General features: G+C 44.1%; 62 protein-coding genes, 1 pseudogene and 1 riboswitch (1 of these 64 running past the window's edge). Of the genes and pseudogenes, 18 read left to right on the forward strand and 45 right to left on the reverse strand.

Going from position 1 to position 57,299, the window contains the following annotated elements; all coding sequences use genetic code 11:
- Nucleotides 1-17 precede the first annotated feature (17 nt).
- From JKM87_RS18265 to JKM87_RS14030, 9 genes and pseudogenes are all read right to left on the reverse strand, one after another.
- A pseudogene (locus tag JKM87_RS18265) lies at nucleotides 18-197 on the reverse strand (polymorphic toxin-type HINT domain-containing protein); the annotation flags it as partial.
- Nucleotides 198-361: 164 nt separating this feature from the next.
- Entirely contained in the window at nucleotides 362-523 is a 162-nt protein-coding gene (locus JKM87_RS13995; protein ID WP_202081000.1) for a hypothetical protein, read from the reverse strand.
- Between the two features lie 28 nt (nucleotides 524-551).
- Nucleotides 552-1,526 carry a helix-turn-helix transcriptional regulator gene (locus tag JKM87_RS14000; protein ID WP_202081001.1) on the reverse strand — a complete coding sequence of 325 codons (975 nt, stop codon included), beginning with the start codon at nucleotides 1,524-1,526 and terminating at the stop codon, nucleotides 552-554.
- Nucleotides 1,527-2,128: 602 nt separating this feature from the next.
- Nucleotides 2,129-2,896, reverse strand: coding sequence for a TatD family hydrolase (locus JKM87_RS14005; protein ID WP_202081002.1), 768 nt, complete (start codon nucleotides 2,894-2,896; stop codon nucleotides 2,129-2,131).
- A 77-nt stretch (nucleotides 2,897-2,973) separates the two neighbouring features.
- Nucleotides 2,974-4,284, reverse strand: a complete 1,311-nt coding sequence (locus tag JKM87_RS14010; RefSeq protein ID WP_202081003.1) for a helix-turn-helix domain-containing protein — start codon at nucleotides 4,282-4,284, stop codon at nucleotides 2,974-2,976.
- Entirely contained in the window at nucleotides 4,281-5,579 is a 1,299-nt protein-coding gene (locus JKM87_RS14015) for a M20 family metallo-hydrolase (RefSeq protein WP_202081004.1), read from the reverse strand. Before JKM87_RS14015 ends, JKM87_RS14010 begins: the two co-directional genes overlap by 4 nt.
- A 3-nt stretch (nucleotides 5,580-5,582) precedes the next feature.
- A complete protein-coding gene (locus JKM87_RS14020; protein ID WP_236838840.1) occupies nucleotides 5,583-6,920 on the reverse strand; it encodes an amidohydrolase in 1,338 nt (445 codons plus the stop codon).
- Entirely contained in the window at nucleotides 6,902-8,164 is a 1,263-nt protein-coding gene (locus tag JKM87_RS14025) for a M20 metallopeptidase family protein (protein WP_202081005.1), read from the reverse strand. Before JKM87_RS14025 ends, JKM87_RS14020 begins: the two co-directional genes overlap by 19 nt.
- Before the next feature lie 114 nt (nucleotides 8,165-8,278).
- Nucleotides 8,279-9,781 carry an AbgT family transporter gene (locus JKM87_RS14030; RefSeq protein ID WP_202081097.1) on the reverse strand — a complete coding sequence of 501 codons (1,503 nt, stop codon included), beginning with the start codon at nucleotides 9,779-9,781 and terminating at the stop codon, nucleotides 8,279-8,281.
- A 466-nt stretch (nucleotides 9,782-10,247) separates the two neighbouring features.
- On the opposite strand from JKM87_RS14030, the gene JKM87_RS14035 reads away from it, so the two are divergent.
- Both JKM87_RS14035 and JKM87_RS14040 read left to right on the forward strand, forming a co-directional pair.
- Nucleotides 10,248-10,682 (forward strand): DUF1885 family protein, encoded by a 435-nt coding sequence (locus tag JKM87_RS14035; RefSeq protein WP_419761867.1) that lies wholly within the window; start codon nucleotides 10,248-10,250, stop codon nucleotides 10,680-10,682.
- A 328-nt stretch (nucleotides 10,683-11,010) separates the two neighbouring features.
- A complete protein-coding gene (locus JKM87_RS14040) occupies nucleotides 11,011-12,258 on the forward strand; it encodes a DNA polymerase IV (RefSeq protein WP_202081007.1) in 1,248 nt (415 codons plus the stop codon).
- 36 nt (nucleotides 12,259-12,294) lie between these two features.
- Here JKM87_RS14040 and JKM87_RS14045 read toward each other — a convergent pair whose 3' ends face one another.
- From JKM87_RS14045 to JKM87_RS14065, 5 genes are all read right to left on the reverse strand, one after another.
- Nucleotides 12,295-13,527 (reverse strand): M23 family metallopeptidase, encoded by a 1,233-nt coding sequence (locus JKM87_RS14045; protein WP_202081008.1) that lies wholly within the window; start codon nucleotides 13,525-13,527, stop codon nucleotides 12,295-12,297.
- A 130-nt stretch (nucleotides 13,528-13,657) separates the two neighbouring features.
- On the reverse strand, nucleotides 13,658-14,290 hold the full coding sequence (locus JKM87_RS14050; RefSeq protein ID WP_202081009.1) for a stalk domain-containing protein: 633 nt from the start codon (nucleotides 14,288-14,290) through the stop codon (nucleotides 13,658-13,660).
- Between the two features lie 353 nt (nucleotides 14,291-14,643).
- Nucleotides 14,644-15,072, reverse strand: a complete 429-nt coding sequence (locus tag JKM87_RS14055; RefSeq protein ID WP_202081098.1) for a YlbF/YmcA family competence regulator — start codon at nucleotides 15,070-15,072, stop codon at nucleotides 14,644-14,646.
- Between the two features lie 51 nt (nucleotides 15,073-15,123).
- Nucleotides 15,124-17,121 (reverse strand): hypothetical protein, encoded by a 1,998-nt coding sequence (locus JKM87_RS14060; protein WP_202081010.1) that lies wholly within the window; start codon nucleotides 17,119-17,121, stop codon nucleotides 15,124-15,126.
- Nucleotides 17,084-18,892: a DNA repair helicase XPB gene (locus JKM87_RS14065; RefSeq protein WP_202081011.1), complete on the reverse strand. Its 1,809-nt coding sequence runs from the start codon at nucleotides 18,890-18,892 to the stop codon at nucleotides 17,084-17,086. Before JKM87_RS14065 ends, JKM87_RS14060 begins: the two co-directional genes overlap by 38 nt.
- Nucleotides 18,893-19,005: 113 nt before the next feature.
- Between JKM87_RS14065 and JKM87_RS14070 the strand changes: the two genes are divergently transcribed.
- On the forward strand, nucleotides 19,006-19,329 hold the full coding sequence (locus JKM87_RS14070) for a protease complex subunit PrcB family protein (protein ID WP_202081012.1): 324 nt from the start codon (nucleotides 19,006-19,008) through the stop codon (nucleotides 19,327-19,329).
- 280 nt (nucleotides 19,330-19,609) lie between these two features.
- Here the strand turns inward: JKM87_RS14070 and JKM87_RS14075 are convergent, their stop codons facing one another.
- Both JKM87_RS14075 and JKM87_RS14080 read right to left on the reverse strand, forming a co-directional pair.
- On the reverse strand, nucleotides 19,610-20,275 hold the full coding sequence (locus JKM87_RS14075) for a S1C family serine protease (protein ID WP_202081013.1): 666 nt from the start codon (nucleotides 20,273-20,275) through the stop codon (nucleotides 19,610-19,612).
- Between the two features lie 22 nt (nucleotides 20,276-20,297).
- Nucleotides 20,298-20,741 carry a hypothetical protein gene (locus JKM87_RS14080; protein WP_202081014.1) on the reverse strand — a complete coding sequence of 148 codons (444 nt, stop codon included), beginning with the start codon at nucleotides 20,739-20,741 and terminating at the stop codon, nucleotides 20,298-20,300.
- A gap of 127 nt (nucleotides 20,742-20,868) precedes the next feature.
- On the opposite strand from JKM87_RS14080, the gene JKM87_RS14085 reads away from it, so the two are divergent.
- Together JKM87_RS14085 and JKM87_RS14090 are read left to right on the forward strand one after the other, a co-directional pair.
- On the forward strand, nucleotides 20,869-21,603 hold the full coding sequence (locus JKM87_RS14085) for a glycerophosphodiester phosphodiesterase (RefSeq protein ID WP_202081015.1): 735 nt from the start codon (nucleotides 20,869-20,871) through the stop codon (nucleotides 21,601-21,603).
- 85 nt (nucleotides 21,604-21,688) lie between these two features.
- A complete protein-coding gene (locus tag JKM87_RS14090; RefSeq protein WP_202081016.1) occupies nucleotides 21,689-22,066 on the forward strand; it encodes a hypothetical protein in 378 nt (125 codons plus the stop codon).
- 9 nt (nucleotides 22,067-22,075) lie between these two features.
- Here the strand turns inward: JKM87_RS14090 and JKM87_RS14095 are convergent, their stop codons facing one another.
- The 3 genes from JKM87_RS14095 to safA form a co-directional block, all read right to left on the reverse strand.
- Nucleotides 22,076-23,221 carry a CAP domain-containing protein gene (locus tag JKM87_RS14095; protein WP_202081017.1) on the reverse strand — a complete coding sequence of 382 codons (1,146 nt, stop codon included), beginning with the start codon at nucleotides 23,219-23,221 and terminating at the stop codon, nucleotides 22,076-22,078.
- A 158-nt stretch (nucleotides 23,222-23,379) separates the two neighbouring features.
- Nucleotides 23,380-23,820, reverse strand: a complete 441-nt coding sequence (locus JKM87_RS14100; RefSeq protein ID WP_202081018.1) for a CBS domain-containing protein — start codon at nucleotides 23,818-23,820, stop codon at nucleotides 23,380-23,382.
- A 65-nt stretch (nucleotides 23,821-23,885) separates the two neighbouring features.
- Nucleotides 23,886-24,464, reverse strand: a complete 579-nt coding sequence (gene safA / locus JKM87_RS14105) for a SafA/ExsA family spore coat assembly protein (RefSeq protein WP_202081099.1) — start codon at nucleotides 24,462-24,464, stop codon at nucleotides 23,886-23,888.
- A gap of 219 nt (nucleotides 24,465-24,683) precedes the next feature.
- Between safA and JKM87_RS14110 the strand changes: the two genes are divergently transcribed.
- Complete coding sequence (locus JKM87_RS14110; RefSeq protein WP_202081019.1) at nucleotides 24,684-25,031, forward strand: YugN family protein; 348 nt, start codon at nucleotides 24,684-24,686, stop codon at nucleotides 25,029-25,031.
- 255 nt (nucleotides 25,032-25,286) lie between these two features.
- On the opposite strand, the gene JKM87_RS14115 is transcribed toward JKM87_RS14110, so the two are convergent.
- A complete protein-coding gene (locus JKM87_RS14115; RefSeq protein ID WP_202081020.1) occupies nucleotides 25,287-25,697 on the reverse strand; it encodes an Asp23/Gls24 family envelope stress response protein in 411 nt (136 codons plus the stop codon).
- A gap of 262 nt (nucleotides 25,698-25,959) precedes the next feature.
- On the opposite strand from JKM87_RS14115, the gene ytvI reads away from it, so the two are divergent.
- Nucleotides 25,960-27,015 (forward strand): sporulation integral membrane protein YtvI, encoded by a 1,056-nt coding sequence (ytvI, locus tag JKM87_RS14120; RefSeq protein WP_236838842.1) that lies wholly within the window; start codon nucleotides 25,960-25,962, stop codon nucleotides 27,013-27,015.
- Between the two features lie 387 nt (nucleotides 27,016-27,402).
- On the opposite strand, the gene JKM87_RS14125 is transcribed toward ytvI, so the two are convergent.
- From JKM87_RS14125 to ftsW, 4 genes are all read right to left on the reverse strand, one after another.
- Nucleotides 27,403-27,999: a YdcF family protein gene (locus tag JKM87_RS14125; protein WP_202081021.1), complete on the reverse strand. Its 597-nt coding sequence runs from the start codon at nucleotides 27,997-27,999 to the stop codon at nucleotides 27,403-27,405.
- Nucleotides 27,996-28,289 (reverse strand): hypothetical protein, encoded by a 294-nt coding sequence (locus JKM87_RS14130; protein ID WP_202081022.1) that lies wholly within the window; start codon nucleotides 28,287-28,289, stop codon nucleotides 27,996-27,998. Before JKM87_RS14130 ends, JKM87_RS14125 begins: the two co-directional genes overlap by 4 nt.
- Before the next feature lie 45 nt (nucleotides 28,290-28,334).
- Nucleotides 28,335-31,778, reverse strand: coding sequence for a pyruvate carboxylase (gene pyc / locus JKM87_RS14135; protein WP_202081101.1), 3,444 nt, complete (start codon nucleotides 31,776-31,778; stop codon nucleotides 28,335-28,337).
- A gap of 83 nt (nucleotides 31,779-31,861) precedes the next feature.
- A complete protein-coding gene (gene ftsW / locus JKM87_RS14140; protein ID WP_419761868.1) occupies nucleotides 31,862-32,965 on the reverse strand; it encodes a putative lipid II flippase FtsW in 1,104 nt (367 codons plus the stop codon).
- 144 nt (nucleotides 32,966-33,109) lie between these two features.
- Here ftsW and JKM87_RS14145 point away from each other — a divergent pair, with 144 nt between their 5' ends.
- Together JKM87_RS14145 and JKM87_RS14150 are read left to right on the forward strand one after the other, a co-directional pair.
- Nucleotides 33,110-33,601: a divergent PAP2 family protein gene (locus JKM87_RS14145; RefSeq protein WP_202081024.1), complete on the forward strand. Its 492-nt coding sequence runs from the start codon at nucleotides 33,110-33,112 to the stop codon at nucleotides 33,599-33,601.
- A gap of 75 nt (nucleotides 33,602-33,676) precedes the next feature.
- Entirely contained in the window at nucleotides 33,677-34,189 is a 513-nt protein-coding gene (locus tag JKM87_RS14150) for a DUF309 domain-containing protein (RefSeq protein WP_202081025.1), read from the forward strand.
- Nucleotides 34,190-34,288: 99 nt separating this feature from the next.
- Here the strand turns inward: JKM87_RS14150 and JKM87_RS14155 are convergent, their stop codons facing one another.
- The 4 genes from JKM87_RS14155 to acsA form a co-directional block, all read right to left on the reverse strand.
- Nucleotides 34,289-35,377, reverse strand: coding sequence for an ABC transporter permease subunit (locus tag JKM87_RS14155; protein ID WP_202081026.1), 1,089 nt, complete (start codon nucleotides 35,375-35,377; stop codon nucleotides 34,289-34,291).
- Nucleotides 35,367-36,251 (reverse strand): ABC transporter ATP-binding protein, encoded by an 885-nt coding sequence (locus tag JKM87_RS14160; RefSeq protein WP_202081027.1) that lies wholly within the window; start codon nucleotides 36,249-36,251, stop codon nucleotides 35,367-35,369. Before JKM87_RS14160 ends, JKM87_RS14155 begins: the two co-directional genes overlap by 11 nt.
- Nucleotides 36,238-36,636, reverse strand: coding sequence for a GntR family transcriptional regulator (locus tag JKM87_RS14165; protein ID WP_202081028.1), 399 nt, complete (start codon nucleotides 36,634-36,636; stop codon nucleotides 36,238-36,240). Before JKM87_RS14165 ends, JKM87_RS14160 begins: the two co-directional genes overlap by 14 nt.
- 540 nt (nucleotides 36,637-37,176) lie before the next feature.
- On the reverse strand, nucleotides 37,177-38,919 hold the full coding sequence (gene acsA, locus JKM87_RS14170; protein ID WP_202081029.1) for an acetate--CoA ligase: 1,743 nt from the start codon (nucleotides 38,917-38,919) through the stop codon (nucleotides 37,177-37,179).
- Nucleotides 38,920-39,101: 182 nt separating this feature from the next.
- On the opposite strand from acsA, the gene JKM87_RS14175 reads away from it, so the two are divergent.
- Together JKM87_RS14175 and JKM87_RS14180 are read left to right on the forward strand one after the other, a co-directional pair.
- Nucleotides 39,102-39,449: a hypothetical protein gene (locus JKM87_RS14175; RefSeq protein WP_202081030.1), complete on the forward strand. Its 348-nt coding sequence runs from the start codon at nucleotides 39,102-39,104 to the stop codon at nucleotides 39,447-39,449.
- Between the two features lie 224 nt (nucleotides 39,450-39,673).
- On the forward strand, nucleotides 39,674-39,841 hold the full coding sequence (locus JKM87_RS14180) for a YjcZ family sporulation protein (protein WP_202081031.1): 168 nt from the start codon (nucleotides 39,674-39,676) through the stop codon (nucleotides 39,839-39,841).
- Between the two features lie 370 nt (nucleotides 39,842-40,211).
- Here the strand turns inward: JKM87_RS14180 and JKM87_RS14185 are convergent, their stop codons facing one another.
- The 6 genes from JKM87_RS14185 to JKM87_RS14210 all read right to left on the reverse strand — a co-directional run bounded on the left by JKM87_RS14185 (nucleotide 40,212) and on the right by JKM87_RS14210 (nucleotide 44,991).
- The gene (locus tag JKM87_RS14185; RefSeq protein WP_202081032.1) at nucleotides 40,212-41,024 is read right to left on the reverse strand and encodes a TerC family protein; all 813 of its coding nucleotides are present in this window, start codon (nucleotides 41,022-41,024) and stop codon (nucleotides 40,212-40,214) included.
- Nucleotides 41,025-41,383: 359 nt separating this feature from the next.
- Complete coding sequence (locus JKM87_RS14190) at nucleotides 41,384-41,995, reverse strand: pyroglutamyl-peptidase I (protein WP_202081033.1); 612 nt, start codon at nucleotides 41,993-41,995, stop codon at nucleotides 41,384-41,386.
- Between the two features lie 98 nt (nucleotides 41,996-42,093).
- Nucleotides 42,094-42,654 (reverse strand): M50 family metallopeptidase, encoded by a 561-nt coding sequence (locus JKM87_RS14195; protein ID WP_202081034.1) that lies wholly within the window; start codon nucleotides 42,652-42,654, stop codon nucleotides 42,094-42,096.
- A gap of 98 nt (nucleotides 42,655-42,752) precedes the next feature.
- The gene (locus JKM87_RS14200) at nucleotides 42,753-43,064 is read right to left on the reverse strand and encodes an Fpa/YlaN family protein (protein ID WP_202081035.1); all 312 of its coding nucleotides are present in this window, start codon (nucleotides 43,062-43,064) and stop codon (nucleotides 42,753-42,755) included.
- Nucleotides 43,065-43,193: 129 nt separating this feature from the next.
- On the reverse strand, nucleotides 43,194-44,090 hold the full coding sequence (glsA, locus tag JKM87_RS14205; protein WP_202081102.1) for a glutaminase A: 897 nt from the start codon (nucleotides 44,088-44,090) through the stop codon (nucleotides 43,194-43,196).
- 91 nt (nucleotides 44,091-44,181) lie between these two features.
- Nucleotides 44,182-44,991 (reverse strand): alpha/beta fold hydrolase, encoded by an 810-nt coding sequence (locus JKM87_RS14210; protein ID WP_202081036.1) that lies wholly within the window; start codon nucleotides 44,989-44,991, stop codon nucleotides 44,182-44,184.
- A 243-nt stretch (nucleotides 44,992-45,234) separates the two neighbouring features.
- Between JKM87_RS14210 and JKM87_RS14215 the strand changes: the two genes are divergently transcribed.
- Complete coding sequence (locus JKM87_RS14215; RefSeq protein WP_202081037.1) at nucleotides 45,235-45,633, forward strand: peptidyl-prolyl cis-trans isomerase; 399 nt, start codon at nucleotides 45,235-45,237, stop codon at nucleotides 45,631-45,633.
- Here the strand turns inward: JKM87_RS14215 and JKM87_RS14220 are convergent.
- The gene (locus JKM87_RS14220) at nucleotides 45,603-46,439 is read right to left on the reverse strand and encodes a GNAT family N-acetyltransferase (RefSeq protein ID WP_202081038.1); all 837 of its coding nucleotides are present in this window, start codon (nucleotides 46,437-46,439) and stop codon (nucleotides 45,603-45,605) included. The genes JKM87_RS14215 and JKM87_RS14220 overlap by 31 nt on opposite strands.
- Nucleotides 46,440-46,564: 125 nt before the next feature.
- Here JKM87_RS14220 and JKM87_RS14225 point away from each other — a divergent pair, with 125 nt between their 5' ends.
- On the forward strand, nucleotides 46,565-46,720 hold the full coding sequence (locus JKM87_RS14225) for a DUF2759 family protein (protein ID WP_336885186.1): 156 nt from the start codon (nucleotides 46,565-46,567) through the stop codon (nucleotides 46,718-46,720).
- A 200-nt stretch (nucleotides 46,721-46,920) separates the two neighbouring features.
- Here the strand turns inward: JKM87_RS14225 and JKM87_RS14230 are convergent, their stop codons facing one another.
- Nucleotides 46,921-47,301: a 6-pyruvoyl trahydropterin synthase family protein gene (locus JKM87_RS14230; RefSeq protein WP_202081039.1), complete on the reverse strand. Its 381-nt coding sequence runs from the start codon at nucleotides 47,299-47,301 to the stop codon at nucleotides 46,921-46,923.
- A 492-nt stretch (nucleotides 47,302-47,793) separates the two neighbouring features.
- Between JKM87_RS14230 and JKM87_RS14235 the strand changes: the two genes are divergently transcribed.
- From JKM87_RS14235 to JKM87_RS14245, 3 genes are all read left to right on the forward strand, one after another.
- On the forward strand, nucleotides 47,794-47,994 hold the full coding sequence (locus JKM87_RS14235) for a hypothetical protein (protein ID WP_202081040.1): 201 nt from the start codon (nucleotides 47,794-47,796) through the stop codon (nucleotides 47,992-47,994).
- A gap of 218 nt (nucleotides 47,995-48,212) precedes the next feature.
- Entirely contained in the window at nucleotides 48,213-48,641 is a 429-nt protein-coding gene (locus JKM87_RS14240) for a hypothetical protein (protein ID WP_202081041.1), read from the forward strand.
- Nucleotides 48,642-48,723: 82 nt separating this feature from the next.
- Nucleotides 48,724-49,359, forward strand: a complete 636-nt coding sequence (locus JKM87_RS14245) for a TVP38/TMEM64 family protein (protein ID WP_202081042.1) — start codon at nucleotides 48,724-48,726, stop codon at nucleotides 49,357-49,359.
- Nucleotides 49,360-49,410: 51 nt separating this feature from the next.
- Here JKM87_RS14245 and JKM87_RS14250 read toward each other — a convergent pair whose 3' ends face one another.
- Nucleotides 49,411-49,611 (reverse strand): cold-shock protein, encoded by a 201-nt coding sequence (locus JKM87_RS14250; protein ID WP_202081043.1) that lies wholly within the window; start codon nucleotides 49,609-49,611, stop codon nucleotides 49,411-49,413.
- A 533-nt stretch (nucleotides 49,612-50,144) separates the two neighbouring features.
- Between JKM87_RS14250 and JKM87_RS14255 the strand changes: the two genes are divergently transcribed.
- Together JKM87_RS14255 and yjcZ are read left to right on the forward strand one after the other, a co-directional pair.
- Nucleotides 50,145-50,228, forward strand: a complete 84-nt coding sequence (locus JKM87_RS14255) for a YjcZ family sporulation protein (RefSeq protein ID WP_202081104.1) — start codon at nucleotides 50,145-50,147, stop codon at nucleotides 50,226-50,228.
- 33 nt (nucleotides 50,229-50,261) lie between these two features.
- A complete protein-coding gene (yjcZ, locus tag JKM87_RS14260) occupies nucleotides 50,262-50,402 on the forward strand; it encodes a sporulation protein YjcZ (RefSeq protein WP_202081044.1) in 141 nt (46 codons plus the stop codon).
- Between the two features lie 134 nt (nucleotides 50,403-50,536).
- Here yjcZ and JKM87_RS14265 read toward each other — a convergent pair whose 3' ends face one another.
- The 8 genes from JKM87_RS14265 to nfsA form a co-directional block, all read right to left on the reverse strand.
- On the reverse strand, nucleotides 50,537-51,358 hold the full coding sequence (locus JKM87_RS14265; RefSeq protein ID WP_236838843.1) for a sulfite exporter TauE/SafE family protein: 822 nt from the start codon (nucleotides 51,356-51,358) through the stop codon (nucleotides 50,537-50,539).
- A 79-nt stretch (nucleotides 51,359-51,437) separates the two neighbouring features.
- A complete protein-coding gene (gene thiD / locus JKM87_RS14270) occupies nucleotides 51,438-52,250 on the reverse strand; it encodes a bifunctional hydroxymethylpyrimidine kinase/phosphomethylpyrimidine kinase (protein WP_202081045.1) in 813 nt (270 codons plus the stop codon).
- Nucleotides 52,251-52,291: 41 nt separating this feature from the next.
- Entirely contained in the window at nucleotides 52,292-53,416 is a 1,125-nt protein-coding gene (gene thiO / locus JKM87_RS14275; protein WP_236838844.1) for a glycine oxidase ThiO, read from the reverse strand.
- A 20-nt stretch (nucleotides 53,417-53,436) separates the two neighbouring features.
- Complete coding sequence (locus JKM87_RS14280; RefSeq protein WP_202081046.1) at nucleotides 53,437-54,222, reverse strand: thiazole synthase; 786 nt, start codon at nucleotides 54,220-54,222, stop codon at nucleotides 53,437-53,439.
- Nucleotides 54,223-54,255: 33 nt separating this feature from the next.
- A complete protein-coding gene (gene thiS, locus JKM87_RS14285; protein WP_336885187.1) occupies nucleotides 54,256-54,477 on the reverse strand; it encodes a sulfur carrier protein ThiS in 222 nt (73 codons plus the stop codon).
- Complete coding sequence (gene thiE, locus JKM87_RS14290) at nucleotides 54,461-55,096, reverse strand: thiamine phosphate synthase (protein ID WP_202081048.1); 636 nt, start codon at nucleotides 55,094-55,096, stop codon at nucleotides 54,461-54,463. The genes thiS and thiE overlap by 17 nt, the downstream gene beginning before the upstream one ends.
- Before the next feature lie 152 nt (nucleotides 55,097-55,248).
- A riboswitch (TPP riboswitch) is annotated at nucleotides 55,249-55,356 on the reverse strand.
- A gap of 232 nt (nucleotides 55,357-55,588) precedes the next feature.
- Nucleotides 55,589-56,467, reverse strand: coding sequence for a protease HtpX (htpX, locus tag JKM87_RS14295; RefSeq protein WP_202081049.1), 879 nt, complete (start codon nucleotides 56,465-56,467; stop codon nucleotides 55,589-55,591).
- A gap of 109 nt (nucleotides 56,468-56,576) precedes the next feature.
- A protein-coding gene (gene nfsA / locus JKM87_RS14300; protein ID WP_236838845.1) for an oxygen-insensitive NADPH nitroreductase crosses the window boundary here: on the reverse strand, nucleotides 56,577-57,299 show its 3' portion. Its footprint extends 54 nt past the window's final position; the window shows 723 of its 777 coding nt (coding positions 55-777); its start codon lies off the right edge, out of view; it ends in the stop codon at nucleotides 56,577-56,579.

The raw sequence follows: 57,299 nt of genomic DNA on the forward strand, positions 1-57,299 counted from the left end.
TTTTATTGAAAAGATGCTTACACAAAATATTTTACGTCATCATGGTTTTTACTCTTAGGATAACTAAGCCCTTGTTTAGTTTTATCCTTACCCTTATTAGCTTTACTAATCCCGCAATTATGCACCCATATCCCAAGGTTAGACACGTAGTAAGTATGGAAGTCTGCTACTTCAAAATTGTAGACCGTTGTTTTTCTCTGTTCAACCTCATGGACGCATTAGGGTCTCTTAGCGTTGCGATGTCGTCACCAATTGCATAAGCTACCTTCGGGGATCGCCAATCAACTGTTCATTAGCGTCATACTGGTAGCTCGTTACGCCATTACTTTAGAAGAAAAACAGGACTATAGTCTCGTTTCCCTCACTTAAACAACTTCCTTATCCCTTTTCCAGCTGCTCGACCTACAACACGGCGTCCTGCTCTCTTTGCCATTTTCTTAGAGCTTCCGGATTTCACAGCTTGGATGTCTCCTAAAATTTTGGCCATTTTATATAAAAAAGATCTGAACTTATGAATACGCAAAGCTACTCCCTCCTTTTTATTTCTCTCACTACCTTTCGTTGCCCTCATATAGTTGTAGCCATCGATGTAACTGGGCTTTGAATTTTTCTCTAGCATCTTGAGGTTCTAAAATCTCTGCTTCAGGTCCATATTGGGATATCCATTGTAGGAATTCTTGTTCATGATTAATCGTCACCTCAAATAAGAGACCACCGTCAGGTAAGTCTTTCAATCGTGGGCGTACAAATAACTCCTCTTCCTTAATGTAGCGCGCGATTTTTGGGCTGAATTTCACCTTAAAGCGTATGTTACGCTCACCTTTAATAATAGACCATGTATGCTTCAGGTATGTGTTAATATTGAAGTCGTTTTTTTCAAACCTATCTTTTGTGATCGTCACATCTAAGAAGCGACTCATACGGAATGTACGGATGTTTTTCTTTTCATGGCAGTAACCGATAAGATAGAATCGACGTTCTCGCGGAATGAGGTGATAGGGGTCTATCTTTCGCTCTGTGGTTTGATTCCTGCTCTGAGTATGATATACGGCCTTAATGGTATGCTGAGATAGAATCGCCTGAATCACAGGAGATAAAAAGTTGGTCCTTTCTTCCTTCCAGGCTGCCGTCCCTGTTTGGATGACATTGATAATACTATCGACCATATCCTCTTTTTGCTGCTTGCCTTTATGATAACTCGCCATGACTTTTTCATAGGCTGAGTAAAAGTCTTTTGGTAGCAGTTCCCCAGACGACTCTAGCAGGCTGGGTAGCATTGTGAATGCGGTGTGTTCTGCTTCAGTCCAATCGATAGGGTACATCGAGAAGCGATTTAAGAATCGATATCCCTTGCCATGCCCCTCACTCACGGTGATTGGAACATTGGCTGAACTGAGCGTATTCATATCTCTATAAATGGTGCGGTCGGTGGTTTCACAGCGTTCTGCTAACTCCCTTGCTGTTATACCGGGTCTGGTTTGTATGAGGGTAATAATACGAATCAGACGTACAAGTTTTTCAGACAAAGGTATCGCCCCCTTTATTGCTCTCATTTTTTATTGTCAGGTTGATCATTTCACTGTTCATTCATTTGTAAAGCAGCTTGTAAATTAAAAGCAACGTTGACAAACTTCTGTGTTCTTAAGTCAATTCCTGTCAAAATGACGATAATAGACGTATTGTAAGGCTATTTACAACTTTAGTTTTAAATCCCTTAACCACTAGGTATGTGAGGTCAAGCAACTTATCTTTTGACCTTTATCACAATGCACCCTCACACATGCGCCTTCATCCCACCTTTCTAATCCAAAAAAACACCTTTCATGGTTGTTCTGACATCGTTGCACTATATTCAAGTATCTAGAGGATAACAACGGGGCGTGAATGCAGGTTGTCAGCAAATACATGTTCTATGGGACAGGACAAACAAAAAAAGCCGCTTGTCAGATCCATTGGATCAGTGCGACTTGGTAAGGTTTATGCTTCATGGATTATTGTTGTATGGTTTAACGTTATATGGCTAAGTGGTTAAGTTATGTCGTTATCTAGGTTAAGTAGCGTGTGTGGTTATGTAGCTTATGAGGCTAGGTCATTATGTCGTTTTTGTCATGAGGGTACCTAGCTTAACCTAAGTTAGCGCAAAACACGCTTTGGTATGCTTGATTGTGTTTCTTTTTACATTATCCTCGCTCACGTTTTTTAATCTGGATAGGGTCTTTATCATAGCGTGTAAGAACACAGGGGTGGTGCGCTGTCCTGTAAATGGGCCTTCGAACGGCCAGGGGCCATCCGTCTCAATCAGTAACTGCGCCATCGGCACCTTTCTGGCAAGGTGCTGGTCACGTGTCCGATAACATACTTCAGGCGTAACAGACACGTAGTAACCCGCTTCGATAATACCCTGTACCACTTTTTCTGGGGCTTTTAGCCAGTGGAAGTGCGCTTTCTTAATATCCATGTCTGTAAGTGATGCGTACACGAGCGCTGCCTTATCATGTACGGCATGAAGAGCAACGGGTAAGTTCTGTTCCTTGGCGACGGCCAAGCAGTCGGTTAAGAATGTCCGATACACTGTTAATGTATGAGGTAACGTATCTAAAGTATAGTGAGGGAGTCCTATTTCACCAATAGCGACGATCCGCTCCCGTTCTTTGGTCACTAGCGTCTGCCATTCGAGAAAGTCCGCTGTGGGAGGGAGCGGATGTTCAGGATGAAAACCGGCTGCAGCATGGACAAAACCAGGGAATCTGCTCTGTAGCTCCAATGTTTGGTATAAAGAGGCGAGATCATTTGAAACTGCAACCACACCTGTGATCCCCTGTGACTGCCATTCCTCGATGTCCGTAGGTAGTTGCTCATAATGATACTGGTCTAAATGAATATGGGCATCAATCATAAGGTACAATGCCTCCTTTTAAAAACACATAGGCTAATCAAGCAAGTGGTATACGTACCATCCTTACTTCATGTCGCTTAATCTATTAACAATTGATACACCTTCCTCGGTCGCCCCCGGTGACCCGGTTGTTCTTCCCCTGTGACCTTAACCAAACCAACCTTCTCCATCTCCCTTAGGATTCTTCGGGCGTTACGCTCCGTTCCTTTGAGCCACTGTGATAGTTCATGGGCTGTGATCGTATCCTGACCGTAACGACGGGCGAAGGTTTCAATTTTGGACACCACGCTGGGACCGATATGGGCGTCCTTAACCTTCTTTTCCCACCTGCTCCCCAGACCGCGCTGTTGATAGGAGACGAGATCCTCCTGTAAATACTCGGTTACTTCCTTATCTTCATTGACGCTAACCACCACTGGCGTGTCGTACTGACGACCATATTGGAGTGCCGTCCGAACGTTTTGTTCAGCCTGTAAAGCGGTTAAACCGTAACCGATGCCCATACGCACGTGGAGCTTACTCTGGACATGGGCTTCTTCTAAAAAGTGATACGGTGGATAGTCCTCTAAGTGGTCATCAAGTTCGCCCCGTGTTGTGTATATAAAATGTAAACCGTCACCCACCTGGATAAAGGAACCCTGCACGATCTCGGCATAGTCTAATAGGAGTTGTTTGAGGTCAAGCTCTTGATGTTTCATTTTATATGAATAAAAGCGTTCTTCCATTTCACTTGGCGAAGAGAAAAGGACTTCGACCCCTATTATGGCGATTTGAGCCTTTTTGTACCATGTAGTCTGTCCGCGCTCCTTGAGCATGTCGAGTACCTGCTGTATGACGAGTCTAGACGGCACCACACGATAACAAGGGATACCTGAGCGCTGTAGCGCTTGGTACACCTCTTGAATACATGTCAAAGCCACGTCTATCTTACCTGCTTTATATTTTTCGGTGTGAAAACGGATGATGTCTTCTGCAGGCAAGTAGCCTGTATACGGATACGTGTAGAACGTGAGGGGCTGAATTTGCATGTCTGTTTGCACAGCGTGAATTTCCGCTTCCTGAATAGTATCTAAGCTGACACGGTGCAGACATTCGCCCTTATCATAGACGGCTTGAAGCAGTGTTCCTAGTAAACTTGAACCGTATAGATGAGGATAATACGCCTCCTCCTCTCGTATTAAAGCCTTCTCCCGTGCAAAATAATAAGGCGCCTGACCTGAGAAAAACCATTGGTCTACATGGTCACGGTGTGCTTGAATAATCTGTTCAGTCTCTTCAGTTCGTTGATAAGGGAGTGGCAGGACTTGTATATGGTCGATGTCTTGGGCAAACGCTGAGATTCGTCGTACAGAATCCTCAGGCCCAACGATTCCTAGACGGATGTTCACGTGCGATCACTCGTTTCCTGACGAAGATAAGCGGCGATAATCTGAGCACCCATATTAAGATCCTCGAGGGAAGCATGTTCCTCTGGATGGTGACTCAAACCGTCTTCACACGGAATGAATAGCATACTCGATGGCCATTTGTGAGCCATGTTCATAGCGTCATGCCCAGCCCCACTTTCAAGGACGTAAGGCTTATACCCTAACGCTTCTCCTTGAGCTTTTAGACGATCGGCGACGTCAGTCGACAGACGCACGGAGGGATTATGGACCAGGGTATCAATCTTCATACGAACATGATGCGCTGGTTCGAGTTGCTCACATTTCTGAGTTATTAGCGCGACCATCTGCTCTTTCAACTGGTCGTCTACACTACGGATGTCCACACCGAGTTCGACCCAGCCGGGTACGGCCGTCATAGCGTTTGGCTGTAAGTCTAGCGTGCTCGCTGTCGCCACCAAGGGTGTGGCATGCTCTTCCGAGAGCGCGCGTGCTTGCTCTGAGATAAATGAAATTAAGGGGGCGACAGCTACTAAGGCATCCTGTCTTCTATCCATCGGGGTTGTGCCTGTATGCGCCGTCTTACCTTCTACCTGGATCTTCAAACGAATGGGACAAGCGATGGCTGTCACCACACCGAAATCTGCACCAGCCTCCTCAATTCGCGTGCCTTGTTCGATATGCAATTCAATAAAACGAGACAGGTCCTCAGATGAACGCTCAGCCTCTTGGATATGTTCCCAAGACAAGCCGCTAGTTTCTACAGCCTCTCTTATGGAGGTCCCCTCTTGGTCCGTGACATGCTGAATCTCTTCTACAGGTAAGTTTCCAGCCATCGCTTTACTGCCTATAGTGGAGATGCCAAACCTTGATGACTCTTCAGAGGCGAAACAGATGACTTCTATGGGCTTGGAAGGGGCATAACCGTCATCTTGTAGTTGTTTGATGGCCCCCAGGGCGCATAATACACCGGCGACCCCGTCATAGCCTCCCCCGTTTTTTACCGTATCGACGTGTGAACCGGTAGCCACAGCCGGTTTCATGCGCGCGTCTCCCTCTGTAGGTTCCCAGCGGGCGATAAGGTTCCCAGCTTGATCCCTGCGGACTTGTAGGCCTAGTGCCTGAGCCATCCGTTTAAAAACGGCCATTGATTGTGCTTCCTCTGGGGTATACCCCAAGCGGTTAAACCCATTCGGTTGCGTCATCGTGTCAACCAGATTCAAGGCTTTTAAATGCTCGTCTAACCACTGCAATAAGACTTCATTATCTGCTGTATGTTTGTGATGGGGTGTGCTCATGGGTTATTCCTCCGATGTACTAAGTTGATAAGCGACCGTTCTTCCCAACGCTTCAACAGCGACAGCAAGAACATCTTCATCATAATCGAACTGCGGATGATGGTGTCCGGCAGGTAATGGCGTCCCGAAGACCATGTAAGTCGCTTGTCCTCCTTGGTCCTGGACACGGTTCATCATGTACGTCACATCCTCTGAACCCCCTGCGTGGATATGAGGGGCTACGTGTTGGATATGCTCACTTGAAGCACAAGCTTGCTCTACAACAGAGATCCATGCTTGATCACTTTCTGTCCCGATCCCTTCACCGACAATATCAATCTCCACATCGACGTCATACAAACGAGCCGTCGCTTGAATGATGCGCTGTGCCTCTTGGACCATGTATTGATTGAGCGCTGTCGTTTCCCCTCGTGTTTCTAGCTGAATCTTACCGAAGTCAGCGATGATATTGCGCCCACTCCCCGCTTCAAGGGTCCCAACATTAATACGTGTGGCTCCTTCTGAGTGTCGCGTAATGCCTTGCAAGTGAAGGGCCGTAGCGGCTGCCGCTAAGAGTGCGTTCTTTCCCTGCTCAGGTGCAAAGCCAGCGTGAGCCGACGTACCATGGAACAGGACATTCATTTTCGTTGTCGCGAGGAAGCCTGATGTGGTGGCCACGACATGACCGACAGGGAGCGACTGTATCCCAATATGGCCAGAGAGGAAATAATCCACATCATCTAACCAACCTTTCTCAACCATCGCTTTCGCCCCCCGACTGCCTTCCTCCGCGGGTTGGAAAAGCAAGGTGAATCGACCATCTAACTCATCCTTCATCCGCTTTATCCAGTGAGCCAATCCTAAGCCGATCGTGGCATGACCGTCGTGACCACAAGCGTGCATCTCTCCCTCGTGACGGGATCGAAAGCCATGTTGCTGTGGTAGATGGCTGTCTTCCTGAGATTCTAAAATCGGTAGCGCGTCGATATCGAAGCGAAAAGCAAAATGGGGTCCAGGTCGACCCGTATCCCACTGAGCCACAAGTCCAGTGTGACCCCCTTGCATTTTCTCTACCCACGCTTCAGGCACCCCTTCTTCTACGGCACGCTGTTCGCAGGTATGAAGTTCCTCTTCTGTAGGTACCCCCATTCTCTCTTCACTCACGAGGACATCCTTACCCACAGTGATGTCAAAGCCCAGAGGCTTTAAAATTTGCGCTATGTGATACGTTGTACGGTATTCGGTCCAGCCGAGCTCTGGATGCTGGTGGAAGTCCCTTCTCCATTCTGTCAGCTGTGGTCGTAAACGTGCTAAGAAGTCTGCCCAAAACCGTTTATCCATCGTTATTTCGCCAGCTCCCATTTTTCTATCTCTCCTTCTTTGTCTTCCTTTTCTTCTTTCTCTTCTTTATCTTCTTTTTCTAAAGCGTATAAGGTATCGACAGCCGTCTGGGCCATCAGTGACATGCCAACGGGTAACGCCTCTTCATCTAGTCTAAACTGGGCGTCATGCAAAGGTTTTTGTTGCTCAACCCCGGGCAGGGCGGTCCCCAACCAGAAGAAAGCCCCCGGATACTTCATTAGAAAACGACTAAAGTCTTCTCCGCCTAAGCTAGGCTGAACAGCCGGTGTAGAGGCAGGGCCGAGCATGTTCTGTGCTGTTTGTTGCACTTGGTTGGCCCATCGTGGTGTGTTTATCGTGGCTGCATATCCCTGCCAATAATCAATATGGGCCACGGCTCCCATAGCAGCCGCCCCCTGTGTGACAACAGCGTGAAATCGCTCTTTCATCAATTGCCTTGTTTCCGGCTGGAATGTACGTATTGTACCTTCAAAGGTGACTTTATCGGCGATGACATTATATCGGCTGCCACCTTCAATCCTCCCTACGGTAAGAACGGCCGCATCAAGTGGATCAATATTACGGCTCACAATCGTTTGAAGATTACTAATGACCGTGTGCGCCACCATAATGGCGTCAGTCGTTTGATGAGGCATACTCGCATGCCCGCCAGCGCCTTCAATGACGACTTTAAAACGATCTGATGCCCCCATCATGGCACCCGCTCGGACACCGATTTGACCCACGGGAAGGTCTGGCCACACGTGCTGACCAAAAATGACGTCAGGCTCATACTGTTCAAAGACACCGTCTGCCATCATAGGCTCAGATCCCCCGACAGGTGCATTTTCTTCTGCCGGTTGAAAGACGAGTAGAACACGTCCAGGAAGCTCATCTTTTACTTCATTTAATACAGCGCCAACCCCCACTAGCATGGCGGTATGAGCATCGTGCCCACAAGCATGCATACGACCTTTAACCTTGGACACGTAGGGATGATCGTTCTCTTCTTGTATCGGTAAAGCATCGATATCCGCTCGAAGGGCGACCGTTTTCCCTGGTCTGCCACCTTCAATCACCCCTAGTACGCCTGTTTTGGCGTAACCGGTCGTATAAGGAATACCGAGGGATTGTAATTTTTCTTGAATCTTGCGTGAAGTCTGCCATTCTTCTCCACTCAATTCCGGATACTGATGGAGAGTACGTCTTAATGAGATCATATCCGCAGTATACTTTTCTGTCAGTTGTTTGATCGAAGGTTTCATGTTCTCTTTTCTCCTCTTTTCCGTCCTTGATGTTTTGAAGGGATATACAACCATGAGCAAGACATTCCTTCTTACAGAACACCTTGCTCACAGTTTAATGATGCATGTGGCCTTTTACATGTACATCGTCACGCCTGGTCCGATCGGTAATCCTAGCAGCGTCCAAGCGATAAACATCACGACCCAAACGCCTAAGAGGCATAACGTGTACGGTAACATGAGGGAAAACAACGTGCCAAACCCTGCCTCTTCATCGTACTCCTTCATAAAGGCTAATACAATTAATATATACGGGTTTAACGGTGTAATAATGTTCGTTGTGGAATCACCTAAACGATAGGCGAGTTGGACGAACGCTGGATGATAATCGAGTATCATGAACATCGGAATAAAAATAGGAGCCATCAACGCCCACTGTGCTGAACCACTGAAAATAAATAGATTCAAGATGGCGGTTAGAAACGTAAAACCGACGATGACGTATACCCCTTCCATATTCATATTATCTAAGAAAGCGGCACCGTTCACGGCGATCCAAATGCCCAGATTACTCCAATTAAAGTAAGCGATAAACTGTGCGGCAGCAAAAATCAAAACGATATAACCGGACATATCTTTCATTGCCTCTCCCATGAATTGAGGGATGTCTTTTGTCCCTTTGATTTTTCCTGTCGTCAGACCGTATGCAACCGCAACGGTAATGAAGAAAAATAGAATAATAGGAATAATGCCAGATAGAAACGGCGAAGGCACGAGTCCCCCATCTTCATTACGAAGTGGTGCCCCACTCGGAATGACCACAAGTGCCACAAGTCCTAGGTAAACGAGACCTGCGATAAGCGCGTTGCGTAAACCACGGTTTTCTGTCGCTGTAATTTCCTCTACCTTTCTCTCTGCTTTTCCTTGGTAGGTTCCTAGTTTCGGTTCTATGATTTTTTCTGTGACGAGAGCACCGACAATCATGAGCATAGGCACGGAGAAAATCATGAAGTACCAGTTATCTACCGGTGTGATTTCCATAGTTTCATTAATCGTCTGGGCCACTTCTGTGGAGATACCAGATAACAAGGCATCTGTACCAGCGATAAAGATATTGGCTGTAAAGCCTGCCCCTGCTCCGGCAAATCCAGCTGCCATACCTGCTAGCGGATGCCTACCTAAAGCATGGAACACCATCGCCGCTAATGGAGGCACGATTACAAGTGCCGCATCAGATGCTAGGTTCCCGATGACTCCCGCAAATAATACGGCATAAGTCACTAATTTCGGCGGCGCGTTAAGGATACTCTTACGCATAAAGGTTTGGATTAAGTCTACCTTTTGGGCTAGCCCAATCCCTAACATCATAGCCAATACTAGTCCTAACGGTTTAAATCCTGTAAAGTTATCCAGCATAGAAGAGATCATATAGTTAAGCCCTTCACCAGATATCAGTCCCTTAATGGGCATATCTTCGCCTGTACCCGGATGTACAACGCTTACACCAAAGGCACTCGCAATCGTCGACATGACGATAACGGCTACCGCTAAGTATACAAACAGGATAAATGGATGCGGTAGTTTGTTCCCGATCTTCTCTACAACATCGAGGAAACGCATGAAGGCTCCTCTTTTCATCGGATCAAGTTCTTGATCATTTAGGATTGGTCCACCCATCTACTTTCACCTTCCCTTTGTGTTTTTAAGGAATATGTCCTTATTTATTCCGAATTATATCATGTTAATGGCTAAAATGTGTATAAATATTTAAAAAAATGTGTGAGATATTCTGACTTCGAGGCATTATTCTTTATATTTATGCGCTAAATGCGTGTTATACGTTTTTAAGGTGAAATATGCCAAAGTTAAAGTAAGTGCATGTTAAGCAAATTAATGATAAATCTTGCTTGCCTCATCATTTTTGCATCCTAAGTGAGACCTCTTCGTCAAAGCTTCTGCAACCGTTGTCAAAAAAGATTTGTAGTGCTACTATGTTAGAAGATATATGTGAGTATGATGCGAGATGGTGAAAATGACATGTTTGTTTTTTTGAGAGATTTTGTTTAGGGAGATATGTTCCACACTGTAGTGAGGAGTGAAAATTGTGGGAAACAGCGCTTATATCAGATTGGTAGACGCTTCGACTGCTCAAAAGGTAACCTTACAAGAAGTGAAAGATAAGATGCAACGTTATGTTGACATGACAACTAAAACGGGGCAACAACTCAGCTGGGGATATGCGGATGCAGCCTTCCCCTATACGATTGAGGAAAAGCCTGAGGGGAAGGATCAATGGTTTTACCTCAAAGGAAAGGACGACAGATTATATAAGTATGTCGTCATAGGTGTGGGATCAGAATCACTACCCGAAGAAGAGGACAAAGAACAGCACTACATACAAGTCGTACTCCCAGAAGGCGCTACCCATGGCGACAAAGGGAAAGCGAATGAATTTTGTAAGTATTTAGCCAAAGCGTTTAAAGCGAAATTAGACCTTTTCAATGGGCGTACGATGTATTATTACCCTCGTAAACCCTAATAGTTGAACCTAACCTATTTTGTTCTAAGCCTAACCGCTTAGACCTCTAGATCAAACCTCTCGCACCCTCCTAGGGTGCTTTTTTTCGTTTTCCCTCACCATAGATATGATTGACAAATATTTTCACTTCTCATTCCTCTTTTTTTTGCATATAATAAGAACATACATTCCTAGAACTTGCGTTCGTTACTTACAAGTTCATCTCTATATCAAGTGGAACAGTACCTTTAAGTCATACAGTGCATTTACATTTAGATCATACAGTGCATTTAGGTCATTCAGTACACCAAGTCATTCAGTTAAAGGGAACAAACGGAGGAGGCTCACCATGTCAACCAACAAGAAAAAAGAACGCGTTATTTTCCTCACAGATATGCAATCCTTTTACGTCAGTGTAGAAAAATCGTGTCGCCCTGAACTGAGGGACCGTCCCGTCGTTGTCGCCGGGGACCCTGAAAGACGTAGTGGTATTATTCTCGCTGCTTGTCCTCTAGCCAAAAAATGGGGAGTCACAACAGCCGAGGCGTTATGGCAAGCAGAACAAAAATGTCCCAACCTTGTCGTGATACGGCCACGGATGCAGACGTATATTGACGTTTCCTTGAAGATCACCACGATTCTCGAGACGTTCACAGATCTTGTAGAAGCATACAGTATCGATGAACAGTTTTTGGACGTGACACATTCCCTTCACCTCTTTGGCACACCGGACCATACGGCCCAACTGCTACAGCAAAGAATTCTAGATGAAACAGGGGTCTACGCAAGAGTGGGAATCGGTCCAAACAAAGTATTAGCGAAGATGGCTTGCGACCAGTTTGCTAAGAAAAATCAAGACGGGATCTTCACCCTAAACGAAAACAATATGAAACAAACGATGTGGTCACTCCCTGTAGGAAAATTATTTGGTATCGGAAGTCGTATGCGGCATCACCTCGAGCGCATGGGAATCCGTACCATCGGACAACTGGCCCAGTATCCTGTTGAGCCGCTGAAAAAAAGATGGGGCATTAATGGGGAAGTGCTGTGGCTGACGGCGAACGGTATAGACACGTCCCCTGTCACCGTCAATACGCACGACGAACAAAAAGCGGTTGGACACCAAATGACACTCCCACGAGACTATGACCATTGGAAGGACATTAAAACAGTCCTGTTGGAATTGTGTGAGGAAGTGGGCCGACGCGCTCGTCTTAAACATTATGTGGGGAGTACCATTACGGTAGGGTGCCGGGGTGCCGACTTCGATTTCCCTACGGGCTTTCACCGTCAAACCAAATTGACCTCTCCTACTAACTACGGCATGGATTTGTTTCGGGTGGCCACAAAGCTTTTCAAGACACATTGGGATGGGAAACCGGTGCGTAAAGTGGGGGTGACCCTAACAGGATTAGAGTCGAGTGAGTGTTACCAGCTCAACTTGTTTGATCCTTTTTTAAAAAAAGAACAGCTGAGTCAAGCGATGGATGCGATCAAGGAAAAGTACGGAGACACCTCCATCCTGCGTGCCGCATCCCTCACATCCTCTGGGCAAGCCATCAGCCGCTCGCAAAAAATCGGAGGCCATTATAAATGACCTCCGACTATCATAAGTTCCGCTTTTTGAAAGGGATTAATCTTGAAACGTATGATTCAGGACTCTACGGACTTGGTCTGGATCGTTAATATGCTTCCAGAATAACTCACCGTAGATGAGTAAGTCTGCGTGTAGGTGTAAGCCACCATCCTCGTCCCCGTTAATGGCGTAGCTCGTTCCTGTGTTACCAACGTAACCGAGTACATCACCACGTGCCACTGACTGCCCCACTTCTAAATGAGCCTCAACCTGTGAAAGGTGGGCATAGCGTATCATCACACCTTGGTCATACTGCACCCAGACTGACATGCCACGTAATTTATCTAGAATATACGCGGGTGTATCGTCAAGTTCATGAGACCAGGATAGTAGCCCTTCACGCTCTTCGCGGGTCATTTCTACATAATCATGGTCGACACGTACCACGGTCCCATCTGCCACGGATTGAACGGGGGTCTGCTGGTCAATCACCCGACCGGAAGTCCCACTGTACCAATCGATCCCTTCATGGTAACCATTACGATAGTCTCGCGGTGCACCTGGCAGGTGTGACGCTCTAGTACTAATCGTCGCGTCCGGTATAGGGTTGGATAAGAATGATAAATAAGCGATGAGATCATCCGGTGACATAGCCGATAAGTCAACAGAAGGCCCTTGAACTTGAGAAAAGGCTTCTTCTACAGATTCATCAATATAGAACGTCAGTTGGGTTGCCTCTGCGTCAGGACTCTGCTCTTCCCCTAGCTCAACGTCCACTTCAAGGCCTTTCTCAAGAAATCCGTAAGGCAAATACACGACGTCATGATCCTCATCAAATATGGCCGTTAATTCGTAAGGTAAATATAGTCCGTTTCGCTCTACGACGGATACCCCTTCAATCCAATGAAAAGGAAGACCGAATAATTCAAGATCTAAAGTTTTATTGATTTTGTCCCATTCCATATGCCCCTGCACCGCTTCTGTGAGCTCAGACGCTGAAATCCATTTCTGTCCATTCATCTCCTGGTAGGAAAGGTCATAAGATTGTCGTTGGTCATCATCTTCTTGCGGGTGCCCCTGCTCGTCTTGACCCTGTTCGCCTTGACCTTGCTCACCTTGATCAGGATCGTCCTCCGTTCCCTCTTGTTCTTGCTGTTCCTCCGCTGGGGGCTCATCTGGGGTTGGAAGGACGTTGTTTCCGTTATAAAATGTATCAAAAATCAAATATCCGATTATACAAATTGAAAGTATACCAATCAAAGTAAAAGTTCCACCGTCACGTAGACGCATCTCCCAATCCTCCTTAACAGCTTGGATCGTATCACTATTGTAACAGAAAAAACCCCTTTATCGGAAGAACGGATAAAGGGGCTGTTCGGTAGGAGACGCTCCTATGGTAAAATATGATAAAAATGGTCTGCTAATCTGCTATCATAATGTATTCACCAATCGTTATAAATTCTTTATCATTGTTTGGGTCTTCCATCTGTAGCTTCAACGTATATTGACCCGCGTCAGACAAACGTAAATTAGCCACACTTAAATTCCCAACAAAGCTACCGTCAAACTGTTCTGTGTCAATCGTGAACGCATTGCCGGTATGTACCACTGTCCCGCTCCCATTTTCCACGACAAAACGCGTTCGCAAATCATCCGAAACAGGTACGCCCGACACTTGGGTTGCCACTTGAAAAGTATTGGTCGTCCCCGCACTAAAGGTAGGGTTGACCTCCAGTGAATTTTGATTCGTACGATTAATGATGGTCATATTGACTATCGGTTTGATTAACTGTGCCACTCGTCTTGACTCATCCCATTCTGTGTAAGAATTGAGCATCTGAGCCGCTTGGGTCAAAGGTACGACCGTTCTACCGTTGACGATAAACGGTGGGACCTCTCCTTGATTTAACATCGTCCCATTCACTTCAACGTCCGTTTTATAGAATTGATCTAAGAACAAATCAAGCGATGCATTTACCCGATCACTAAGTAAGAATAGACTTCCGCACAAAGCGAAGCCACACAAGCTCAATAACCATTTTTTACGGTTCATGTTGAAACCTCCAAGCCGTTTTACTAATTTATACGCGCCATTTCCATTTTTGTTTTGCTAAATGAGTAAAATGGCATAAAAAATCAATATAATCTGCAACCTTTTGTTTGATATGATCGTCTATAATAAATTAGATGCGTAGACTCGGAAAAAGTCACGCTAAAATTTTAAAACGAAAAGGTCATACTACAAATTTCATACTCATTACACATACTCATACTCGTTACATATACTCATCACATATAAAAAAAGACCGGTCATCACCTGACCGATCTGAAGCGAATCCATGTTATACTTCTCTCTTCGCTCTACTTTCTATGAAACGGCTACACGAGCCGTGATTATGACTATCCTCAGCCACCACCAGAACCGCAGCCGCCTGATCCACAGCCACTTCCACCACAGCCCATTTGATCCCAGAACGGGTTACCTGTAGGCACCTTGATTTGTTCAGACACTGAAATGGCTAGGATTTGACTGATTTCATTGAGTAGCTTTTCAAGTTCTTTTTCGGCTTTCTTAAAAGCCACGACCTTATCATGTAGGTCCATTTCACGCTTAACTTCACGCATCTCTTTCTTCACGCGATCATGGTCCGGGTGGTACCGACCAAAGCGCTCAACTTCCTCAAACTCTTCTTTCTTTTTGACGAACTTCTTAATCGTCTTCTGAGCGTCTTCATCTTCATTTAACGCTCTGCGACATCTATGATACTCCATTGCAAGATCAGAACGAGATATCTGGTCCGCTAACTCGTCTGCCTCTGCAACGAAGAGGGACATATCTATTGAGGCTAAGGTACTCAATACTTCCACCTCCTAGCAGTCATTGTATCATGACTGAGGCCAAACAGGAAAGACAAGTTGCATCTTTTTTATGTTAGAAAGCGCATGTTGTCGTCTTTGGTCGTCTTCAATGACCCATTCACCATGGTCCAGGAAACAACGTTTGGGCACAATCTGTTCAGGCGTGCTTTGTGACATTTCAACGTTTAACCATAGCTGGTGTTCCACCGCTTTCTCCACCATTTCACGCTTTGTCTTTTCATGATATTGCGTAAACTGTTTGGTCCACATTTGGGGGAGTTGTTTCCAAGCCGGTATGGCATCGGTCCATTCAGGGACTGTGCTTTCAACCTTCATTGTTTCGTGCTGCCTAGGGGTTAAGCGTAAAGCAGGGGACACCTGCGCCTGGTCTTCATGTTGATGTCCCTGATCTTTATGCAACACACTCACTTGCTTCTCTTGTAACAGTTCTAGTACCCGTTCCTCATGCTCGATCGGCACAGACAAATACTGTGCGCCAACGTCTTGGACCGGGATGTCGGCCTCTAATGCCCATTGTTTCATAGCTTTACGTAATGTCGTATCTTCTATGCGGATTAACGCCACATTCTGGACCACAACCTGTTGCTTTTTCTTTTTCCACTGTTGCAGCTGGTCTTTAAAAGCGTCTGGGACAGGTGTATGTGAAAGTTGTGCGATTTGGTCCAGCCACTCTTGCGGACGTCCTCCTCTTTCTATATCACGTAACACTTTATCCTCACTAAGGGTTAGGACGAGCATTTGATCCCACTGTACAATGTCGCAAAAAGCCGTCAATAACCATATATCCCCCAACTGACTATCCCCTGCACAGAACAACTCTAGGTCAGGTTGAATCCATAAGGTTGTAGGAGCATCCTCCCACCGTTGATTACGCCACACATGCTCACCTGTGTCCGTTACACCACTAACGAGACACCCTGTTTTGACGAGCGGATCAATTAACGCTAGGAGTTTGTCTTGCATGTCCTGGATATGAGGGATTTCGTATTGATCCTCCCACCTTTCCACGAAATCAAGTAACGCAACCCATTCTCCCTGCTCATCTGTACGCAAGTGCTGAAGGAGATCTTTCTGATACCTTTCTAACCAAGCTGTTTGAGGCTTGAACCCGTGCTGCCAATAGGATAAAAATGCCATCTGCATATCACGTGCGCCTCTATGAAGAAGCGTTTTCGCTCGTTGTTGATCATAACTGATATGTGTAGCATGCCAGTTTAAGAGACCCGTTTGTGTCATAAAATCAAGAAGCAAAGCAAGAGCAGGGCTGTATTCCCCCTCTACTTGTCCTTGTAATTGAAATAATTCAAATGTGAGATCTCTCGCTGCCATGTCTGTCATCGTCGTTTGCCACTGTCGTATATAGCGTTTATGAATACTACCTTTCTGTGTGAGAGGGATATGCGCTTCTCTACGCCATTCATCTAACAGGTAGAGGATGTCCTTATATAGAGGAGGGGAGGTCCGCTCTTCTTGTACAACCGGTGGTGTAGCGCCTTGAACCCCATCGTCACTGAACGCGTCTGGATTCACGCTGACTTGAGCTAAATAAATGTCATATAGGCTGGATTCAAGATCGAGGGGCAGTACATACGCCTCCTCCCCCCACTGTCTACGCAATGTATAGATGATCCCCTTCCGGCGTAGACCGGTTAAACCTAGGCGAAAATATGCGGATTTGTGTCCTGTCTTTTCATGTTCAATTTGGCGGTGGGTCAGAAAATCCTGTCCGACCTGAAACATAAAATAGTATAAGACTTGTTTTTCAACTTCGGACAGCTGGTTGTAGAGCGTCTGTAAAACGTCTCTTCGGATTAAGGTGTCCTGTAATAGCTTCCGCGTAGGGTCAGCGGGTGTCGTATGAGAGGTCTCCATATTTTTTGCGGCCACATGGTCATTCAATTGTGCATACTGTATCTCCCTTAGTATCGTCTGACAAACCTCTGGTGAGAGAGAAGGGAGAATATCATTAAGATTCAAATGTTGCAACGTGAGCGTCACCTCCATGTTGTTCCGCCGATGATTGCCATTCTAACCTGTTATAGCGATACCCCTGTTCCATCAAGAACAGCTGCCGTTTAGAAGCATATTCCTGATCTCTGGAGTCCTTGGTTACGATATGATAAAAATAAGCTTCATTGTCCTCTGACTTGGGTCGTAAAATCCGCCCTAAACGCTGGGCTTCTTCCTGTCGAGAGCCGTAGGTCCCTGATATCTGGATGGCAACCGCAGCGTCAGGCAAGTCAATAGCAAAATTGGCAACCTTAGACACGGCTAAAACAGGGATGTGGCCCTCCCGAAACTGTCGGTATAATTCATCCCGCTCTTCTTGTTTCATTTTGCCCGTAATAACAGGAATATTGAGTAACGTTCCCAGCGTCTCTAGTTGGTCAACATACTGACCGATAATTAACGTCGGAAGTTGGCGGTGTTGGTGAATAAGGTCTTGTACAACGGGGAGCTTGTTCGGGTTTTCCTGTGCGATCCGTGTTTGTTTACGTGGAGACGAGTGGAAGTAAGCCTCCTTAAATACTGGATCGAATTCGACCCTCACCTCCGTACAAGTGGCTTTAGCGATAAAGCCTTGTTCTTCCAAATGCTTCCAAGACACATCATATCGCTTGGGCCCGACTAAGCTGAAGACATCCTCTTCTCGGCCATCCTCACGTACAAGCGTCGCTGTTAAACCTAATCGACGAGTGGACTGAATAGCCGCAGTCGCTCTGAATATAGGCGCAGGGAGCAAGTGCACTTCATCATAGATGATGAGCCCCCAATTTTTTTGCTGGAAGACGCCCATATGGATAAAAGACTCTTCCGATTGGTACGTTAAAATTTGATACGTCGCGATGGTTACAGGCTTGATCTCTTTCACTGCTCCGGTGTATTCACCGACCTCTGCTTCGGTGAGTGTGGTTTTCTCCAAAAGTTCTCGTTTCCACTGCCGGACGGATGACGTGTTGGTGGTTAAAATTAATGTGGCCGACTGTAGACGCTCTATACAGCCGATACCGATGATGGTTTTACCTGCACCACAGGGTAAGACCAAGACACCGTGCCCGCCAAAGGCGTCCCCATCAGCAAAAAAAGCGTCCATGGCTTCCGTTTGATACGGTCGCCATGAGAAGGGTTCGCCATGCTCTAGCTTGTCCTGTACTTTTAGGGTGAGCTGTTCACCCTGAGCATAGCCCGCCACGTCCTTAACGGGGTAACCCAAACGCATACATTGCTGTTTCAGGTCTCCACGCTTCTCGCGTTTGACGACAACGCCCCATAAGGATGCTCCTTCTCCAGCATTTAATCTGGAAATAGATTCTCCATTAGACTCGCCCGTCGTCTGTGCTGACTCTTCTACCTTGATTTTTTCAATCGTTGGATGAAGGAAGTAAGATTGCATTGATGTGTAACCTATAAGCTCCTCCAACCATGCTCTTTCCTCGGCGACCAGTTGCAACTCCTGATGACTTTCCCTGAGGTACAGTCGCCCAAATTTGTTCATTGTTTGTTCTATGGTAGACTTAATCGTATAAGATATAGGGAACTTTGCATAGGATGTTAGAAATTGTAATACTTCAACGGCGGTATAACCGCTAGCTGCGGCGTTCCACAGAGACAAGGATGTCATCCTATACGTATGTATGTATTCTGGGCTCTTCACCAAATCGGCAAACCGTTGAAGCTCCCCACGTACGATCTCATACTGAGGATGCTGCACTTCAACGAAAATCGTTAAGTCGTTTTGTACCACGAGTGGATTTTCTGGAGAGTGTCGTTGCATGAGTAGCCATCTCCTCGTTCTATCGTTTTATGAAACTTCTAAGTGTCAGATGTCATCACCTTTGGACTACGGCTTCACTTTATATTGTAAACCTTAAAGAAAGGAGTGATACTATGGTCATGGAACATTATCCCGGCTTTATCCAAGACAAGTTGGAAACCATGAAAAAAAGCGGCGGTGTCGATGTGGTCAGTGACAATCAATATACTTACGTCCTTCTTGCATTAGGAGAAAGAAGAACGGGTGGGTATGACATTAAAGTCTTAGATGTCTCTGAAGCACAAGAGAATGGTCAGTCTTATATTCTCGTCAAAGCCAAAGAGATCGCCCCTGGACCTGGTGATATTGTCATCCAGGTGATTACTTACCCCGTCGCGGTTTATCGTATCCCTAAAACAGGACTACCGGTGAGAGTAAAGTGGGTCCGTCAGCATTAAATACTTTTTAAGTGAAGGCACTGAACATCAACTACCAGTGCCTTTTTTATTTTTATTGTTAGCTTTGTTCTTCCTACCTTTATGTTCATCTGACCACCACGCACATCTTAACATGACCTTCACTTTATCGTCTTGTCGCTTTGTTGTCATGTACACCTTATCGTCATTGAATGCCTCACAGTCATATACACCTTACCATTAAATCACAAGACGGCATGATGTCAAAATATCTTTGCTGAGACATAGAAAAATAGAGACCATGGCCTCTATTCCTCTACTTCTAGTGTCTTGAACGTTGGATATATTTTTTAATGAGGGGGAGGAACTCATCTGTCGGAATCGCAAAGCCCATATTCTGAAATGATGGGATAATGACAGCATTAATGCCTATGACTTTACCTTGGGCGTTAAACAATGGTCCCCCGCTATTACCAGGGTTCAGCGCGGTATCCGTCTGTAGTACCACAGAATACTCATGCTCCTCTGTGGAGATATTACGGTTTTTTCCACTTAAAACGCCAGTTGTCAGCGTGTATTCAAATCCAAATGGATTTCCAATGGCGAAAACCTTATCCCCTATTGTGACGCTCTTTGAGGTCGCAAACTGGACAGCTCTTAACGCTTTCTGTGGTTGGATGCGAACGATCGCCACATCCTTGGTTGGTTCGGCCCATACAACTTTACCCTGGTACACACTTCGTTCCGTCCCTAATTTAATTCTAACGGTATCTAATTGCTCCACGACATGGTGACATGTCAGGATGAGCCCCTTTGGATGCACGACAACACCACTGCCGTAGCTCATCTTTTTTTCTTCTGTATGAGATGGGGGCCCAAACGGTTGAAACATCCTACGGCCTCTCGTATGTGTTTTTCCCCTTACACCTTCAATCGATACAACACTTTTTTTGAGTAATTGATATAACCTCGGTAGTTTTGAACTCAAATAGCAACCTCTCCTTAAACTGCTATCTGCGGGGATGATGATGGTTTATGTGATCGGAATGGAAAGGTATTTGCTTCGGCTGGTATAGATGTGACGTAGGAGGATATGGGAATGATCTGTGTGCACGGTGATGCTGCTTGTATCCCCTGTGGTTCGCTTGCTGTATGATGCTGTTGATTTGATATACGATTTTGTTAATCTCAGATAGCTGTAATTTTAATTTATTCACGTCAATGCGTTTTGACATCCACTCGATGGTGTCAAGAAGAGAACCCATTGGTGGCTGGTGAGGGGAGTGAGAAGTCGCTCTACTGCTTCTCTTCTTTTGTTCCTCGCCTTGCCGATTCTTAGTCCGATATATGCCTGGTTTAGCAGCTTTTTGTCGACGTTTCCGAGCGGTATGAAATTTTTTTTCCTCCTGTTGTTGTAGCAGATCATGATTGATCCAAATCTTTGAATGACTCATGTGCTTCCCTCCTCCAAGACAGGGTGATCACGATATCATTTATCTCTACTTTATCTTATGGAACCTCGAATCAACATGTTCCATAAACTATATAGATCTCATCTACTTTGAAGGGAGAAATTATGCAATGAAGGTCATTGCCCATCGAGGATCATCTCAACTCGCACCAGAAAATACCTTACCAGCCATAAGTAGAGCCATCCGAGATGGTGCGGATGCCGTAGAGATAGATGTTCAGCTGACAAAAGATCATGAGTGTATTGTCTTTCACGATGAATGGTTAAATAGAACCACGAACGGTAAGGGATTCATATGTGATACCCCCTATGGTCACATTCGAACGCTAGACGCTGGTTCATGGTTTTCCAAGCGATTCAGGGAGACACGGGTGCCTTCTCTAGACCAAGTGCTTAGTCTAGTCAGCCGACATCCCGTTGAATTGCATATCGAGTTAAAGAATAATCTCATTGTCTATAAGGGATTGGAAGAAAAGGTGATCGACTTGGTTCAGCAGTATCAAATGGAGGATCAAGTGGTGATCTCTTCTTTCCGCCGAGAAAGTTTAGAAAAATGCTTGGCTCTCGCGCCGAATATCCGCAGGGGGTACTTATGTTGGAGCACCACCCGACCCCTGTTTGCACATTATGAGTGGCGCCATCTACAGCTGTATTCTGTCCATCCCCATGTGTCTCTGATGGATACTTCCCTCATGAGGTTACAACGATTGGGGTACCGCATCTTTCCTTATCCAGTTGACCGCAAACGATTTCTACGCCAATGTATCACACTTGGAGTGGATGGTCTCTTCACAAACTCACCTAAGAAGGTGAAGCAAATGATTAAAAATCATAATGCGTCATGACTCATGTTATGATAAAAATAATATAGCAAGGAAAAACGTCCGCTCATAAGACAGAACCACAGCTACAACGGAGAGAAAGGGGATGATGACGACGTTAGTCTCGGCTATTGTTATAACGGCACTTTTTTTATATTTTTTTATCTGGTCTCTAAAATGGAGAAAACAACAAATCACCAAGTGGGAGAATATTGGGCAAGTAGATGTGGAAGAAAAGATTGAGGCGATTGTCACGCACGTGTTTACGCAAAACAAACGCTTTTATTTGTCGTACTGGTACAAAGAGATTGATTTGAATGTGTACGTCATTGGGAAAAGAAAAAAAATGAAGATTCTATATCAAAAGCCCCTACGAGAGGGGCATGTCTTTCCGTCTGTTCATAAACAGGACAAGCTACTGTTACGTGGCAAACAGCGTGGTGAAATCTTCTACGCTCAGGATATACAAAAACTTGAGGCAGGTTAGGTCCGTCATTCATTCAGTCACGAAATTCTGTGTGTAATATTTCTGGACAACACCAACACCTAGGGATTCAAAGCTTTCTTTCAGCAGGTTCTCACGATGGCCTAAACTATTGACCCATCCTTCAAGAGCATCGACACCGTCGACGTAATTCCAGGCAATATTCTCTCCAGCAAGACGATGTGCCACTTCGTTTTCTTGTAATCGTTGTTGTAGGTCCCCATGCTTTGGAGAAACATGGTCGAAAAAGTCTTCGATATACATATCCGAGCTATGACCTTTTGCCACTAGAGACACTTCGTCATGCCATGTCAGCATTGGTAACTGATGTCGATGTCTAAAAACATTGGTCACATCAAATATTTGGCGTTCGTACGCCGTTTCGATGTTCTGCCATGTTTCCTCATCGATGTCTGGTGGCGTAGGAAGTTGACCGGTATAAGTAAGAGAATAAGGACGGTGGCGCAGGAGTACTTCTTGCGTCATCAATCTTATCCCTGATATGCGATTTTCATCATGTATATCTATGTATACTTGAATCGCCATATCATCTATTAGTCGTAAGGGTTTCTGCTCAAATTCTTCATCCGTTAACTCAAAAGAAAAGAAACCTAAATCATGGTTGAAAGATGTGCGTTTTTTAAAGCTCTTGAGATCATCACTTTCCATGGGCATACCTGGTCTCAAACCTTTCCATGACCATTGTGTGCCATTTGAATATAACGTCACGAGTGTATCGTCTTCAAACCCTAACTGGATATAAGCGTCAGGATCTTGGTTATAAACCCACCAATTATACCCGTACGCACTTGGTTCCTGACGATCTGGCGAACCTAAAACCTGTTCAACTTCTGTCTTACCCATGCCCATGTGAATTTGTGCATCTTCCCCTATGAACAGTGTAGTATCTATATGATCTGAGTTGTCAGGTGACGTCTGTTCCTGATGCCCCCATTCATCATCCTGTTCACGCTCATCTTCATTAAGCGGGTTACTCAGCTGTTCTTCAAGCGCGGATTCATCAGTATCTTGGAGGGTATAAATGACCCCTTCAACCTTCATAACCACTTGCTGCGCCCATTCACTCCAACCGAACACCCACATATGGAACAATGCGCAAAACATAAACCCGATAAAGAAACCCTTGATTCTACTCATGTGACGTTTACCTCCTTCCCCTATTCCCATTTTATCCGTTCTAACGGAACTTAGACATTTAAAAAAGAAGCCTGTTTGACCAAGCTTCTTCAAAAAATTAATTTAATTGGAATGTGTGATGGTTGTTCCTTAAAAAGGGTAATCCTAGTACGACTCTCTTAATGCGAAGCTGGATGATGTCCATCTCTTTCAGCAGATATATCTTCTAATGCGTGTTCCGCTTCATGCTCATACTCATGTCTGATGGCCAGGTCTCGAAGTGCCACAATGCCCACCAACTTCGTGCCTTCAACGATCGGGAGACGACGAATCTGATGTTGGGCCATCATCTCTGCCGCTTCGTCTACCGTCGTATCAGGGGTGGCTGTGACCACATCAGAGGACATCACTTCCGTAATTCGTGTTGAACCTGGACGCTTTTCAGCCATCGCTCGAACGATTAAATCACGGTCTGTGACCATACCGATTAAATGATCGTCGGATACAACCGGAATTGCCCCCACGTCCCATGCTTTCATTTTTACAGCTGCTTCATAGATATTGTCTTCGGCAATGCAGCTTTTCACTTCTTTGGTCATGATATCATTAAGTGTTTGCACCATAAAACCTCCTTCTGGTGAGTTGTACAGTTTTTAACATGCCCTATCGTGATCACCCGCATGCATTAACGAGAGATAAACATTTGGGTCCAATAGTGTCTTCCCTGTCCACCCTGAGCATAGCCTACCCCGATATGCGTGAACTGTGGGTTAAGGATGTTTTCTCTATGTCCCTGACTTTTCATCCATCCTTGAACAACTTCATTCGCGGTTCGTTGCCCCATAGCAATGTTTTCTCCGGCTGAACGATAGGAGATATTATAGTTCCTCAGCATATTAAATGGAGAACCGTAGGTAGGAGAAGTGTGTGAGAAGTAATTTCTATCTCTCATATCCTGAGATTTATGACGCGCCACACGTGACACTTGCCAATCGGCCCTCAGGGGTTGTAGCCCCCGTTTCTCCCTTTCTTGGTTACACAGCTGTATGACCCTGTGTTCAAGTCTTTTTAATTCATCAATGACTGGGATGTTGACCCTTTGACCTGGATAAATGAGATCTGGATTTTCAATTTGATCATTCGCTTCAATAATCTCGCTTAACCCAATTTGGTAGCGTTGCGATATTTTCCATAACGTATCTCCAGGCTGGACGATATAAGTATCGCTTCCCTGCGCTGAGGCTTGGCCCTGTAAGGTTAGCATGATGGTTAACGCTAGTAAGAACGCTAAATGTTTTTTGTTCAAACAGACACCTCCTTTGTTGTTAGAATGTGTCTGATGAACACCTTATTTACAAGGGAATATATGGCAATCCACTTTTCAAAATGAGAGGCGGCGGCGTTTCTTACTCTCATTTGCAACTTTTCTCATTTCATACTATCATTAAATCTTGAAATGGTATGGACAAAGGAGGATATCCAAGTGAAGATTGAAGAAACAGGCTTAGAGGGAAAAGAAGTCACGGTCCATGATTTTGACCATGCGGCTGATGATCTTGGGTTTGTACGTTGGGCATGGGATTATAAGCGTGCCACTTATGATTTCAAATACGAAGACAAGAAACAAGGCGAAATTTATTATTTACGTGTGCCTGCAACATCGATTAAAGGAGAAATCGAAGAAGAAGGCTCCGACAGCGTCTTGAAAATCGGGACACCTTATATTGGGCGTCATACTTATCCACATGGACTTGATTATGAGTACAATTTTCCTAAAAAAATCTTAGATGATGCGAAGAAGAGACTAGAGAACCTGTCCTCACATTTTTAAGGCTTGGGCTCTATCTCAAATGTTGGGTAAGGAGGGGCAAGCTCCGTATTCCCATGATACTGACAACAACACCTTTCACGTTTTACGATGAGGAAACGTGCTTTCGGCCGCTCCGTGCTTAAAGCCCAGTGAATTGTTTTTACGCAAAATAAAAAGGAATCATGTTTCCCTTACTGTGACATGATTCCTTTTTTGGATGAGTGGCTATATGGCGCATGTTAATCAATTTATTTATTATATCGCTTTCAAGGAATCTTAAGCAAATGAGGACAATGCCTGCCCTGGTGTGACAGCTGAACTTGTCTGTGTTTTAACCTCTTGTTGTTTCAAATCTACACCGTCAACGCGTACATTGACCGCTTTGACTTCAATGCCAGTCATATTTTCTATCGACTTTTTTACATTGAACTGGACTTGTTTACATACTTCATCAATTTTTTGCCCGAACTGCACGACTACTCTGACGTCAATCGTGGCTTCATCATCTTCAATGATGACCTGTACGCCACGTTGTACTTGTTTGCCACTCACCCGCTTTGTGATTCCCTCTGCGATGCCGGCAGACATGCCACTTACACCTTCCGTTTCTAACGTGGCGATGCTAGAAATGACTGCAACGACATCATCAGCAATCCGAATCATCCCATTTTCCATCCATTCGCTCATGCTGCTCCACTTCCTTTCATTTCATACTTCTATTGTATGACGACTCATCACCATTCACAACGCCTTCATACGCAAACTGACTAAAAAATATTGGTATGCCCAATCATTCGACAAAGAACGTTAAAACCCTTGTTGATTTGACAATTTTTTTAATTTTCTTCCCCTGTGTACATTGTTTGAGAATAATCGTGCGAAAGACTAGCAGAAAAGTGTTTAATTTAATATAATTTAGTTGAGTGATTGTTGTGAAAGGAGATTTCCATTGCTTAACGTTCTCACACCTAAACGCGTGATTATGACATTACTTTTCATTGGCATGGCGGCGGTTTTATACTTTTATCTACCTGTGTTTATGCCCTTGTTGTTGGCTTTTTTCACAGCGTTATTATTAGAGCCTCTCGTCCAATTATGCCAGAAAAAGATCAATTCAAAGCATCGTTTGCCATCAGTCATTATTGTGTTCTGTTTATTCTTAGCCATGGTCTCATCCTTGGTTTATTTAACGATCACAAAAATTATTAACGAAGCCATTAAATTTACCGACCGTTTGCCTTATTATATTTACGAAACAAATTATTATATAGGCGTGTGGCTCAGCAAACTAGAAATGGCTGTTGCCGACCTGCCAGATCCTATTATCGAAAGCGTGAATGCACAATTAAGTGATGTGTCCTCTCGAGGCAGTGAATTTGCGTCCAACACCATTGATACCCTAACGGATTGGGCTCAAGGGATTCCTAATCTTATTGTGGTGACGCTTGTGTACCTTATCACATTATTTCTCATCAGTATGGACCTCCCTGACCTGAAAGAACGTTTCTATAAACGTTTCAGTAAGGAGAATGAGGAAAAGGTGCGCTTCATGTCGGCGCGCTTAGGCCATGTTTTCGTTGGCTTTTTTAAAGCGCAGTTTCTGGTCAGTATTGTGATTTTAATCGTTTCATATATTGGATTGTTGATGATTGAACCCGACAGCGCCTTAGTCATGGCCACCATTATATGGTTAATTGACTTTATTCCTATTATTGGCTCCATCGTCGTCTTAGCTCCGTGGGCGTTGTTTCATTTTATTACAGATGACCCAACGATGGGGGTTAAGCTACTTGTCTTAGCCGGCGTGCTTCTGACCTTACGCCGGACACTTGAGCCTATGATTATGGGGGAACAAATTGGGCTTTCTGCCTTATCGACACTCATTGCTATATATCTAGGGCTTTACTTCTTTGGCATCCTCGGTTTGATTATCGGTCCATTATTTATTATCGCCTTCAAATCAGCCATGGAAGCTGGTATTATCAAATCTGACTTTAAAATCTAATCATTATTTTAAGATATCACTTGATTGAGTCAAGTTGAGGATATTTTCATCACCTTTCGGAAAGAGTAATAAAAAAATGAAAGGGTGATGATCAATGTCTCAGAGATCGCCAATGAATGGGCAACGTAGTGACTCCCTCCAGCAACGCAAATCAGAAAAGAACAATACAGGAAAGTCATTGGGCTCACGTGACGACAAGAAGTTAAATGGCCCTAACAGACCTTCAACCTAGGATCAACCAAGGATACTAACAAAAGTTAATGCTAACGCTTCTAAGTAAACATTTACGAACTTAACGCTAGCTCACACTAGTCAGCTAACAAAGACAGAAAACAAACGTGAAAAGAGGGCATCCGACGCCTTATTCGGATCCCCTCTTTTTTTATGTTATAACTGACCACTTATTCTATACCAGTTGAGGGCCAGAACTTCCCTTAGCGTATAGCGTACTCTTAGAGCACTGTTTTGATAAAGGATACTTTCCTTCACGCCAGAAGCATGAACCTCAACGGGCAAGTCCTGTGCCACTAGCTTTGCCCGCTTCACATGGAAGACATCTGTGACGATCAAAACAGAGGACCATTCGTTTTCCTCCATCAACTCATAGCTGTAAGCTAGATTCTGGGCTGTATTCTTAGCTCGATCTTCTAGGATAATGGCCTCTCGAGGTACATCATGCTCAACTAATATGTTTTGCATGGCTTCGGCTTCTGTTGGTGGGTGTTCTCCTAATCCCCCGCTGACGATGATATAGGGAGCAAAGCCCTGTTTGTATAATTCAGCTGCATGCTGCGTTCGGGACACCAAAGCCGGGCTAGGTCCGCCCTCCCACACACCCGCTCCAAGCACGAGTATCACGTCTGTTTTGACCGGTGACGCCTCCTCACCCGTACGCAGTATATCCTGATACTGCACAACGATGACCAGCGTGATGACAATTATCAAGAGTAATATGGTACATACCATGATGAGCGGCCGGTTCATGGTAGTCTCTCCAACGCTTCTTTGGCTTTTTGCTCATCCTCTGCCTTCACTTTTAATTCAGCGGTTAAATCCTTTTTATTGTAGATAAGATGTTGTAACGGGGAACCGCGCTGAAGTGTGACCCGCACAGGGATATGCAAGGCTTGTAACTGGTATGAACATTGCTGTACCACTTTATGTTCATCCACACAAACGGTGACCCAACCTTCTTGGTTCCCACGCATATAACGACTCAATATTAAAACCAACACGATGAAACCTACTAAAGCAAGGGTATTCAGCACATTCACTCCGCACGACTCCTCTATGCTACTTGTTAAAAGGCCTCTTTCCGCCTATTTAGATTCTAAATCAATGAGTAGATCACCTGTCTTGATCTGATCGCTTTCCTTCACTAGGATACGTGCCACAACACCATCTCTTGGCGCTTGGACTGTGGTTTCCATCTTCATAGCTTCGTTGATCATTAATGGATCACCTTTTTTAACCTCTTCTCCTTCTCGTACAAGGATCTTCAATACTGTTCCGGGCATACTTGCACCGATATGGTTTTCATTGGTCCGATCCGCTTTCTCTATCGTCTGAATATCCTCCTGTGCGTTGATGTCTGGGACCACTACCTCTCTCGGCTGTCCATTCAGCTCGAAATAGATGGCTCTTGTCCCGTCTGGCATCAGTTCTCCCACAGAGACCAGTTTAATCATCAGGGTTTTACCTTGCTCTATTTCAACGGCCACTTCTTCTCCGTATTTCAAACCGTAGAAAAACGTCGGTGTGTCTAATACTGACAAGTCATTGTACTGTTGACGATGAACCTCAAACTCCTCAAACACCTGTGGGTATAAGCAATATGAAAGCACTTGATCGTGACTAAACTCACGCTCAAATTTTTCTTCTAATTGTTGCTTCACTTGTTTGAAGTCAATCGGTTCCATTAACTCACCAGGGCGGCAGGTAATCGCTTCTTTGCCCTTAAGAATGATCTGTTGTAGTTTTTGCGGGAACCCTTGGTAAGGTTGTCCAATGTATCCTTGGAAAAACTCTACGACGGAGTCAGGGAAATCTAAGCGCTCTCCTTGCTCATAAACGTCTTGCTCTGTCAGGTTATTTTGGACCATAAACAGGGCCATGTCACCCACCACTTTTGATGAAGGCGTCACTTTCACGATGTCGCCAAACATCATATTCACTTGATGATACATCTCTTTTACTTCTTCCCAACGGTCACCTAATCCTACAGCCTTGGCCTGTTGTTGTAAATTCGTATATTGACCGCCAGGCATCTCATGCTGATAAACCTCAGAACTACTTGCGGATAATCCGGCCTCAAAGCCCTGGTAAAACTCACGCACATCTTCCCAATAGTGACTGAGCTTCTCAAGTTCAACAATGTCAAGCTCTGATTCTCGTTCTTGGCCTTCTAATGCCGCAACTAACGCGTTCATGCTTGGTTGAGAAGTCAACCCAGACATCGCACTAATCGAGACATCCACGATATCTACACCAGCTTCCGCAGCCTTCAAATACATGGCTACGCCGTTTCCACTCGTATCGTGAGTATGCAAGTGAATCGGAATATCGACGGCATCTTTGAGGGCAGATATGAGATCATAGGCAGCATACGGTTTCAAGAGTCCCGCCATATCTTTAACGGCAAGGATATGCGCCCCTGCTTTCTCAAGTTCCTGAGCCATCTTGACATAATATTGACGATCATATTTGCTGCGGGCAGCATCATGGATGTCACCTGTATAGCACAGTGTCGCCTCAGCAATTTTACCGGTACGGCCAACCGCGTCAATGGCCAACTGCATGCCTTCTAGCCAGTTCAAGCTATCAAAGATACGGAAGACATCTATACCCTGAGCGGCTGATTCCTGTACGAATGATTCGATAACATTATCAGGGTAATTCTTGTACCCCACACCGTTCGCCCCGCGTAACAGCATTTGAAATAGCACGTTAGGCACTTTTTCCCGAAGGGCTCTCAAGCGCTCCCACGGGTCTTCTTTCAAGAAGCGCATACTGACGTCAAACGTTGCGCCTCCCCACATCTCTAATGAGAATAAAGAAGAAGCAAGCTTTCCTGTCGCCTCAGCCACATTGAGCATGTCATGCGTACGGAAGCGAGTCGCATACAAAGACTGATGAGCATCGCGGAACGTTGTATCCGTCAAGAGTAAGGAGGACTGCTCCTTCACCCACTTCGCTAATCCTTCAGGACCTTCGTTGTCTAATATTTGCTTTGTCCCTGAAGGGTACGGTTGCTTGTAGGACGTCACAGGCATCCTTGGTTTATTAAAATCTGGCTTACCATGAGCCTGCTCTAATCCTGGATACCCGTTAATCGTAGTATGTCCAATGTACTGTAGCAGCTTGGTCCCTCTGTCTTTACGCTGTTTGAACTGGAATAGCTCAGTTGTTTGATCGACAAAAGAGGTATCGTATTCCCCGTTTAAGAATGAAGGATGTTGAATCACATTTTCTAAAAATGGTATATTCGTCTTCACCCCACGGATGCGGAATTCTTTTAGGTTTCGGTACATTTTCAATGCCGCTTGTTCATACGACACCGCCCAAGTTGAAATCTTAACCAGCATGGAGTCGTAATGAGGTGATATCACAGCGCCAGCAAAGCCGTTTCCAGCGTCCAACCGCGTGCCAAATCCCCCACCTGTACGATAGGCAAGAATTTTACCAGTATCAGGCATGAACTGCTGAGCGGGGTCCTCCGTCGTTACACGACACTGGATCGCATAACCGCTCATCTTTATATCTTCTTGCTTCGGTACATTGACGGGTGCGTCATGTAGTTTATGTCCGCTAGCGATTAAAATCTGAGTCTGTACGATATCGATCCCGACAATCATTTCTGTAATGGTATGCTCAACTTGTACTCGCGGGTTGACCTCTATGAAGTAAAATTCATTACCCGTCACTAAGAACTCTACTGTTCCCGCATTGAGATAGTTAATGTTCTTCATCAGACCCACGGCTGCATCACATATTTGCTCCCGTAACACGGGATCTAAAGACATACTAGGCGCCACTTCGACAACCTTTTGATATCGACGTTGAACAGAACAGTCCCGTTCATATAAATGAACAATCTGACCTGTAGCGTCACCAAAGATTTGCACTTCTATATGTTTAGGATTTTCAATATATTTCTCTACGTATACTTCAGCATTACCAAACGCTGCTCGCGCTTCTGACTTAGCACGCTGAAATGCATCCTCCACTTCTTCGCGGGAACGCACGATTCTCATCCCACGTCCACCACCACCAGAAGCGGCTTTAATAATAAACGGATAACCATATTCTTTTCCGAATAATAGTACTTCCTGCAGACTTGTGACGGGATCCTCTGTCCCAGGGATGACAGGTAGTCCTGCATCAATAGCCTGTTTTCTCGCTTGTACTTTATCTCCAAACATTTGTAGATGCTCAACTTTTGGTCCGATAAAGGTGATGCCCTCTTCATCACAACGACGAGCAAACGCTTCATTCTCTGACAGGAATCCATAACCCGGATGTATCGCTTCTACATCGTTGCGTTTAGCCACTTCAATAATCGATTCAATATCGAGATAAGCTTCTATAGGACCTTTACCCTGTCCCACTAGATATGCTTCATCCGCCTTGAAACGGTGTAAACTTGTCGCATCTTCCTCGGAATAAATGGCCACTGTCCTTATGTTAAGTTCTGTACAGGCCCGAAAGATACGTATTGCAATTTCTCCCCTGTTTGCTACGAGTACTTTAGAGAACGTATGAATGTTTTGCACATTTCTCCCCTCCTAATAAAATTCCTTTTTTTCTGTTTTCTATATTTTGATAGATTATAACACAATGTGAATATTTAATCATCACGACCGTGTCTGGATATGTTTAATAGAATACCAATTGAAAACAGTGTTAACAAGAGTGAAGACCCTCCATAACTGATCAATGGCAAGGAAATACCCGTAACGGGTAGTCTTCCAGACACCACGCCAATATTAATTAGCGCCTGAACGCCAATCATAGACACGATCCCAATTCCTAGTAACGTACCGAAAGTGTTTGGGACTCGGACAGCCGCCCGAATGCCTCTGACAATCAAAAGCGCATAACACACAAGGATGAAGGAAACACCCACTAGTCCGAGTTCTTCCGCTGTAATGGCGAAAATAAAGTCCGTCTGGGCCTCGGGCAGGTAGAGATACTTTTGTATACTATTTCCAAAACCTCTCCCAGTAAAGCCACCATTGCCAATGGCTATAAGCGATTGTATTAGTTGATATCCCGTATTTTGGGCGTCTTCCCATGGATTCTGATAAGAGGTTACACGCTTCACTCGATAATCACTCGTTAATACGAAAACAGTGAAAAGGACAGATGTGAGTGCCCCTAAGCCAAACATATGTCTAAATTGGGCACCTGAACAAAAAATCATGACCATGGTAAAGAACAAGACAGACATGCCTGTTCCCAAGTCTCGCTGTAACAGTATCAGCATAAAGAAAATCGCGACGACAATGAGAGGTGGAATGAGCCCTCGCTTGAAATTAGTGATATAAGACTGTTTCTTCGAGTAGATTGACGCCAGGTATATAATCAGCCCAATCTTCACAAATTCTGAAGGCTGTATATTGGTAAAGCCTAAATTCAACCAGCGCTGGGCACCGTTACGGGACACCCCTAGGTCTGTTAAAACCAATACCATTAAGATAAAAAGCCCCCCAAGCATGATAGGCACATAACGACGATAAACGTCATAGTGAATATTCATCGCGATGACCATACCAATAAGCCCACCAATGGCCCAAACGAGTTGCCGTTTAAAAAAGTGGGCTGGGTCCTTATACTCGCTTAGGTAAGCTATAATTTGGCTCGAGCTATATACCATAACCAAGCCAACACCAAGAAGGATAAAGGTTAGAAGTAGAATGAGAAAGTCTGGTTGTTTTGCTCTTGTTTGGATGTCTTCCATTAGTCAAACCCTTCCTTTTATACAGGTCTCATCTGTTTCATCTTCTTACGTTCTTATTCGATTCCTAGGTCTCAATTCCCTGCTTTTATGTGATAAAACTCTAAAATCAGGAGAAACTAGGCACGAGGTGATCATATGAATCGAGCGATCGCAACGGGACTCAGTGGTATAGCCATCGCCCAGCTTTTAAAAATCCCTACACGCTATCTAGAAGAGGATGCTGAACATCTTACACTTGAACAAGTTGTGAGTACGGGTGGTATGCCGAGTTCTCACTCTTGTGGCGTGACCTCCTTGGCAACGTATCTTGGATTAAAAGAAGGGTGGTCTTCTAGTACGTTCGCTTTGGCCTCCATGCTGGGCATCATCGTCATGTACGACGCTTCTACCATTCGTCGTTATGCTGGAGAAACAGCCATTCAGGTGAACGATTTGGATAAGCATATGGAGGTTCTCACCGGCCATCATCCAGGTGTTGAACATATCCGCCGTGAAGAAGAACTGAAGGAATCGTTAGGGCATCAACCGCTGGAAGTGCTCGCTGGTGCACTATTAGGTATTGGTATAGGGGCTGTCAGCTACGCCCTTCAACCCAAAAGTAAACGCCGTTGGTTTGGTAAGAAATAAATGAGGCCTTCTATGACCCTCCTACACCTGAACATGATATAATAAGAGCAACAATTATGTTTTGGAGGGTTATTTTTGTATCCACAAGCGTTTATTGATTATCTCATCTACTTTCATGCTGATCGCGATTACTTTGAATGCCATGAAGTACTCGAGGAGTATTGGAAAGAGCAAGATCAGAAGGATAAGGTTTGGGTGGGCTTTATACAGCTGGCCGTTGCGCTTTATCACCAACGCAGAGGAAATTTCAACGGAGCCGGTAAAATGATGAAAGGCGCCATTCGCATTCTTGAACAAGAGCAGGCTCAAGTGAGTGGTTTGGGCGTAGAAGCGCCGACGTTAATTGATGACTTACGCCGTCGATTACTAGACATCGACCTTCACCAGCCCTACCAGAGCATTGAACTCCCTCTGAAGGAAGACCTTAAGCAACGTTGTTTAGATATCTGTCAGCTACAGGGTAAGGTATGGAATAACCCGAGCAATCTAGATGATGCGTTCCTGCTGCATAAGCATACACGACGTGACCGTCAAGACGTTATTGAGGAAAGGTTACGCAACTTAAACGAGAGACAGAAAAAATACTAAGCAAGTAGAGCGTCTCTAGCCTTACCATTGGGTCATGATCCTTGGTAATCCCTAGAGTGCGCCACTACTTGCTTTTGTACTATCTTTAAGTGTATACCATTATTTTGTTGCATTCACTTTTTTGTTATGGTTTTTAGTAGGATATTGGAACCTGAATCGGATATTTAACAGCTTTGTTAACACGTAATAAGCAATGCCTGCGAACAGGATACCTCCCATGTAGTAAGAAACAAGTGAACGCTCGCCTCCATGATAGTTTATCTCGCTGAAGAACATACCACCCGTGAGAAAGAAGCATACAATCACACCCGCTTTTAAAATGGGTTCTATGGATTGATATAATAACGTTCTGCCGTGGTGTTCCGCTTTCGCATGACGTGATAGGATATAAGCCAGTGCAACAGACAGTAGCGTGTATAAACCACATACCAGGATCACGGTCCCTATACCACTCAGACCACCCTCTCTATGGATGGCGTCACTCGCACGATACCCAAAATCTGCAACATACATCGCTAGGGTCACCAACGACATGCTGTCCGTGAACCCGCTCATGCTAACAAACTCCCCAGTATGATTAGAAACGAACGTTCGCACAAGTTCAGCAAAGGGGATAGGAAAAATAACAAAGATCGAGGTTAACACTGCCTGAGCGAAGAAGCTGCCGGTGAGATAGCCAAACATTGTGGCAAAGCTAAAAATGGCAACAGTCCCTAGTATTGCAAAGATGACATAATAACCCAGTACTTCTAGGTGGAAGTACTCCGTTAATATCGTCGTCTGGATGACGATAAGCGATAATAGAGCGGATACCGCGACACTCCCTACGATGGTCAACACCCCAAGCAACCACTTTGAAAGCATAATCTCTTGTCTAGAGTAGGGCAAAGATAATGTTAACTCATACGATTGATTCGTCCTTTGAAGTCCCAGTAGTAAAGAAGCCATAATGATAACGACCATCCCTTGAAGGATCAAGGAGGTATCCATAAAGTAATATGACATATCATAGGCGCTCGGTGGCGGTGAAACACGGTGATGAGAATCCAGATTCTTCGGCCATTCGTTGTTGATGGATACAGATTCCTGAAACAGGTTATATGGCAGTAGTAATGAAACCAGTATGAATCCCCAAATCATGGTTTTCGCTTGTTTATAGTTTTGTCTCCATAAGCTTCTAGACCACATGGTCATCTCCCCCTAAGTGAGTCGTATAGATATCTTCTAGAGAAATGGATAGTTCATCCATTAGAATAGGATCATGCTTACGGATTTGGTTACGAATATACTCTGTGTTCCCCTGGAGCAAAACGGTCGTCACCCGCCCTACCTCGCTAAGAACGTGTACCCCCTCTATGTTCTCTAATACCTCTCTCGTGTTATTTGAAAGGACGACCTGAAGTTTGGCGTACTCCCGACTGATGTCATCTAAGTTAATCTGTTTAGCCAACGTGGTGCCCTTCATAAGCAATACGGTATCCGCTGCCTTTTCAATTTCATGCAGATGGTGCGTCGAGATCACGAGAGAGACTTCTCTCTCAGAGACTTCCTCTAACAGAAATTGAAGAATGTTCTTTTTGATGATGGGGTCTAATCCGTTAGTCGGTTCGTCGAGTAAGATCACATCCGTCATGGTGGATGCCACTAAAGCCACAAAGAAAGACGCCTTCATCCCCTTCGAAAACTTTCTAAGCCTGCCATTATTCGGGAGTTCAAAACGTTTGAGCAACTGGTAAAATTTCTGCTCGTCAAATGCGGGATAAATGTCCGCATACCATTGCTGTAGTTCCTGTATCGTGTAGTGTTTTAACACTTCTGTTGAGTCAGGTACATAAGCCATTCTTGTTTTCACTCTAGGGTGGTCTAAAATGCTCTGATTATCAATATGTACGTCACCCTGATCCGGATCTATAATGCCCATCATCGTTTTTAATAATGTGGTTTTCCCAACACCGTTCCGACCTAACAGACCTACTATGCTCCCTTTTTTAATACTGAAATTAACATTGTCAAAGATCAGTTCATTGTCTATTGCTTTACTTAAATTTTTAACCGTCAGCATTCTGTTTCCCTCCCAGTGCTTGAAAGTGTTGGTTCACCCATTTATTTAACTCTGACTCGCTAATCCCATGGTAAGAAGCCTCTATCACAATGGTCCTGAGTCGTTCTTGTAGTTCCTCTATTTTCTTAGGGTCATGGTTCACTTGCGGAGATTGAGAGATGAACGTCCCTTTTCCGCGTAACGTTTCTATAACCTCTAATCGTTCAAGCTCCTGATAAGCCTTACTGACCGTGTTAGGGTTGACCAGTAAGTGAGCAGACATTTCTCTAACAGATAGTAGCTTGTCACCAGGCTGGAGTACGCCTCGCAAAACTTGTTCCTGGATATGTTGGACAACCTGCTTCCAGATCGGCATATTACTTCTCGGGTCTAATTGAAACTGCATCCTCACTCCTCCTTTTCAAAAAGCTTAACGTCAATGTGTAGCAGTCGATGCACTAATCTCCTCCTTCTCTATGTCTCTCCATGTAGCATGCTTCTTTATGCTAACTGTATTAAGTGTATTATATTAAATAGATAATACAATATAACGACGGGTCGTGTTTGTCAATCCTTTTTTATGACCCTATTTTATGATCAAAAAAACCATTAACCCTATTCTTAAGGGTCAATGGTTTGTGAGAAAATGTGCGAGACTAGAAGATGTGCGGGGCTGATACACTAAATCTAAAGGGGTCGTGTGTCCAGACAATTTAGGCAAGCGTGTATCCAGGCCTTACAAATGTCCTAGTATGGATGGGACAATATGGGTAGGACTTGATAGAGACTGGATGTAGACCGGTTGTAAGAATGGTTGCGGAGCCTTAATACAAATTGGACGATTGACCACTTCATTTGTAGGCTATGATGGGCATGAGAAACAGAACAAAAAAAACTGCTAACGTTAGTACGTTAGCAGTCCTTGATTATTTATTGGATTTGCGTCCTAATCTTCCATCGTAGACAAATCTCCAGTTGGCAGCCCTAGTTCCCAAGCTTTTAGCACGCGACGCATGATCTTACCACTCCGCGTCTTTGGTAATTTGTCTTTGAACTCAATTTCTCTTGGTGCTGCATGAGCGGCGAGTCCTTTTTTCACAAAGGCTCTGATCTCTTCAATAAGGGCATCGGAAGGTGTATGTCCTGCACGTAAAGCAATAAAGGCCTTAATGATCTCACCTCTGACAGCATCCGGTTTACCGATAACACCAGCTTCAGCCACTGCTGGGTGCTCCACCAATTTGCTTTCTACTTCAAAAGGCCCGACACGTTCTCCCGCTGTCATAATCACATCATCAACCCGTCCCTGGAACCAGAAGTATCCGTCTTCGTCCATGTACGCGGAATCCCCGGAGACATACCAGCCTTTAATTCTGAAGTACTCTTGATATTTAGGCTCATTCTTCCATATCTTTCGCATCATCGATGGCCAACCGACTTTAATCGCCAGGTTCCCCATCTGATTCGGTGATAGCACATTCCCTTCGTCATCAATGATGGCAGCTTCAACACCCGGTAATGGTTTACCCATCGATCCCGGTCTCATCTCCATGCAAGGGTAGTTACAGATGAGCATCGCACCCGTTTCGGTCATCCACCACGTATCATGAATGCGTTTCTCAAATGCTTTCATACCCCAGCGAATGACTTCAGGATTGAGCGGTTCTCCTACACTTAAAATGTGTCTAAGAGAGCTCAGATCAAATTTGTTGACCACGTCTTCGCCAGCACCCATCAACATACGGAATGCCGTTGGGGCACTGTACCAGACAGTCACTTTATACTTTTCAATGGTTTCATACCAATCCTCAGGGCTGAATCGACCGCCGCGGATCACGTTCGTAGCTCCATTAAGCCAAGGAGCGAAGATGCCATAGGAGGTACCTGTTACCCAGCCTGGATCAGCCGTACACCAGTATACATCATCCTCCTGAAGGTCTAACACCCATTTTCCTGTCTGATAATGCTGCAGCATCGCATAGTGTACGTGCATGACACCCTTGGGCTTCCCTGTTGATCCGGATGTATAATGTAATATGAGTCCATCCTCTTTATCGACCCACTCAATATCAAGGTTGTCTGAATGCGTTTTCATTTTATTGAAAAAGTTGTAGAATTGTGTCCCCTCATAACGTTGGGATAAAGTGTCTAGGTCGGCTTCCTCATCAGATACTAAAACGACATGTTTTAACGCAGGAAGATCGTTCACAGGCACACGTGGTAATAATGTCGGTGTTGTGACGAGAGCGACCGCTTCAGAATTCTCTAAACGATCTCTCACAGCACCTTCCATAAACGCCTCGAATAAGGGCCCCACAATGGCACCAATCTTAATCGCCCCGAGGATACTAAAATATAGCTCCGGCGAACGAGGCATAAAGATAAACACTCGGTCTCCTTTTTTCACACCTAGTTCCCGCAGCATGTTTCCAGCCTGATTAGACTTTTCCTTTAAGTCTTGAAATGTGTACGATTCGTCACGGTTGGTATCGCTATAATACAGTGCAACCTTATGCTTCCTAGATCCTTCGGCATGTCGGTCTATTGCTTCATATGCCAAATTAACGTTCCCCGTTTCGTGCCAACTGAACGTTTTTTCTACCTCTTCCCAAGAAAAAGATTGGTATGTTTCGTCATAGTTATGTAGCTGATGGCCTTCTCCTACTGGTGCTATGCTTTCCACTTTCATAACGACACCTCGCTTCAAGTTTTTGGAATCTAGTTCGTATAGTTTTGATGTTAGTATATCAAATTATGTGTGTTTTCTCAATTTTTGATTTATTTTAAAAATGACAGTCCGCCATGTTTCTATTGAAAGCCCTTTATTTTTGGTATAATGGGATTGAAGCTACTTTTAGGGGTGAGGATGTTATGGACATATTGTATAGTACGGGTTTTGAATGTGAGAAGAAACTGCCAACAACCTTGGAGGATTTATTCAACCAATCTGACGTGACTTATCATTATGAAGGGGAAGAACGTCAATTGAACGTGACTTATGTACGCTATTTTGATCAATATATGCAAGAGCAGGGGATATATGATGCGGAGAAGACGGGGGTCCCCTTTTACCATATCGCGGCCTTATTAATCTTAATGAATCATAAGGGCTATGTGCAGGGTAATCGACTCTACTACAACGACACCGATCAATTCTTGCAGGCCTTCAACCAAGAGGATATCCCCAAAGCGTTAGACATTTATCAGTCTCTTACATAGGCTATCCAATTGAACAGCCATAGATTGAATGGCCTCCCTAGGTTGGACTGACTTCCGTAGATAGGACTTCCCTAGATAGGACCTTGATGTGTTTTTGTACCCCAGCAAACCTGTCAAAACCGCAGGTAAATAACTATAAATTCCGCTCATGCCCTCTTCCAAATAGACCAAGGCATACATAAGGTATAAATGTAAGGGTACAACACTTCAAAGGAGGTTTTGCTATGCACCACGGTTGCGGCGTCAGTGGCGTAGGTGGATACGGACCAGGGCAAGGACCAGGTTATGGTCACGGATACGGAGGATACAATGGAGGCTTTGAATTAATCGTTGTTCTATTTATCCTCTTAATTATTGTAGGTTCAGGTTATTTTTATGGTTCTGGCTCATAGTTACAATGCCTCATAGGACCACCCGCTCGGGGTGGTCGTAAATGATGTAAAAAACCTCTTCTACCACCATTCTACTTTATGGTTAGAAGAGGTTTTTCATTTGACTGATTACTCAAAGGACGTGGTATGCCATATCCTAGCAGTATACCCTTTCCCTCTTGTCACTGGTCTAGGGGCGTGGCAACAGTGGAACGGAACATCGTTGCCGCGCATATAGTAAATAACAAGACCATTTGTAGAGGTTTGATACCTTTAGATGACACAGGAGGGTCATGGTATGCCATGGAGATTAATGATAAAAGCCGGGATTGGAATACTGTTGGTATTCTATGGATACCTTAAAATGTTTCACTTCTTATAAAAGACACATCTATATGTCTTTCGATACGCCTTGATCCATCTCCAGTTTGCTCTCCTCTTCTTCACTGTCGACTTCCTTAGATAAGAACCAACCAGCAACTGCAATAAGAATGAGGACGGCATAAAACGTGATTTTCCATGCTTTAAGCTCTTCGATATGCTCCGGCAATACCCCCAGAGTCGGGTGGGACAACGTATAAACAGCTAACTTCACCCCAACCCAGCCCACGATGAGGAAGGCTGCTGTTTCTAATCCAGGACGGCGTTGTAATAGTTTGACAAAGAACGTAGCCGCAAAACGCATAATGACTAAACCGATAAATCCACCTAAAAAGACCACAAGGAACTTACCACCGTCTATGCCGCCTATCGGAGGTAAAGATGTAGCAGGGAGCGTTAAAGCTATGGCAAACGCAGCGAGTATCGAATCGACAGCAAACGCTATATCCGCTAGCTCGACCTTTAGCACGGTCATCCAAAAACCAGAACCCTTTCCCAGCTTCTTTTCTTCTTCCTGTGAGTCCTCAACTTGATATTTAACATATTTTTTGTACAAGTAGTTTAATGCAATAAAGATTAAATACATAGCACCGATCGCCTGTACCTGCCACACACCGACCAGTAAGGAAATAGCAAAGATTGAACCGAGACGAAAGACAAATGCTCCTGCCAATCCATAGAATAACGCTTTCTTTCTTTCTTCCTCAGGAAGATGTTTGACTAAGATGGCTAAAACAAGAGCATTGTCTGCCGCAAGTAGCCCTTCTAACACAATAAGAATGAGTAATACCCAGCCATACTCAATCAATAATGAAAAATCCATGTAAGCCCCTTCTTTCTAAGAATGATAAGTAGTGAAATGGTTGTAAAAATGTTTCAATACATAAACATAAAAAAGGACCTTCACCACACTGGTAAAGGCCCATATAATGGACAGACCTCTACCGTATTAACGGTAAAGGTCTCACTAACAATGAATCATTGCCAATAAATCCGGAGACGTCAGTCTCGTAATGACGAATTTATTGTCACAGCTACTCCCCTTTAAAGTTATATGCCTATGTAACAATTTATTAGATTTGCTTATATATTAAATCAATGATGCGATAACTGTCAAGAACATATCAAGAAGATATCAAACATATCAAAGACTTTGATTATCAATGATTTATGATCTACGACTCACTCTATGGTTTCCAAACACAGCTTAATACTAGAAATGAGATCAGACGTCGACCAACTGGCGTACTTCGGTTGATGACAAGCCAATTCATGGTTAGCTGGTATATGTATAAAGCCAGCCGGAATATGTGATCTCCCCTCTTGTTCAAGTGTATACAACGTCTGATACATGACATTGTTACAGACGTAAGTCCCCGCTGTATTGCTTATTTTGGCAGGATACTTGGCGCCTACCAATCGATCCACCATCTTCCTTATCGGTAGAGTGGAAAAGTAGGCTGCTTTCCCGTCTTGTTCAATGGGGGCATCTTTCCAGGCAACGCCTTCGTTATCCACCGCACCATCTCGACAGTTTATAGCGATGCGCTCAGGCGTTACATTCACTCTACCTGCAGCTAGTCCCAATGAAACGATGGCGTCCGGTTGACGTTCTCTTATCATTTCCGTTATGGCTTTTCCCGCTTCATCAAAGACAACGGGTAATACTTCCCCTTGTACCTTGTAAGGCCCAACCTGCTGACCGTTTAATGCGCTTACCACTTCTTCGGTTGGATTAATAGGGTGATCTAAAAAAGGCTCGAAACCTGTGAGTAAGATCTGTTTTTCACTCATCGTATCCTCTCCCTTAGTTCTTACGACGTTAATCTTATGGCCAAGTGAGATGCCAAGTAAGATTAAAACTTATAAGAAATGTCAAAAAAAATAATCCATTAAGTTGATTGATGCCCCTTGTTCCCCTTTGCTTTTTGGCCTGTCTTCTCTTGGTTCCTAGCCTTCACATGGTTTCTAGAAAAAATAATACTCAATACCATCAGTCCATCAGAGGGCCATCCCTTTTTCAACCGTGAGATACCCTTACGATAGGGTAACCATTGAACGACGGTCATGTAGAGATTCAAGACGAGAAAGACATATAATGCATGAGCGAGGAGAGTGTTCAAGCTTTGGCTGAATGTCACATAAAGCTCCCAGCTTAAAATATAGGTTATGAAGCTTAAGACACCGCCCCCCATGGCTACGCATAAGCGTTGCCATTTAGGGTACGCCTCTTCGTCCTTCACCTCGGTATAGCCTCCCAAGAAATTGTTCCAATTCCACTCAAAAGGAATCCTACCATGTTTCCAGGCTTTAATGGACCGCCCCGTCCCTAACTGCACACGGGTGACTTGCATCTGGCATAGCTTGGCTACACTCACGTGCCCCCACTCGTGTATATAAGACACGACAGGGAAAAACAAAATGAGGAGTAAAAATATGTATAATACGTCCAAAACAATCGCCTCACTGTCCTGTTCATTCAGGTACGAAAAAATGCGAAAATATGCTATGACCTGACCTTAAATAAAAAGAGACCTTTTTCGGTCCCTCATCATTGAGATGTGTCGTTGTTCTGCTCTTTTTGGTAATTTTCATACTTATCATATAGTTGAGCTAGCTCACGCTCTAATTGTGATAAAATCTGTTTTCCTGCAGCTTCTGTAATCAAACCTAAACGTAGAGCAAAATCTATTTCACGAGAAAGTCCAAACATTTGGGTATCTAAGACTTCTTCATAAAGAGGGCATTGGGGCATTGTCAAATTTTCCATCTGCACAGCAATTAGCTTTAAGATCTTGTCTGCATCAGCCTTTAATAGAGCCAACGCCTTCTCATTGCTCTCTAGTACGGTTTCGGTTGACAATTGTATCCCTCCGTTCGTCCATCCTACTCTTCATGATAAGACGTTGGACGAAAAATTGCAAGAAATCCATAAAATATTTGCTCTCAGGGCCTGGTGATAAGCAAAAAAGTAGAAGGATCATAAAAGATTCTAAAAGATACTGAAGTCCCAGCGTTTAGATATAGACTCGAGTAATGAGACACCACCGACACTGTTACCTTTCTCATCAAGAGAAGGTCCAAATACACCGATGCCCAGTTGGAACGGCACAGCGCCTAATATACCGCCGGACACGCCACTTTTAGCCGGTATGCCTACATGAATAGCAAACTCTCCAGAAGCGTTATACATCCCGCAGGTGACCATGAATGTTTTACAGATTCGCGCGACATGTACAGGCATCATTTGTCTACCGCTCGCAATATCTTTACCCTCATTGGCTAAGACGGCGCCTATCCGTGCTAAATCTAAACAGGTGACTTCTATGCCGCACTGTTGAAAATATAACGCTAAAATGTCTTCGATTGAACCGGTTAGCACACCGTCTTCTTTCATAAAATGGGCAAGGGCACGGTTTAAATGCGCTGTTTCATGCTCTGACCGAGCCACTTTTTCATTGACAGAAATCTTGGTATTGCCACTTAATTCATGTACAAACTGTAAAAGCCTTCCTAGCTTGTCATTAACCGTTTGGCCGTTTATCAGAGATGTCACTGCTATGGCACCAGCATTGATCATCGGGTTGAGAGGTTTGCGTGGATTCATCGTCTCTAATTTAATGATGGAGTTAAAGGGGTCCCCTGTCGGTTCCATACCGACCACATCAAAAACGACATCCTCGCCTCGGTCCATTAATGCTAACGCTAAAGCCAACACTTTTGAGATACTTTGCATCGTAAATGGTCTTGAGGTATCGCCCGCTTCAACCACTTCACCATCCAATGTACAAACACTGACACCAAGAAGGGAAGGGTCCACCTTCCCTAGCTCCGGTATATAGTCGGCAACCTCACCTTCACAGCATAACATTTGATGCTCTTCAACCATGAGATTAAGCTCTCTTTTGAGCTCAGTAGAGGATAATGTTTCCTGTCCGAATCGTGATGTGAGCACCGCTTACCCTTCCTTTAAACAACGTTTATTCGTTCGCCGCTACTTTTTTAGCGTTATCAGATGTGAGCGACAATATGAAATCAATCGTGTACTGATTGAATTGTTTTGGTTTTTCTAGACTGCATACGTGTCCACATTTCTGAAAGACGCGAAACGTGACATTCGTGAATTTCTGGTGAATGAGTTTCGCCGTTTTTAAGAATACGTGATCTTCGTCCCCCATCATCACGAGGGTTGGAATATTAATATTTGTTGGAAGGGATTCAAATATACGCTCTTTTTGTATGGCACGCCACCATTTGAGAAACGCTTCTGTTGTGACCTTTTTTGACTCTCGGATAAACAGTTTACGGGCAGCTGCATGTCGTTTCTTAGGCATGAACAGATAGGCGAACAGTCGGTAGACAATATCCTTGTCACACCAGCGGACTAATAGCTTGTCCCCTACGAGAATCATACCTCTAATAAACCATGAATACTTGGTAATCAGTCCACCGAAAATTAAACTTTTAACCATATGCCGGTAGTGAACCACAAAGCGTTGTAGAATCATGGTGCCAAAAGACACACCACAAAAGTGAGCTTGCTTAATATTTAACTGTTGTAATAGTTGCTTTAGGTCGTGGGCAGCCATATCAAAAGAATAGTCTGCTTCATCCACTGGCATCTGCTTAAGGGTTTCGCCATGTCCTCGAATATCGTACACCAAAACCTTAAAATGCTTGGCGAATGCTTGGACCTGCTTGTACCACATTCTTGTTGAACCACCAGCGCCATGTAGTAGGATGAGCCACTCTTTATTCTCTTGTCCATGGATTTCGTAATAATGTCTCACGTCTTACGCTCACTCCATCCATCGATCTATTTTGACAAAAGGTTACAAAAATTGTCCAATCTATATCATAACAGATTCCATCCCTCTCTGCACAGCATAGTTTTTCCATTACCGGTCCTCACTTCCTGCTTCGAAACTGCACACATTTGATTTATACTGTGATGTGACAAAAAGACGTCAAGCTTTTATAATGGAGACGACTCATTACCTAAAAAGCCATTACAGAAAGGACGTTATCTTAACATGGATGTCATTCAAATTAAAGGTGCCACAAAGTTCACCATACACTTAGACCCTAGCGTATGGATTTTTGACAGAAGAAAAATAGATTTAGACGTATACACACAACAAGGTGAGAGGCAAGAGGTTGACGAACGCACAATAACCGGTTCCTACGGTATACCATTTGAACCTTTCCTTAAAAATGCAGAACCGATGCCAGAAGCAAAATACGTCAAATGTCATGTGAACGACAGCGAGGTCATCACTCTGACGATGGACGAGGCACTTCAAGCGGTCCTTGGTTTCTCTCAAGGTGGAAGCCCTCTAAAAGAAGATGGTCCTGTTCATCTCTATTACGGTGACCAACGGTACAACGAAGCACCTATTACTCATATCACAGGATTTGAAGTGACTGAATAAGTCACCCACTGTCCCTGTTTTATATATTGTGCTTTATTATAGAAAGGCGTAAGCGCTTCATTATGATAGTAGAAACATGTCTTTTTCCCTTTGCGTAGGCAATCGCGTATGACGGCCTGCGCTAGGCTTGTCGCTATGCCGTTATGTCGATAGTGTGGGTCTACATAAAGACCACCTAACAAGGCATATTTTGGCGATTTTTTTAAAACCATCATCGTGCCCATGATGGCGCGCGGCTGATTTGTGTTAACGGCGAGAAAAAGATCTTGACGATGAATGAGCGTCTGTATCAGCTTTTGATCAATCAGGCTTTCCACCTCACTTGCCTGAAATAAATGTTGGATGAGAGGGAAGTCTAATGGCGTCGCATGACGAATCGTAATCCCTTTCATGGGAGAGTAGAGACGAGCCAACTGTTTCTCTGTCTGATTACTTTGCACTAAGAAGTACGCTTTTTCCAAACAGTTTATACGTCCGCCATGTGGCAGGTTTGTCAATATCGTCTCAATGACATCACGGTTACCGTGAGTAATAAACTGGGGCGTTTCATGCTGTATCCAATGATACAGAGGTGAGTTTGTAGAAGGCGGGTGGGCATACCCAAAAAGCATTAAGGACTCATGTTTGTATATAATGCCCTTGATGCTACTATTGCTCACTTCAGCATACCATCGTTGCTTTGTGTTATGATGTTCTAACTGCTCCAGTGCGTCTAAAAGCATGACATGCCAAGACTCATGACTTTTTAAGAAGTCATAAATACGTTGACGTTCCCGATGATTTATGGGAACAATAGCATGAGGCATATAGATGACTCCTTTCTAATTTCACTGAATCGTTACTACCTTTATATGCCTATACCTCGACAAACGGGTGTTTTAAGAGTAAAATATTGTGAAGGATACATACTAGCGATAAGGAGGTTAAAGTTGTGTTTGAAATAACTGCCATTATTATTGCCTTGCTTTGCGTTTGGGGATGCTTGAAGATGGTACGAGAAAAAAATCTTCTCGGTATGGGGATGTCTGCCACCGCAGCCGCTGTATTTGGGTGGTTTGCTGTGATGTCTATTTTATTCCCACAATAACCATAGGGGATTAAGTTCATCTTTTATCATGTGCTAAATAAAAATATTGCTTATATATACGGATAACCAATAACATGTTAAAAAAAAAAGACAATAGTTTTAAACAAAAAACGGTCGCTAAGGACCGTTTTTATTTTATTTCTACCCGAGGCATCATGTGCTTACATTTGCAGGTGTCATCCTATAGGTGCCAAACTAGTTTATTCTTCATAGCGGGCATACGCTTCGTTTGTTTCTTCAACCTCCACCCACTTCACTTGCGGTCGATTCGTCTTGCTCTCACATAAGGTCTTAATATGATTGAAAAAAACCTCCGCTACTTTCTCAGTGGAAGGGATCGCGCCCCCCTGTTCCGGATCAAATTCAGGAAAATCATTGAGGAGATGATGATCATAACGTTTCTCAATGGCGTGCTTCACCTCACGGAAATCGATGAGCATTTGGCTACTATCTAGCTCAGTTCCTTCAACGCAAAAGGTGACTTTATAATTATGACCGTGTACGCGTTCGCACTTCCCTGCCCCTTTGACACTGTGAGCACAGGACATCCAAAAATGTTTCACCAATGTGTACTTACCCATGTAAAACCAACTCCGTCTATATAAAATCAAGCTTCCATTGACAGCTTATTTTAATTCAAATGATTTAATTCAGGTTACATATCATTCAGCTTAATGCAGGTTATATATAATGCAGCTTAATTAATTCAGCTTATTCAATGTCTAGTCTTAACAGCTCAATACCGATCCACCCGTATGTTCGCTTTCATTATGTCTACTAAAGGTCTCTAAAGTAAGGTACTGATACGCATTGGCTGACAGACCATGTAACATTATATCAGGTTTTACTCTTCATTGGCATCTCAATTGCATAACGCTCCCTTTTTCCGTTTACAATAAGGTCAATCATTTAATACACAAGCGTTGTAAGCGTTATACCGAAATAGGTGTCACTTAAGTAAAATGATACCCTTTATGTTAATGCATGAGTGGAGGATGTTAAACATGTCTATGTGTCCAATTTGTAATGGTCTGGAACCATTTCAATACGTTTGTCCCCATTGCTCTCAAAACATGGATAATCAGGGGCGTCTGGCCGATTTTTTTGCTGATTACAGTCCTTATAGAGAGTACGATCATGTCGATATGTCCAATGGCTACGCAGACGTTCAAAATGAACAGTGTATTCATTACGCCTTCTGCACAAACTGTGGTCGTTCTGAAAATGTTGCTATACAGGAAGTGTCAACGAGAGACATATATGAATCATTATAATGCTTATTTACCTTTTTCCTTTTTTATCCTGAATGTCACGTTACCTTGACCTCTCCAGTCTAATTTTACCATAAGGATTTACGAAATAACAAAAATCAATGACGGATCATCTCCAAAGAAAAGGGTTGAAAATGGCAAAAGGACATATATATTATATAGTAAGGTAACCTGAGCTTTCGCTATTCAGATTATATTACGGGGTAGAAGGAGGAAGACAATTGGATAAAAAGAAGGTCAATTATAGGGTGAGTAACGATATTACACTTTCTGTCTATGACTTTTCAGATTACATCAGTTGTGCTGAAATTTTGTATAAGGGTCATTCCTACCATGCTTTTTGTACGGACCACGAGCAAATTGAAGACTGGATGGAAAACCCCGAAGAATTAGAAACGATCTGTCGGGAACATTTACTCAAACATACCGATGCAGACAAACCATCGCCCGCCTACGATTATCAAACCGTTGATCTGGATGAAGACTATCACGTGCAGTATTACCCTTATTCGGATTATCTACTGTGTATTGTGGTTTTACACCAAGATAGCGTTGTGCATTCGTTTTGCACTGATCATGCCACATTTGAAGAGTGGCAGGACGAACCTGATACTTTTTTGAGTGCTATTCATAAAATGTTAAGAAAATAACATCCGCCTAAGACATAAATCCTATATAATAAGACATAATGGATCTGTATTATCACAACATCTACCATTGGAGACCATCATGTTGAATAAGAAAATAGGATTTACACTTAGTTATGTTTTACTTGGGCTGATGATCTACACGTATCATGAAAGTTTATTAGACTGGATTAGTTCCGCCAACCTTAGACACATTCCCATCATCGTGGTCATCGCCACTTTAACCTCCTCTATACCAGTCGTTCCCTATCCAGTGGTTGGCTTTGTGATCGGCGCTGCTTATGGTCCCCTATTGGGGGGGATACTGATTTGGACTGGCTCAACATGTGCGTCTCTTGTTATATTTATTTTTGTCCGCCATGTTTTCCGTGATTGGGGAGACCGTTACTTAGAGAAAGATCATATAGTGGGAAAGATCACGGTATTATTTGAACGGAATGCGTTTCTTGCTATCGTCTTTACCCGCATGATTCCCATTGTGCCCTCTATCATCATCAACATATATGCCGCATTAAGTCACGTAAAGTTTGGCGTGTATGCGGTGGCCTCGGCTATTGGCAAAGTTCCGTCTATGTTATTGTTCGCCCTCATCGGTGACCAAGCTTTTTCCAATCCAGAAAACATCCTACTGACCGTTATCATCTATACAACGTTCCTAAGTATCGTGCTAAGTGCATATCACGTATGGAAAAAGAAAATAGCCTTAGGAGAAACCTCCTAAGGCTATTCAAATCCCATATATCGTTATACTCTATATGTTTTGTGTCAATTATTATAGTTTTACAACGTTTGAAGCTTGTGGTCCACGGTCACCTTCAACGATTTCAAATTCAACACGTTGACCTTCATCTAATGTCTTGAACCCTTCAGCTTGGATTGCGCTGAAGTGAACGAATACATCGTTACCCCCTTCAACCTCGATAAATCCATAACCTTTCTCTGCGTTAAACCATTTAACTGTACCTTGTTGCATGAACAAAAACCTCCTAAAACAATTTCTGGCATAAGCCAAATTTTTTGACTTACCTTAAAAGAGGGTGAAGGGAAACAAAAATAGTCCTACCAAAGTGGAGGCGTTACTTGAAATCCTCCTATTCGGTACGACTTCAAATCCCACAATCCATCTTTCTCAGTAATGCACTTAAAATTAAATATTAAGTCAGCTTTATAGTGACCTTAATATTTATTTCATGTTACAACAAAAAACTGTCGGTGTCAATTCCTGATCATGATTATTCAACTCCCAAATTTAAAATTCGAACTTACAATAGTAAAAGCCATGACAACGTCATGGCCATTAAAAAGGAGGTTTCTAGGGACACTGGAAACGGGAGGTTTGAATTAATGTAATATATCCTATGTATCCTTAATCACTTTGACAAGGCTGTCAACCATGCATGTCAGAAAAGGCGCATTCATTAATCTTTATAACTATAGTTGAATGCCCTGTCTGATTCTTTTCCCCTGCATAGTATATCGTAACTAAACAGGAAAGGAGGAGCATGCATGTCTCACTTTAACAACTTTTCTCTTATCGTAGTGCTGTTCGTTCTTCTTATCATCGTGGGATGCGGATGTAACATCTACTAATATTTAATATATAAATGAAAGGAGAATGCACACATGAGTTGGGGCTGTGGATGTAACTACGGTGGTTATGGTGGCAGTTACGGTGGATACGGACAACAAGGCTTTGGAGGGTTTGCCCTCATTGTTGTACTATTCGTCCTCCTTATCATCGTAGGGAATGGGTTCACCGACTAGTTAATCGTAAAAAAAGCACAACGATGCCTTTCGTTGTGCTTTTTTTCAATTTATTTTTAATAACGTGCCCCCCCCCCCGATAGCGAATATGTTTCTGTTTCGCCTTAAGAAGGAAACACTGACCTCGAGCATACTCAGCGTATGCCCTCTGATATGGATAATATGGCTAAGATTAAGATCATGCCCTTGAGTAAGTAAGAAAGTTTCTCTGATGAAACCTTGCTTGCAATCAATGCCCCAAGTTGCCCCCCGATTAAGGCACCAGGTGCTAAAATCATAAGTAGAAACCAATCGATGTTTTGCATGTATATATGACTCATACTCCCTGTGATTGAAGACAATAGTATAACAAACATTGTGGTTGCAATCGCCATGTGTGTTGGAAACCAAAAAAGTAGGATCATAGCAGGCACGAGTAATGACCCCCCACCTATGCCTAGCAAGCCTTGGACCAAACCGATGAGAAAACAAATACTTAGAGCAAGCACATAATGATAACCATATTCTACTGTTTGTCCTTGATCATCGGTGTATGTTCGGGTCATATGCCAGCGTATATCTTTTGGGGTCACTCGTTTGTTTTTAATCAGAAGGAAAAGAATAATGATCATCATAAATCCAAAAACAAGATGGAATAATTTCTCGTCTAGCCCCTGATTCAAATACGCGCCAGCTATGGACCCTGGTCCACTGGCGAGAAAGAAAAAGAATCCACTCTTGAAGTCCACTGTCTTTTTCTTAGCGTAGGATAGTGTGGACCCGAGTGCCGTGAAACTGACGACGAGTAAAGAGGTCCCTACAGCTATTTGTGGTGTGACATGTGCCAAGGGAGGAAATGTATGGCTCATAAACAATAGGCCTGGTACAACGAAAACACCACCTCCAAGTCCCACTAAACTCCCAACAGTCGATGCAAACAAGCCTAACAGGAAAACGACAATCCAAAACAAATACATTTTTATACTCCTATTCTATCGTTGAAACCTCCTAGTGGCCCTAGGAGGTTGACAGAGAATTTCACACATGCTTTTGATATCATTTTTGGCCGATCTGACGTCGCTTATACGCGCCATGATGGGTCGGTCCAATACCATGCCCGATAGCAAGGGATTCTTCTATAGCGCAGGTGATGAACGATTTAGCTGTCTGCGTCGCTTCACGAACATCCTGTCCCTTCGCTAAACCGGCTGCTATTGCGGCAGCAAACGTACACCCTGTCCCATGTGTATGCTTCGTTTCAATCCGCTTGGCTGGCAGGTATGTGACATCATGTCCATCGAACACGACATCCGTTGCATCGTCATCTGACAGGTGACCTCCTTTTAGCACGACGCAGGAGGCACCCATGGCATGTATACGCTTTGCGGCCTCCTCCATTTCTTCTAGAGATGTGATACGATCCCCACCTAGTATCACTTCTGCTTCAGGTACGTTCGGGGTGATGACGGAGGCAATAGGAATTAAGGCTTGTCTCACAGCCTCAATGGCCTCTTCCTGAAGTAAAGTCTGTCCCCCTTTGGCCACCATCACAGGATCAATGACAATGTTTTTCACGTTATACTTATTGAGGTAATCTGCAACAATTTCAATAATCTCAGAGCTGAACAGCATTCCCGTCTTAACAGCATCTACCCCAATATCAGATAATACGGCATCGAGTTGAGCGATGACAGCTTCCCTCGATTGGGGAAAGACACCGTGAACACCTTGAGTGTTTTGGGCTGTTAGTGCCGTGATGACTGACATCCCGAAGGTCTCTAACTCCTGAAAGGTTTTTAAATCTGCTTGTATGCCAGCGCCGCCTCCGCTATCAGACCCGGCGATTGTTAAAGTACGATAAACCACCATAATTCCTCCTCAGACCATACAGCTGCCCTTAGACCACAAATCTATGTGAAACGCATCGGATCAAACAGCTGTACGTTTATATTTGTTTGTTTCCCTTCATAGAGATCAGCAACAAGGGTTGCATTACGTGGGCTTAAAAGAATCCCATTTCTATAATGGCCACTAGAGATGAGCACATTTGGTAGATGAGGTAGCGTACCGATGAGGGGATAGCCATCTTGTGTGGCCGGTCTTAATCCAGCCCATTGATGGAATGGCTCCTCTTTTTCCATATAAGGAAAAAGTCTGCGACTCCATTTCTTCAAGCGCTGAATGCCTTTCTCAGTGGTTGAAACTTCAAAACCGGCTACATCTTCTGAAGCCCCACAAACAACACTACCGATTTCTTTTGATACGACATAGCCTTGGCTAGAAAACACCATATGTCTCACCTCTGTGGCTGGCCTGTTTTGGTAAGCACAGATTTGTCCTCTAATCGGAAAAACGGGAAGTTGAACGCCAAGTGTTTTTTCATAAGAAGAAGTCCACGCCCCGGTCGCTAGAATACATCGCTCAGCGTGAAAAACCCCTTGTTGTTCTGTATGCAAGTTAACGACATCTTGGGTCACTTCACCGATCGTCACTTCACCAACATGTTCCTGAACCTGGACACCTAGCCGCAGGCACGCCTCTTTTAGCGCCTGTACATAATGTGGCGCATAGAGATGGTGCTCCTCTGGATAATACATGGCCGCCGTTGCATCGGGCGTGAGATGTGGCTCCAACGCCCTAAGCTGTGGACCTTTAACGATCTCAGCCTGTACATCCCACCCGTTTTGCCATTCTAGGCGTGTCTCAAGTCCTAGCTCATCTGCTTCATGGAACACCACATGCAAACTCCCATTTGTGTTGTATTCAAAATCCATTTGTGATACTTCTTTCACGCGACTTTGCCACTCGGGATACATTTTCAGGCTTTGGTGGGCAAGGGTGAAGAAATCATCAGGATCTTCCCCTATCTCAGAGTAGGGGGCAAGCATGCCGGCTGCGGCTCCAGTTGCTTGTCCACCACATGCTCCACGTTCCAGTATTGTGATTTGATGCCCTCTAGAGGCAAGTTCAAAGGCGATGGCTAGACCGATCACACCACCGCCTACGATGATACAGGGTTGTGTTTTGCTCATCATTAATCTATCCTCTTCCCTTACTACTTAGAGATGTGTTCTAATACACTACTGGCTGTGGCGTATTTTTTCTTAGGGATCCGTCCGGCAAGGTAGGATAGCCGTCCGGCATCAATCGCTAGTTTCATCGCCCTGGCCATCTTCACTGGGTCTTTCGCTTTGGCCACTGGGGTATTCATGAGAACGCCAGACGCCCCGAGTTCCATCGCTTGAGCTACATCGCTAGCGGAGCCCAGACCAGCATCGACAATAATCGGGACATTCGCCTCTTCGACAATGAGCTGAAGGTGATAAGGGTTTAATATCCCTAATCCTGTTCCTATCGGTGCACCACCTGGCATCACAGCTGCTGCCCCCGCTTCTTCCAGCCGTTTACATAAGACCGGGTCATCTGAGGTATACGGTAAAACAACAAATCCTTCGTTCGCTAATACCTCTGTTGCTTTTAATGTTTCAACCGGATCCGGTAGCAACGTTTTTTCATTGACACTGATTTCAATCTTAATCCAATTGGATATGCCCGATGCCTTCGCGAGTCTAGCAATACGGATCGCTTCTTCCGCATTTTTGGCTCCGCTCGTATTCGGCAAATAAGTGAAGGACATCCCCTCTAAGTGCTGCAATATGGCATCTTCTTCCGGGTCTTCCAAATTCACTCTTCTAATGGCGAAGGTCAAAATCTCTGATTCGGACGCCTTGATCGCTTCTTGTTGAATATAGGGGTTCGGATATCGACCAGTTCCAATCATGAAACGCGAGCGAAACTTTTGCCCCCCTATTTCTAGAACGTCATTTTCTAAAATGTCCATTTGTGATCCTCCTCTTGGTCGCTTCGGCTTCGTTTAGCCGCCTCCCACAAAATGTACAAGCTCAATCTTCGCACCCGGTTCTAACTGATGATCCTCCCATATGGCGCGATCAATAATTTCACCGTTCACTTCGGCTACCACGTGCGCTTCTTTCAAGCCATAATGTTGAACAAGTTCTTGAACTGTTTGTAACTCCAGCTCTATTTGTTTGCCATTCACCGTTAGTTGCATGTTTGTCTCACTCTCCTCTCGCACGTTTAATCTCCTGACTAAAGGCAGCGGCGGTGGCCTTCACGTCTTCCGCACCAACGATGGCACTGATGACACAAATACGTCGGGCACCAGCCTTAAGAACGTCCTGAACGTTATGCAGTTTGATGCCACCAATGGCAACGTAAGGCATATCAACGTGTTCAGTCACCTGCTGAACGTAATCCAAGCCAACTGGGTCTACAACATCCGCCTTACTCTTCGTCTCAAACACAGGACCAACGCCGATATAATCGGCTCCATTTTTCTTGGCTTCCTGCGCTTCTTCCAGCGCGTGTGTGGAAATACCGATGATTTTATCTGGTCCGAGTATTTTCCTTGCCTCTTGTAATGGGAGGTCATCTTGCCCAAGGTGTATCCCGTCAGCGTCTACAGCGAGCGCTATATCTATATGGTCGTTGACGATAAAGGGCACATTGTATCTAGCAGTTAATGAGCGTAGCGCCTTGGCCATATCTAGCAATTCTTTTTTAGATTTGTCTTTCTCTCTTAATTGTACAATATCAGCCCCACCAAGAATCGCTTCTTCTATCACCTGTAGATAGTCCTTTCCTTGATAAAACTGTTCTCCCGTAATGACATAGAGATGGAAATCCTGCTTCAAGGTGAATCCTCCTTCATGTGTGTGTATAAACGCTCTTAGATCAATCCCGATTATAAGTTAGTACCAAAAAAATGTTAGTTCCAAAAAATGTCTGATACAAAAAGGAAGAAAGCTTCCTGTAAGAAAGCTTCCTCTTGTTCAGCCAGTATATGGACTTACGATGAAGACTTTCCTACGCTGGTACCAACCAGATCAGGTTCTTAGGGTTGTAAAAAACACCTTTACTCTCAGCCCTGTAGGGGGCACCCCTAGTCTTGTCAATCGTCTTTTAAGTTGTGACTACATGCTAAAGGCAAAGGTCATAGCTATAAGTTTGATGATCTAACCAGCCTTATTACAAGACTTTTATACTATTTCATCTCCTATTATAACATTGCGACACAGGTTTCTCTATTGTAAAGTCTCTATGTTTTATGGTCGTTTGATGTTTATACTGATGATGTCATAAAAGGTGCAGCAGAAATCTGCTGCACCCTTTTTATACTCTAATTATTATGATTCGTGTAATCTGCGTATACGTTCATTAAGATCGGGGTGACTAGAGAATAACTGAGACATCCCTTGTTTCCCACTAATTTTAAGCGTAGCGACAGACGATTGGCTATTATCCACGGCATGAACATGACGTTGTAGCGATTGTAGCGCATGAACCATCTTATCTTTACCGGCTAGGTGTGCCCCACCCTTATCAGCATGGAACTCACGGTAGCGTGAGAAGGCCATAACGGCAATGCTGCCTAGGATAGAGAACAGGATCTGGAACACGAGCACGGCAATAAAATGGACAATGCCTTGTAACTCAGGCTTGACAAAGCGTGACGCGGCAAAGGCGGCAATTCGTGCCAAGAAGACCACGAACGTGTTGACGACCCCTTGAATAAGGGTCATCGTGATCATATCGCCGTTTTCAATGTGCGCCACCTCGTGGGCTAACACCCCTTCAACAGCGTCGGAATCCATTGATTGCAATAGCCCTCTAGAAACAGCCACGAGTGAACGATTTTTGGTAGGACCTGTGGCAAAAGCGTTGACCTCTGGAGATTCGTAAATCCCAACCTCAGGCATGACCGTTATACCAGCTTTACGTGAAAGGTCGTGTACTTTATCTACTAGGGCTCTTTCAGCGGATGAAAGATTAGCATTCGGATCTAGTACGCGCACCCCCATCGCTTTTTTAGCCATCCATCTGGATATAGCCAGTGAGACGAAAGCGCCACTAAAACCGATCACGGCACTCAAAACGAGTAATTGTTGGTATTGGATCTTGCCATTATCAATGTAGCCCGTAAACCCAATCAAATTCAATACAATCATAATGGTAGCCAATACGAGTATATTGGTTAGTATAAATAGAAAAATTCTTTTACCCACTATACATCCCCCTTTAAATTTATCCCATTCTTTATGAGCTTATATATTTTTAATTATAAACGAAATAGAATCAAAATTTAGATCCCTTTTTTTGATCATTTCATGACATTTATTTTAACATAAACCCTTTACTTTGGAGAAAGGATTTCATGTGTGTTCGTCTCGGTTCACCTAACGTTTTGACCATCATGTCTGACCAAGTGTCTGTTCGCTTACCTTGCGTGCGTTCTTCATAGTAATGTTTCATAACATTGTCAAACTCTTCCACGTGAGACTCAATATGTTCGTAAGTGGGATATTCATTCTCAAAATAAATGGCTTCCTGTGGGAGTCGCGGCTTCTGTGCAGGATCTTGATCTGGATAGCCCATACACATACCAAAAACAGGGTAAACGAGGTCAGGTAGGTTCAGTAAGTCACTAACCTTTTGTATTTCATTACGAATTCCTCCAATGTAAACAGTGCCTAAGCCATGCGCCTCCGCTGCTATAGCTGCATTTTGAGCTGCGAGCGCCGCATCGACTGAGGCCACTAAGAACGGCTCTGTGTGATTGAAACTATCTGTTTCTACCCCCTGCTTGGACAACACATGCTCTAACCTGTTAAGGTCCGCGCAGAATACGAGGAAGTGTCCACACTGCTCGACATAGGACTGCTGTCCCGCCCATTCCGCTATTTGCCGTTTTTTCTCTTGGTCAGTAACACCTATGATGGAGTAGGCCTGAACATGACTCGACGTTGAAGCCATTTGCGCTGATGACAAAATATCTTCTTTGACATCCGCTGGAATAGGTTGTTGTTTAAATTTGCGGATAGAGCGATGGGATTGTAA

Source organism: Caldalkalibacillus salinus (genome assembly GCF_016745835.1).
Lineage (GTDB): Bacteria > Bacillota > Bacilli > Caldalkalibacillales > JCM-10596 > Caldalkalibacillus_A > Caldalkalibacillus_A salinus.

What these genes read in the sequence shown, in the direction of transcription:
- JKM87_RS14015 (WP_202081004.1), bottom strand. Translation starts at nt 5,579, where the DNA reads ATGAGCACACCCCATCACAAACATACAGCAGATAATGAAGTCTTATTG.
- JKM87_RS14005 (WP_202081002.1), bottom strand. Translation starts at nt 2,896, where the DNA reads ATGATTGATGCCCATATTCATTTAGACCAGTATCATTATGAGCAACTA.
- JKM87_RS14155 (WP_202081026.1), bottom strand. Translation starts at nt 35,377, where the DNA reads ATGTGGTCTAGAAGCTTATGGAGACAAAACTATAAACAAGCGAAAACC.
- acsA (WP_202081029.1), bottom strand. Translation starts at nt 38,919, where the DNA reads ATGAAAGTGGAAAGCATAGCACCAGTAGGAGAAGGCCATCAGCTACAT.
- JKM87_RS14040 (WP_202081007.1), top strand. Translation starts at nt 11,011, where the DNA reads ATGTCAACCAACAAGAAAAAAGAACGCGTTATTTTCCTCACAGATATG.
- JKM87_RS14125 (WP_202081021.1), bottom strand. Translation starts at nt 27,999, where the DNA reads ATGAACCGGCCGCTCATCATGGTATGTACCATATTACTCTTGATAATT.
- JKM87_RS14280 (WP_202081046.1), bottom strand. Translation starts at nt 54,222, where the DNA reads ATGGACATTTTAGAAAATGACGTTCTAGAAATAGGGGGGCAAAAGTTT.
- JKM87_RS14045 (WP_202081008.1), bottom strand. Translation starts at nt 13,527, where the DNA reads ATGCGTCTACGTGACGGTGGAACTTTTACTTTGATTGGTATACTTTCA.
- JKM87_RS14185 (WP_202081032.1), bottom strand. Translation starts at nt 41,024, where the DNA reads ATGGATTTTTCATTATTGATTGAGTATGGCTGGGTATTACTCATTCTT.
- JKM87_RS14085 (WP_202081015.1), top strand. Translation starts at nt 20,869, where the DNA reads ATGAAGGTCATTGCCCATCGAGGATCATCTCAACTCGCACCAGAAAAT.
- JKM87_RS14090 (WP_202081016.1), top strand. Translation starts at nt 21,689, where the DNA reads ATGACGACGTTAGTCTCGGCTATTGTTATAACGGCACTTTTTTTATAT.
- JKM87_RS14235 (WP_202081040.1), top strand. Translation starts at nt 47,794, where the DNA reads ATGGATAATCAGGGGCGTCTGGCCGATTTTTTTGCTGATTACAGTCCT.
- JKM87_RS14250 (WP_202081043.1), bottom strand. Translation starts at nt 49,611, where the DNA reads ATGCAACAAGGTACAGTTAAATGGTTTAACGCAGAGAAAGGTTATGGA.
- JKM87_RS14265 (WP_236838843.1), bottom strand. Translation starts at nt 51,358, where the DNA reads ATGTATTTGTTTTGGATTGTCGTTTTCCTGTTAGGCTTGTTTGCATCG.
- JKM87_RS14160 (WP_202081027.1), bottom strand. Translation starts at nt 36,251, where the DNA reads ATGCTGACGGTTAAAAATTTAAGTAAAGCAATAGACAATGAACTGATC.
- JKM87_RS14025 (WP_202081005.1), bottom strand. Translation starts at nt 8,164, where the DNA reads ATGAAACCTTCGATCAAACAACTGACAGAAAAGTATACTGCGGATATG.
- JKM87_RS14115 (WP_202081020.1), bottom strand. Translation starts at nt 25,697, where the DNA reads ATGAGCGAATGGATGGAAAATGGGATGATTCGGATTGCTGATGATGTC.
- JKM87_RS14030 (WP_202081097.1), bottom strand. Translation starts at nt 9,781, where the DNA reads ATGAAAAGAGGAGCCTTCATGCGTTTCCTCGATGTTGTAGAGAAGATC.
- glsA (WP_202081102.1), bottom strand. Translation starts at nt 44,090, where the DNA reads ATGGTTGAAGAGCATCAAATGTTATGCTGTGAAGGTGAGGTTGCCGAC.
- JKM87_RS14190 (WP_202081033.1), bottom strand. Translation starts at nt 41,995, where the DNA reads ATGAGTGAAAAACAGATCTTACTCACAGGTTTCGAGCCTTTTTTAGAT.
- JKM87_RS14060 (WP_202081010.1), bottom strand. Translation starts at nt 17,121, where the DNA reads ATGGAGGTGACGCTCACGTTGCAACATTTGAATCTTAATGATATTCTC.
- JKM87_RS14180 (WP_202081031.1), top strand. Translation starts at nt 39,674, where the DNA reads ATGCACCACGGTTGCGGCGTCAGTGGCGTAGGTGGATACGGACCAGGG.
- thiO (WP_236838844.1), bottom strand. Translation starts at nt 53,416, where the DNA reads ATGATGAGCAAAACACAACCCTGTATCATCGTAGGCGGTGGTGTGATC.
- JKM87_RS14175 (WP_202081030.1), top strand. Translation starts at nt 39,102, where the DNA reads ATGGACATATTGTATAGTACGGGTTTTGAATGTGAGAAGAAACTGCCA.
- JKM87_RS14215 (WP_202081037.1), top strand. Translation starts at nt 45,235, where the DNA reads ATGGATGTCATTCAAATTAAAGGTGCCACAAAGTTCACCATACACTTA.
- JKM87_RS14020 (WP_236838840.1), bottom strand. Translation starts at nt 6,920, where the DNA reads ATGGGAGCTGGCGAAATAACGATGGATAAACGGTTTTGGGCAGACTTC.
- JKM87_RS14255 (WP_202081104.1), top strand. Translation starts at nt 50,145, where the DNA reads ATGTCTCACTTTAACAACTTTTCTCTTATCGTAGTGCTGTTCGTTCTT.
- JKM87_RS14065 (WP_202081011.1), bottom strand. Translation starts at nt 18,892, where the DNA reads ATGCAACGACACTCTCCAGAAAATCCACTCGTGGTACAAAACGACTTA.
- thiD (WP_202081045.1), bottom strand. Translation starts at nt 52,250, where the DNA reads ATGGTGGTTTATCGTACTTTAACAATCGCCGGGTCTGATAGCGGAGGC.
- JKM87_RS14070 (WP_202081012.1), top strand. Translation starts at nt 19,006, where the DNA reads ATGGTCATGGAACATTATCCCGGCTTTATCCAAGACAAGTTGGAAACC.
- JKM87_RS14080 (WP_202081014.1), bottom strand. Translation starts at nt 20,741, where the DNA reads ATGAGTCATTCAAAGATTTGGATCAATCATGATCTGCTACAACAACAG.
- JKM87_RS14055 (WP_202081098.1), bottom strand. Translation starts at nt 15,072, where the DNA reads ATGTCCCTCTTCGTTGCAGAGGCAGACGAGTTAGCGGACCAGATATCT.
- JKM87_RS14095 (WP_202081017.1), bottom strand. Translation starts at nt 23,221, where the DNA reads ATGAGTAGAATCAAGGGTTTCTTTATCGGGTTTATGTTTTGCGCATTG.
- JKM87_RS14230 (WP_202081039.1), bottom strand. Translation starts at nt 47,301, where the DNA reads ATGGGTAAGTACACATTGGTGAAACATTTTTGGATGTCCTGTGCTCAC.
- JKM87_RS14165 (WP_202081028.1), bottom strand. Translation starts at nt 36,636, where the DNA reads ATGCAGTTTCAATTAGACCCGAGAAGTAATATGCCGATCTGGAAGCAG.
- safA (WP_202081099.1), bottom strand. Translation starts at nt 24,464, where the DNA reads ATGCTAACCTTACAGGGCCAAGCCTCAGCGCAGGGAAGCGATACTTAT.
- JKM87_RS14050 (WP_202081009.1), bottom strand. Translation starts at nt 14,290, where the DNA reads ATGAACCGTAAAAAATGGTTATTGAGCTTGTGTGGCTTCGCTTTGTGC.
- yjcZ (WP_202081044.1), top strand. Translation starts at nt 50,262, where the DNA reads ATGAGTTGGGGCTGTGGATGTAACTACGGTGGTTATGGTGGCAGTTAC.
- JKM87_RS14145 (WP_202081024.1), top strand. Translation starts at nt 33,110, where the DNA reads ATGAATCGAGCGATCGCAACGGGACTCAGTGGTATAGCCATCGCCCAG.
- JKM87_RS14220 (WP_202081038.1), bottom strand. Translation starts at nt 46,439, where the DNA reads ATGCCTCATGCTATTGTTCCCATAAATCATCGGGAACGTCAACGTATT.